Below are 44,107 nucleotides of genomic sequence, written 5' to 3'. Positions count from 1 at the left end.
CCCGCCGGTCCCGGGGCTCCCGCACGGCCGGGCCGCCCTCCGTGGCGGCGGCGGCCGGTCCGGCGCTGGCGCACGCGCACGCCGAGGTGGCGCACGTGCTGGCCTGCCATCCGGGCGGGCGGCAGGTTCCCGGGCGCATCGTGCCGGTGCTGGAGGCGCTGGCCGAGGTGGACGTCGTGCACCTGGCGGCCCACGGGGTGTTCCACGCGCGCAGCCCGCTGGTGTCGGGCATCACGCTGGAGGACGGCTCGCTCATGGCCTACGACCTGCTGGACGTCGCCCGTTCGGCGGGGCTGGTGGTGCTGTCGGCGTGCAACTCGGGGATGTCGCGCACGCCGATGGAGGGGGCGCCGCTGGGGTTGCCGGGGACGTTCCTGGCCAAGGGGTCGTCCTGCGTGATCGCGGGGATGGTGCCGGTGCGGGACGAGGCGGCCAGGGCGGTGATGAGCGCGTTCCACGAGCTGGTGGCCGCCGGGGAGCCGCCGGACGCGGCGCTGGCGTGCGCGGCGGCCAAGACGGGCGAGAACGGCTTCGCCTGCTTCGGAGCAGGCGACCAGCCGCTCTATTAGCGGCGCTGTGCCGGGAGGCGCTTGCCTACGAAGGGCCGGTGGCGACGGGGCGGGACGGGTCGGACACCCAGTCGGACCAGGAGCCCGCGTACAGCGCCGCCGGCAGGCCGGCCACCTCCAGCGCCAGCACCTCGTGGGCGGCCGTCACCCCGGAGCCGCAGTAGGCTCCGGCCTCGACCCCCTCGCCCACGCCCAGCCCGGCGAAGCGGGCCCGCAGCTCCCGCGGGTCGAGGAACCTGCCGTCGGGCCCGACGTTGCCGGTCGTGGGCGCGCTGACCGCCCCGGGAACGTGCCCGGCCGCCGGATCGACCGGCTCCACCTCGCCCCGGTAACGCTCGCCCGCTCGGGCGTCGAGCAGCACGCCCCGGCCGGGCAGCGCCGCCGCCTCGTCGGCCGTCAGCACCGGCATGCCGCCGGGACGCGCGGTGAAGTCGCCCTCCACCGGCTCGGGGACCTCCTTGGCGATCGGCAGCCCGGCCGCGATCCAGGCGGGCAGGCCGCCGTCGAGCACGCGTACATCGTGGTGGCCGAAGTATCGCAGCGTCCACCAGGCCCTGGCGGCGACGGTGCCGGCGGCGTCGTCGTAGACCACCACCGGGCGCCCGCCGCGCACGCCCAGCCGCCGCATCGCGCCCTGGAACGCCGCCGCGCCCGGCAGCGGGTGCCGCCCGCCCCGGCCGGGACGGGCCGCGAGGTCGGTGTCGAGGTCGCAGTAGACGGCCCCGCCGATGTGGCCCTCGCGGTACGACTCCAGCCCGGGCGGCCCGCCGAGCCGCCAGCGCACGTCGAGCACCGTCGCGCCGTCGAGCGCGGCCAGATCGGCGGGAGTGATGAGCGGGCTGGTCACGGGCGTACCTCCAGGAGCGGGACGTGCTGTTCGGCCGACGTCAGCGAGCCGTGGTAGCCGGTGAAGAGGGCCTCGATCGGATGCCTGGTGGGAGCGGTGATGGCCAGGCCGCCGCGGGGCACGGCCACGACGTCGCCGATGCGTTCGAGCCACACGTCGCGTACGCGGGGGCCGAACCAGCCCGACTCGACCGCCTCCTGCCTGGACACCACCCACGCCTTGCCGCCGAGGGTCTCGCGCCACGCCTCCAGCACCTGTTTCCCGGCGCCAGGGCGGGTGTAGACGTGCCTGGCCCTGGCCTCGCCGCCGAGCAGCGCCACGCCCTCGGTCAGCTCGGGGACGGTCTCCGCGTCGATCTTCTCGGTGGCGTTGATCATGCCGTGGTCGGCGGTGACGTAGAGGGCCGCGCCGGGCGGCAGGCCCTCGGCCAGACGCCGCGCCATGTCGTCGACGACGGCGAGCTGACGCAGCCACTCCTCGCTGCCCCAGCCCGTCATGTGCCCGGCGGCGTCGAGGTCGCCGTAGTAGACGGTAACGTGGGCCCGCCGCTCGCGCAGGGCCTCGTGGACGCGGGCGACCCGCTCGTCGACGGTGTCGGCGGGAACGTAGCGTACGCCGCGGTAGACGGCCCTGGTCAGGCCGGTGCCCTCGAACTCGGCGGGGGCGACGTAGACGGACTCGACGCCGGCGCCGGCGGCGCGCTCGTAGACGGTGGGGGCCGGCTGCCATTCGTCGGGGTCGATCGTGCGGCCGCCGGGGAGGGTCCAGCGCAGGCAGTTGAACAGGTGGCCGGTGCCGGGCACGGCGAGCATGAGGCCCACCATGCCGTGCTCGCCCGGCGTCAGGCCGGTGCCCAGGGAGCACAGGCTGGTGACGGTGGTGGCGGGGAAACCGGCGGTGATCGTCCTGCTCTGGAGCGCGGACAGGAAGGGGGCGGTCTCGGGGTGGGCGCTGAGCAGCTCGGCGCCGAGGCCGTCGACCAGGAAGAGGCAGACTCGGTCGGCCGGCTCCAGCGCCAGCGCGTTGGGCTCGCGCAGGCCCAGCGCGGCCAGCAGTGAGCCCGGCAGATCGGCGAGCGACCCGCCGCCGTAACCCGGCACCAGCATGCCCTCAGTGTAACCTCTCGCGATCTCCCCTAACCGGCTCGCGGGCTCGACGCGCCCCGCCGTCCTGACGGCTGAGGCCCTCGGGCACGGGCGAGCCGAGCCCGTGCGAGAACGGGTGATGCGGGTGGCGGGGCCGATGGGATTCCTGGGGCGGCAGCTGGCGAAAGGGGCGCGAAGGGAGCGCGGTGCCGGGCGGGAGAGCGACGGGAGAGGGGCGCGGTGAAGTGGCCGTCGCGCCGGAAGGAGGGCCGCGCCACGGGAGGGAGAGGGAGGGCGGGGCGTCAGGCCACGGCGCGGGCGGTGGCCTCCGAGAGTGCCTTGGCGAAGGACAGGACGTGGGTGACCGCCTCGGGCCCGTCGGCGGCCTCGCTGACCCGCAGTGACAGGTCGTCGGCCGTGATCGCGCCCGTGTAGCCGTGGTCGGCCTCGCAGTTTTCGTCGCCGCAGGTGGCCGGCTCGAGGTCGACGTGGGAGATGGCGCCCCAGCCGATGGTGAGCGTCGCCTCCGTGGGAGGGACGCCGGGGACGTAGGAGGCGGGGTCGGGCACCACCCGGGTGACGGCGACCGACTGGACGCGGCTCAGGCGCACCGCCTCGGTGGTGGTGGAGGCGTGGGACGCCGAGACGCCCTCGACCGCCGGGTGCTCGTCGGTGTGGCAGACCAGCAGCCGCGTCGCCGACAGCACGAGCACGGTGACGTGCCTGCGCACCTCCATCGCGGGGTCGAAGGTCGCCTCGTGATGGACCACGAACGCGGTCACGGCCTCCTTGCCCAGCGCGGATTCGACCGCATCGGTGACGAGGTCGGGGTAGTAGCCGCTGCGCTCGATCGCTTCACGCAGGCCCGCGGCTGAGACTCGGGTTTCCCTCATGGCTCCATCCTGCCAGGGACGGGCTGCGCACTCATCCGCCGGACATAACGCTCTATAACGTCTTACGCAGGGCAACAGCGGGTAATTTTTGCCACTTTCTTCGCTCAGAGCGGATCACGACAGCCGCCGGGGACCGCCGTCGAGGCGCGGGCCCGCCGGGGTGCGCAGGGTGGCGCAGGCGCCCAGGATCATCACGTCGGACTCGCCCACGAGCACCGGGTCGAGATCGAGGCGGGCCACCTCCGGCAGGTCGTTGGCCAGGCGGCCGACGCGTACGAGGAGGTCTTCCAGGGCGTGCACGGCCACCGGCGGGTAGCCGTACTGGCCGAACAGCAGGGGCGCGGCGCGTACGGATCGCACCAGGTCGGCGGCGTCCTCCCCGGTCAGCGGCGCCGGGCGGAAGCCCTGGTCGAGCAGGAGGCGCGCGGTCACCTCGCCCAGCCCGAACGTCACGACCGGCCCGAACGCCGGATCCTCGACCACGCCCACGACCGTCGGCACGGCGGGCTGCGGCGCCATCCGCTGCACGGCCAGCTCCACCCCCGCGCCCGGCCCGAGCAGCTCGGCGTACGCGTGCCGGACCATCTCGGGCCCGGTGAGCCCCAGGCGTACGGTGCCGGCCCGGCGCGCGGCCCCGGGGTCGGCCACCTTGACCACCACGGGCCAGCCGAGCCGTTCGGCGGCGGCCACCGCCTCGTCGGGCGAGCGTACGGTCTCGGCGGGCCAGACGGTCAGCCCGTAGCAGGACAGCAGCTCGGCGGCGTCGATCTCGACCGGCGGCCCCGCCTGCGCGAACCCACCAACGGGCCCACCGACGGGCGCGCCCCCAGGTTGGGACTCGGGAGCGGCGCAGCCCCGCAGGCTCTCATGGACCAGGACCTTGGCGCGGGCGGTGTCGATGCCGTCCAGCTCGGGCGGCGGCACCACCGGTCGCGCCCGCCATTTCGCGTAGCGCACCACGCGGGCGAGAGCGCGTACGGCCTCCTCGGGGGCCGCGTACGACGGAATCGACCCGCGTGCGGGCCCGTCGCCCGGCAGGCGCAGGGCCGGATGCATGCCCAGGTGCCCGCGGAACGTCGTGAGCACCGGCTTACCCGCGTCTTTCGACACCCGCAGCAGCTCGGCCGCCACCTCGTCGGTCTCGCCGGGGATCGGCGGCATGTAGATCACGACGGCCGCGTCCACCTCGGGGGAGGCCAGTTCGCCGCCGAGGGCCGTGCCGTACTCGGCGGGCCCGGCGGACGCGCCCAGGTTGACCGGCGGGCGCGGGTCGAGACCGGCGGCGCGGCAGGCGTGGGCGGCCAGCAGGCCGAGCGCGTCGGAGTTGGTCACGAGCGCGACCCTCGGCCCGGCGGGCAGCGGCTGGTAGGCCAGCAACTGCCCCACGTCGAAGAGCTGGATCAGGTCGTCGACCCTGATCAGCCCCGCCTGCTCGAACAGCGAGCTGATCGCCGAGTCGGGCAGCCCCAGCTCCTCCGCCGAGTGCCCGGAGGGGGTGCCGCCGCTCTTGACCACCACGATGGGCTTGCGGCGGGCGATGCGCCTGGCCAGCCGGGCGAACTTGCGCGGATTGCCGAGCGACTCCAGGTAGAGGAGGATCACCTCGGTGGAGTCGTCCTCCTCCCAATACTGCAGCAGGTCGTTGCCCGACACGTCGGCCCTGTTGCCCGCGGAGACGAGCGACGAGATGCCCATGCCGCGCTGCGCCACCCGTTGCAGCAGCGCGGTGCCGAGCGCGCCCGACTGGCTGAAGAAGCCCACCTTGCCCCGGCCCGGCACGGTGGCGGCGAGGGTGGCGTTGAGCTTGACGGCCGGGTCGGTGTTGGCGATGCCGAGACAGTTGGGGCCCACGACGCGCAGGCCGTAGGAGCGGGCGATGCGGGCCAGCTCGTCCTGCCTGGCCCGGCCTTGGGCGCCGGTCTCGCCGAACCCGGAGGAGACCACGACCAGGCCGTGCACACCCTTCTCCGCACACTCCTCGACGACGTCGAGCACGCCCTCGGCGGGCACGGCGACCACGGCCAGGTCGACCTCGCCGTCGATCGCCCCCACGCTCGGGTACGCGCGCACGCCCGCCACCGCCCGCACCTCCCGGTGCACGGGATAGACGGGCCCGGTGAAGTCAGCGGCCAGCAGGTTGCGCAGGACGGTCTGGCCCACGCCGCCCGGCTCGCGCGAGGCGCCGATGACCGCGACGGAGCCGGGGGTGAGCAGGCGGGCGATCGAGCGGGCCTCGGCGCGGTGCTCGCGGGCGGCCCGCACCTCGGCCGAGGTGTCGGTGGGGGTGAGGTCGAGCGTCATGCGGACGACGCCGTCCTCGAACTGGCTCTGCGCCGTGTAGCCGGCCTGGCGCAGCAGCCCCGTCATGCGCATGTTGGCGGGCAGGACGTCGGCGACGAAACGTTCGATGCCGCGCTCGCGGGCGGTCTCGGCCAGGTGCTCCAGCAGGACGGAGGCCACTCCCCTGCCCTGGTGGGCGTCCTCGACGAGGAAGGCGATCTCGGCCTCGCCCGGACCGGTGCGGTCGTAGCGGATCACGGCCACCATCTCGGTGCCGATGGTGGCGATCAGGGCGACCCGGCTGAGGTAGTCGACGTTGGTGAAGCGCTCGACCTCCCTGTCGGACAACCGGGGCCGGGGCCCGAAGAACCGGAAGTAGATCGACTCGTCGGACAGGCGGGAGTAGAACGAGCGGAGACGGTCGGCGTCGGCGGGCCGGATCGGCCTGACGTGCGCGGTGCCACCGTCGGCCAGGACGACGTCGGCCTCCCAGTGGGCCGGATAGTGTGCCTCCACAGTCCCGAGCGTAAACCCGCATCCCAAATCCCAAGACCGAGGGCCCTGTTGGGCAACGCTTGTGCATCGACTGTTACCGGGTGTCGGAGGTACGCCCCACGGGCAGCCCGGAAGCTGTTACGTTTACGGTGGCGTTTTGCCGTAGCCCGGCTCGATCTGAAGGCAGCAAGGTGGTGACATCATGACGCGGGTCGTCGTGGTGGGCGATCTCATGACCGACGCGGTGGCGCGCGCCCGTTATGCGCTCGCCCGCGCAAGCGACACCCCGGCGATCGTGACGATGCACGGCGGCGGTTCGGGGGCGAACATCTCTTCCTGGCTGGCCGTCGAAGGTGCCGATGTGGCCTTCATCGGTCGCAGGGGAGCCGACATCACGGGGCGAAACCGTGACATGGAGCTGATGGGCTACGGCGTGGACGCCCGGCTCGTCATGGATCCCGAGCGGCCCACCGGCACCTGTGTGGTGCTGGTGACGCACAAGGGTGAGCGCACCATGTTGTCCGACCCCGGCGCCAACGCCGCGCTGTCGCCGGACGACCTGCCGCGCGATCTGTTCGCCTCCGGGTCCCATCTGCACATCTCCGGCTACACGCTGATCAACGAGGGCTCGCGCGACGCCGGTCTCGCGGCGCTCGACATGGCCAGGCGCACCGGCATGTCGATCTCGGTCGACTGCGCCTCCAGCGCGCCGCTGGAGCGCACGGGCGCCGAGCCGTTCCTCGAGTGGACCAACGGCGTCAAGCTGCTGTTCGCCAACTCCGACCAGGCGAAGGTGCTCACCGGCCGCGACGATCCCGAGGCCGCGGCCAAGGTGCTGACCGCGTGGTTCCCGCAGGTCGTGATCAAGATGAACGCCGAGGGCGCGCTGTGGTTCAGCAACGGCCGCCCCGACCCCGTGCACGTCGCCGCCGACCCGGTCGACAAGATCGTCGACGGCACGGGCGGGGGCGACGCGTTCTGCGCCGGGTTCCTGCCCGTGTGGCTGGAGGGCAAGCCTCCGGCCGAGGCGCTGGCCTCGGGCTGCCGGTTGGCGGCCAAGGCGATCATGCACCTGGGCGCCCGCCCGCCGTTCTAGGCCCCGCGCCCGCCGTTTCACGACCGCGCGGCTCGTTCGAGGACCCGGGCCGCGCGTGGCGGCCCGGGGCGTCGTGTCGATGTGACCGCTAGCTCGTGACCGCCAGGGCCAGCGGCAGCACGGCGGGGGCGCCCGCGTGGCGCACCTGGGCCGCCGCCAGCGTCATCGTCCATCCGGTGTCGACGCGGTCGTCCACCAACAGCACGGGCCCGCCGCACTCGGCGATCGCGGCGCCCACGTCTTTCGGCATGGCCAGCGTGGCCCTGATCGCCTGCACCCGCTTGGCGCTGTTGAACTGCCGCCCCGGCGAGCCCGCCCGGTAGCCCAGCTCCCCCAGGTATGTCAGCCGGCCGATCTGCGCCAGCCGCTCGGCGAACCCGCGCACCAGCTTGGGCCGCGTCGCGGAGGGCACGCTGACGACCGCCACCGGCCGCTCGCGCCACTCCCACGCCGACAGCACCTTGACCACGGCCGCGAACACGTCGTCGGGCACCGCCCCGTCGTCGCCGCCGAACAGCTCTCGCAGCCGGTTGCCCCAGCCGATGTCGGTCAACCGCCCGAGCGCCCTGCCGGGCTCGGCGCCCAGGTCGGGCTTGATCCGCCCGGACAGGTCGGCCAGGCCGGTCGGCCACTGCCTGCGGGCCTCGATCTCCACGCCCGGCCTGCTCAGCCGCTCGCGGGCGCTCTCGACGGCCTGCGCGCCGATGTCGGGCGAGCGGTGCCGGCCCGTGCAGTTGTCGCAGCGGCCGCACGGCGTGGCGCTCTCGTCGTCGAGGTGCCCGCGCAGGAACTGCTCGCGGCACTCGGTGGTGGTCAGGTAGGCGAGCATGGCGTCCTGCTCGGCGCGGCGCTCGGCGGCGATGCGGGCGTAGCGCTCGGCGTCGTAGGCCCACGGCTCCCCGGTGGCCTCCCAGCCGCCCTTGACCCGGCGGACCGCACCGTCGACGTCGAGGACCTTGAGCATCATCTCCAGGCGGCTGCGGCTCAGGTCTACGGCGGTCTCCAGGGCGGGGGTGGACATGACACCCCGCTCTTCCAGGGTCTGGAGCGTGGTGCGTACGACGGGCTCGGGCGGGAAGGCCAGCGAGGCGAAGTAGGACCAGATCTCGCGGTCTTCGGCTCCGGGCAGCAGGATCACCTCGGCCCGCTCGACGCCACGCCCGGCCCTGCCGACCTGCTGGTAGTAGGCGACCGGCGACTGCGGCGCCCCCATGTGCACCACGAACCCGAGGTCGGGCTTGTCGAAGCCCATCCCGAGCGCGCTGGTGGCCACCAGTGCCTTGATCGTGTTGCCGAGCAGCGCCTCCTCCGCCGCCAGCCGCTCGGCCGGCTCGGTCTGGCCCGAGTAGGCGGCCACCTCGAAGCCCTGCTCGCGCAGGTAGCCGGCGATCTCGTGGGCGGCGGCCACGGTGAGGGTGTAGACGATGCCGGAGCCGGGCAGCTCGCGCAGCGTCTGCGCCAGCCAGGCCAGGCGCTGCTCGGCGCCGGGCAGGCGGACGACGCTCAGGTGGAGGCTCTCGCGCTCCAGCGGCCCGCGCAGCACGAGCGTGTCGTCGCCGTCGGGCCGCAGCTCGGGCGGCAGGCGGAGCTGCTCGGCCACGTCGCGGGTGACGCGGGCGTTGGCGGTGGCCGTGGTGGCCAGGACGGGGATGCCCGGCGGCAGGTCCGCGAACAGCGTGGACAGCCTGCGGTAGTCGGGCCTGAAGTCGTGGCCCCAGTCGGAGATGCAGTGGGCCTCGTCGACCACCACGAGACCGGCGCTCTCGGCCAGCTCGGGCAGGACGTTGTCGCGGAAGTCGGGGTTGTTGAGCCGCTCGGGGCTGACCAGCAGCAGGTCGACCATCCCGTCGGCGACCTGGCCGTAGATCTCCTCCCACGCCTCGGGGTTGGCGGAGTTGATCGTGACCGCCCTGATGCCGGCGCGCTCGGCGGCGGCGATCTGGTTGCGCATGAGGGCCAGCAGCGGCGAGACGATGACCGTGGGGCCCTCGCCCAGCTCGCGCAGGAGGGCGGTGGCCACGAAGTAGACGGCCGACTTGCCCCAGCCGGTGCGCTGCACCACCAGCACTCTGCGGCGGCCGACCACGAGGGCCTCGATGGCGGCCCACTGGTCGTCACGGAGCACTGCGTGCTCACCCGCCAGCGCCCGCAGGCGCTCCTCGGCCTCTTCCCGCAGCATCCCGGCATCGGGGGCGTCAATCATGCCTCCCTTGTTACCAGCTCCGCCCGACGGAATGCGCCGCTTCCCCGCGAACCACCGCGCCGGGCCGGTGCCGAGGGGCGGCAGCGGCGGGCGGGATCAGGAGGGGTCGGCGTGCTCGGGGAAGGCGTTGACGGTGACGCGGTGCATGCGGCGGCGTTCGGTGTAGTCGGCCACCGCGTAGTGCTGGGTCGGGCGGTTGTCCCAGAAGGCCAGCGTGCCGGGCCGCCACCGCAGCCGGAGCTGGAACTCCGGGGAGCGGATGTGGTCGATCAGGTACGGCAGCAGCGCCTCGTTCTCCCGGTCGCTCAACCCCACCAGCCGCGTCGTCGAGGCCCGGTTGACGAACAGCGCCTTGCGCCCCGTCTCGGCGTGCACGCGTACGACGGGCCGCTCCACCGGCGGCCACCTGGCCTGGATCTCCGCCAGGTCGAACGGATGCCCCTTCGAGATCGCCTTCTTCATCGACATGGTGATGTCGTGCACGGCCGTCAGCTCGTCGCACAGCCGCTGGACGGGCGGCGAGAGCGTCTCGTACGCCAGATATGTGTTGGCCCAGCACGTGTCGCCGCCGACGCTCGGGAGCTGCATGCAGCGCAGCAGCGAGCCCATCGGCGGCGTCGGCTCGAAGGTGTTGTCGCTGTGCCACTCGTCGCCGCCCTCCCCCTTGGGCGAGGTCTGGTCGAGCACGTGGATGGGGCTGGTGGCGTCCTTCTTGAAGGCCGGGTGGTTGAGCGTGCCGAAGTTGAGCGCGAACTGCAGGTGCTGCTCGTCGTCGATGTGCTGGTCGCGGAAGAACAGCACGAGGTGCCGCAGCCACCCCGCCCGCAGGGTCGCGACCTGGTCCGGCGAGAGCGGCTTGCGCAGATCGACCCCGGTGACCTCGGCGCCGATGTGCTTGGTCACGGGATGGAACTCGATCATGACGCCTCCGGAGTCAGATGGGAACCCTCGACCTCGAACGTACGACCCAAGCAATTGCTTGGTCAAGCGCGACTCTCGCACAATGAGTGGCGCAACGAGTCGCGGGCACCCGAATACCTTCGGCACAATGTTCGACATGGCCCGACGCACGACTGCACCCCCGCCCGAGGACTTCGAGGAGCGCATCGTCGACATCGACGTCTCCTCCGAGATGCGCGCGAGCTACCTCGAGTACGCCTACTCAGTGATCTACCAACGGGCTCTGCCCGACGCTCGTGACGGTCTCAAGCCGGTGCAGCGGCGCATCCTCTACTCGATGAGCGAGATGGGTCTGCGTCCGGACCGGGGGCACGTCAAGTGCTCCCGCGTCGTCGGCGACGTCATGGGCAAGCTGCACCCCCACGGCGACAGCGCCATCTACGACGCGCTGGTGCGCCTGGCACAGCCGTTCTCGATGCGGCTGCCGCTGGTCGACGGGCACGGCAACTTCGGCTCGCCCGACGACCTGCCCGCCGCCATGCGTTACACCGAGGCCAGGCTGGCCCCGGCGGCGATGCTCATGGTCGAGTCGCTCGACGAGGACACCGTCGACTTCAAGCCCAACTACGACGGCCAGGAGACCGAGCCGGTCGTCATGCCGTCGGCCTACCCCAACCTGCTGGTCAACGGCACCAGCGGCATCGCGGTCGGCATGGCCACCAACATGGCGCCGCACAACCTCGCCGAGGTCGTGGCCGCCGCCCGCCACCTCATCAAGAAGCCCGACGCGACGCTCGACGAGCTGATGAGGTTCGTGCCGGGGCCCGACCTGCCCACGGGCGGCACGATCATCGGGCTGCAGGGCGTGCGCGACGCGTACGAGACCGGGCGTGGCACGTTCCGCATGCGGGCCAGGTGCACGGTCGAGCAGATCACGCCCCGGCGCAAGGGCATCATCGTCACCGAGCTGCCCTACAACGTCGGCCCCGAGCGCGTGGTCACCAAGATCAAGGAGCTGGTGACCAGCAAGAAGCTCCAGGGCATCGCCGATCTCAAAGACCTCACCGACCGGCACAAGGGCCTGCGGCTGGTCATCGAGATCAAAAACGGCTTCATCCCCGAGGCGGTCCTCGAGGAGCTCTACCGGCTCACGCCGATGGAGGAGACGTTCGGCATCAACAACGTCGCCCTGGTCGACGGCGAGCCGCGCACGCTCGGGCTGCGCGAGCTGCTGCAGGTCTACGTCGACCACCGGATCGAGGTCGTGCGGCGCAGGTCGGAGTTCCGGCGGCGCAAGCGCGAGGAGCGCCTCCACCTGGTCGACGGCCTCATCATCGCGCTGCTCAACATCGACGAGGTCATCCGGGTCATCCGCGCCTCCGACGACTCGGCGCAGGCGCGCGAGCGGCTGATGGAGGTGTTCGGGCTGACGGACATCCAGGCCGCCTACATCCTCGACACGCCGCTGCGCCGCCTGACCCGCTTCGACAAGCTGGAGCTCGACCGCGAGAAGGAGACGCTGAGCGACGAGATCGCCAAGCTGACGGAGATCCTCTCCTCCGAGACGAAGCTGCGCCAGGTGGTGTCGGGCGAGCTGGGCGACGTGGCCAAGAAGTACGGCACGCCGCGCCGTACGGTGCTGCTGGAGGCGCCCGGCGTCACCCGCACGCCGGTGGTCGACCTCCAGGTGGCCGATGACCCGTGCCTGGCCCTGCTGTCCTCCACCGGGCTGCTGGCCCGCACCTCCGACGCCACGCCGTTGCCGGGCGAGGGCGAGCGCGCGGCGCACGACGTGCTGGTCAACGTCGTACGCACGACAGTGCGCGGCGAGGTCGGCGTCGTCACCTCGCTGGGCCGGCTGATCCGGGTCCAGGTCGTCGACCTGCCGACGCTACCGCCCTCGGCCAACCCGCCGTCGCTGTCGGGCGGGCACCCGGTGTCCGAATACGTGTCGCTGCAGCCCGACGAGAAGGTGGTCGGCCTCGGCTCGCTCGACCCCGAGAGCCCGGGGCTGGCCCTGGGCACGGCGCAGGGCGTGGTCAAGCGGGTGGTGCCCGACTACCCGGCCAACCGCGACGACTTCGAAGTGATCACCCTGAAAGACGGCGACAGCGTGGTGGGCGCGGTCGAGCTGGTGTCCGAGTCGCATGACCTGGTGTTCATCTCCTCCGACGCGCAGCTCCTGCGCTTCACCGCCGCGCTCGTCCGGCCCCAGGGGCGGCCGGCGGGCGGCATGGCCGGCATCCGGCTCGACGACGGCGCCCGGGTGGTCTGGTTCGGCGTGGTCGACCCCGGCGCCCCGGCCACGGTCGTCACCGTCGCCGGCTCCTCCACGGCGCTGCCCGGCACGCAGGTGGGCGGCGGCAAGGTGTCCGACTACGCCGAGTTCCCCGCCAAGGGCCGGGCCACCGGCGGCGTGCGGGCCCAGCGCTTCCTCAAGGGCGAGGACGAGCTGCTGCTGGCCTGGGCGGGCCCGGCCCCGGCCAAGGCTGTCTCGGCGGTGGGCAAGCCGGTGCCGCTGCCCGACGAGGTGGGGCGGCGCGACGGCTCCGGGGTGCGACTGACCCACACCATCGGCGCGGTCGGCGGCGCCCTGGCCGCCACTCTCGAGGCCCTGCCCGGCGGCGCGGCACCGTCCGCGGCGCTGGAGGACGACGGCTCCGCCGACGAGTGACGCCCGGCCCCGAGCGGGAGCGCCGTGCGTGGCGCTCCCGCTCACCTGGGCGGGCACGGCGTTGTTATGAAACCGGTCCGGACGACGATCTCCTCTGAGAGAGCGCTCTCTCAGCACTGGAGGTAACGTGTCCCGACCCAGACGCCCCTTATGGGGGGCGCCAGCCCTGATCGTCCCCCTGGTCACGGCACTGCTGGCCGGCCTGCTGGCCGCCCTGCCGCCTGCCCCGCCCGCTCAGGCCGCGACCGCCGCCGATCCGCAGACCGTCACCGACTTCGAGTCCGACGGCGTCCCCACCGGCGTGTACGCCTGGGGCAACGACGCCGCCTCGACCCCCACGCTCACCGTCGAACAGGCCCCCGACCGCCCCGGCGCCCCCGCGGCCAACCGGGCGCTCAAGTCCGTCTACCAGGTCAGCCAATGGGGCGGCTGGTCCCACGACCTGCCCGTGACGCAGGACTGGTCCCCGTACGAGGGCTTCTCGTTCTGGGTGAACGGCACCGGCTCAGGCCGGCGGACCTTCTTCGAGCTCAAGGACGGCGGCGGCGGCCCCGGCAACGCGGAGCTGTTCGAGTCGTCGTTCACCGACGACACGGCCGGCTGGCGCAAGGTGGAGGTGCCGTTCGCGAGCTTCACCCGCCGCGCCGACTACCAGCCGGGCGGCGCGCCGACGGACGGCGAGCTGGACCTGGTCGCCATCTGGGGCTACGCGGTGCGCCTGCCCACCGCGTCCGGCACGCTGCTCTGGGACGAGGTCCAGGTGTACGGCACGGCTCCCCCACGCCCGGTACGCCTGTCCACCGCCGACCCCGTCCACCCGGTGAACGAGAGGGGCGCGGCCGAGGTGACCGTCACGATCGCCACGGCCACCGGCACGCCCCTCACCACCGACCTGGCCGTCGGCTACCGCACCGGCACGGGCACCGCGACCCCCGGCGCGGACTACACCGCAGTCGAGGGCACGCTGACGTTCCCGGCTGGCACGGCGTCCGGGTCGTCCAGGACGTTCACCGTCAAGACCCTGCGTGACGGGCAGGACGAGGTGGCCGAGACCCTCCCGATCGAGCTGTCCGGCACGGGCACCAGACCGCCTGCCGAGGCGCCGGTGGTCGTGATCAACGCCCACGGCCTCCCGTACCTGAACGCCCGCAAGCCCGTCAAAGAGCGCGTGGCCGACCTGCTGTCCAGGATGACGCTGGAGGAGAAGGTCGGCCAGATGACGCAGGCCGAGCGCGGGGCGCTGGCCAAGCAGAGCGACATCGCCGCCTACCGGCTGGGCTCCCTGCTGTCGGGCGGCGGCTCGACCCCGGCGCAGAACACCCCGAAGGCGTGGGCCGACATGATCGACGCCTTCCAGCTCCAGACCCGGCAGACCCGCCTGCAGGTGCCGCTGATCTACGGCGTGGACGCGGTGCACGGCCACAACAACGTGGTCGGCGCCACGATCTTCCCGCACAACGTCGGCCTGGGCGCCACCCGTGACCCGGCGCTGGTCGAGCAGACGGGCAAGATCACGGCCAGGGAGGTCAAGGCCACGGGCATCCCGTGGAACTTCGCGCCGTGCCTGTGCGTCTCGCGCGACGACCGCTGGGGCCGCGCGTACGAGTCGTTCGGCGAGGACCCCGCGCTGGTGACCCGGATGGCCACGATCGTCGACGGGCTGCAGGACAACGGGGTGCTGGCCACCGCCAAGCACTACGCCGGCGACGGCGGCACCGCGTACGGCTCCTCGACCACCGGCGACTACACGATCGACCAGGGCGTCACGAAGGTGAGCCGGGAGGAGCTGGAGGCGATCCACCTGCGGCCGTTCGAGGAGGCGGTCGAGCGGGGCGTGGCCACCGTGATGCCCTCGTTCTCCAGCGTGGACTTCGGCGACGGGCCGCTGAAGATGCACGCCCACGACGAGCTGATCAACGGGACGCTCAAGGGCCGGCTCGGGTTCGAGGGGTTCGTGATCAGCGACTGGGCGGCCATCGACCAGCTCCCCGGCGACTACGCCACCGACGTGCGCACGTCGGTCAACGCGGGGCTGGACATGATCATGGTGCCGTACGCGTACCCGCAGTTCACCGGTGCGCTCACGGCCGAGGTCGAGGCCGGGCGCGTGCCGATGGCCCGGGTGGACGACGCGGTGGCCAGGATCCTGACCCAGAAGTTCCGGCTCGGGCTGTTCGAGCGCCCGTACGCCGACCGCTCCCGCCTCGGCGACGTCGGCTCGGCGGCGCACCGCGCGGTCGCCCGCACGGCCGCGGCCAAGTCTCAGGTGCTGCTGAAGAACGACGGCGGGCTGCTGCCGCTGCGCCGCGACGCCAAGGTGTACGTGGCCGGCTCGAACGCCGACGACATCGGCAACCAGTCGGGCGGCTGGACGATCACCTGGCAGGGTTCGTCGGGGCCGATCACGCCCGGCACCACGATCCTGCAGGCCGTCCGCTCCCGCGCCGCCTCCGTGACCTGGTCGCGCGACGCCTCGGCCGACCCGACCGGGCACGACGTCGGCGTCGTGGTGGTGGGCGAGACCCCGTACGCCGAAGGGCAGGGCGACGTGGGCCGCGCCGGTCGCACGCTGGAGCTGTCGGCGGCCGACCGGGCGGCGGTCGACAAGGTGTGCGGGGCCGTGAAGTGCGTCGTCCTGGTGGTCTCCGGGCGGCCGATGTCGCTGGGCGACCTCTCCGGCGTCGAGGCCGTGGTGGCGGCCTGGCTGCCCGGCACCGAGGGCGACGGGGTGGCCGATCCGCTGTTCGGCGCCGTGCCCTACACCGGGCGGCTGCCGTTCACCTGGTTCAGGTCGGCGGAGCAGGTGCCGATCAACGTGGGTGACGCCTCGTACGACCCGCTCTTCCCGTACGGGTGGGGGCTGCGTACCGACCGGGCCCGCGACCGGCTCAAGGCCGCCAGGGACGAGCTGGCCCGCGGCGACGGCTCGGCCAGGGGCGCCGCGGCGGCGCTGACCCTTGCCCTGTCAGGCCGCCACTGGAACGCCGACGGCTCGGTCCGCGACCCGCGGGCGGTGCTGGACGCGCTCGGCGCGGCGGCGTCGCTGCTCGAACGTTCGAAGAGCGACTCGTACGCGGTGGACGACGCCGTCGTCTCGGTGGCCAGGGACCTCGCGCAGAGCGCGGGCAAGCGGCCCGACCTCCAGGCGTCGGCCGATCACGAGCTGGCCGAGGGCGAGCTGAGGAAGGCGGTGGACCTGCTGGCCCAGGCCGGTCGCTGACCCGTCACGGGACCGGCCCCGCGCGGGCCGGTCCCGGCTTCGTCAGGGGAGGCAGAGGCAGAAGGGGTGGCCCGCCGGGTCGAGGAACACCCGGAAGCTGTCGTCCTCGCTGGGCTGGTGCTCGTGCTTGACCGCCCCGATCTTGATCGCCTCGGCCTCCGCCGCGTCCATGTCGTGCACCGTGAAATCGAGGTGGAACTGCTGCGGCCGGTCGGGGTCGGGCCAGACCGGCGGCTGGTGGTCGGGCGCGAGCTGGAAGGCCAGCCGGGGGAACGAGCCGTCGCTGACCACCACCCAGTCGTCCTCGACCGAGGTCACCGGCCGGCCCAGCAGCCTGGAGTAGAACTCGGCCAGCCCTTGTGGATCGCGGCAGTCCAACACGACTGATCTGAACTCGGCGATGCCGCCCATCACTCTCCACCTTTCTCCGACGACAATGGATGCCATGGCTGCCAATTCGTTCATGGTCCCGCTCGGCACTCCCGCGCCCGCCTTCGATCTGACCGCCATCGACGGCGGCAGCGTGTCACTCGAAGACCTCAAGGGCTCACCCGCCACTGTGGTGGTCTTCCTCTCCAACCACTGCCCGTACGTACGCCACATCGAAGCCGGCCTCGGCATCCTGGCCAGAGACTACGGTGCCAGGTTGTCCGTTGTCGCCATCTGCAGCAACGACGCCGTGAACTACCCCGACGACGATCCGACGCACCTCGCGGAGCAGGCGGCGCGGGCCGGGTTCACGTTTCCGTACCTGCTGGACGACACCCAGGAGGTGGCCAAGGCGTACCGGGCGGCCTGCACGCCCGACTTCTTCCTGTACGACGGCCAGTTCCGGCTCGTCTACCGCGGCGAGTTCGACGGTGCCCGGCCGGGCAACGACGAGCCGGTGACCGGTTCATCCCTGCGGTCCGCCGTCGACGCCGTGCTCGACGGGGAGTCCGTACCGGAGCGGCAGAACCCCTCGCTCGGCTGCAGCATCAAGTGGAAGCCGGGCAACGCGCCCGCTTGATACGGACTTCTCCGATTTCGGGCGACGATCCCCATTCACCTCGTCGACCCGCCCTGGCTTCCCTATGATCATCACCACGAAGTCCGGGCGAGTCGCCGACGACCCGAATGGAGACCATGATGGTCGCACGTTGGACTGCGTTACCCACCCTGGCACTGATCTCGCTGCTGGCCACCGCCTGCGTCAACCCGAACTCGGGCGGCGGCCGGCCGAGCCCCGCCACCTCGGCCGCCGCCTCCGCCGGCGCCAAGCGGATCGGGTTCTTCGGATTCGCCAAGGCCAACTCGTTCTCGGCGGCCACGTTCGCCGGCATCGAGGAGCACGCCAGGGCCAACGGCGCCACGGCCGAGTTCCTCGACCCGAACTTCGACGCCCAGGCCCAGGTGCGCCAACTCCAGGACGCGGTGACGGCCAAGCGCTTCGACGTGTTCGTGGTGCAGGCCAACGACGGGGCGGCCGTGGTGCCGGCGATCCGCTCGGCCGTACAGGCGGGCGTCACCGTCGTCGTGCACTTCACTCCCGTCGGCACCCGCTACGACACCGCCCAGCCGCAGGTCGACGGCACGATCACGCTGGTCGACGTGCCCACGCTGAACGGCGAGGGCCTGGGCAGGCTGGCGGTCCAGGCGTGTGAGAGCAAGAAGCTGAACCCCTGCGAGGTCGGCTACCTGGAAGGGCTCAAGGCGCTGCCGCTGGACAACGCACGCACGCAGGCCGCCGTCGGCGCGCTGGAGGCCGCCCCGAACGTCCGCGTCAAGGCGCGGCTGGAGGGCGGCTACACGCAGGAGAGCGGGCGCAAGGCCATGCAGGACGTGCTGCAGCGGGAGCCCGGCATCGACGTGGTCATCGGCGCGTCGCAGGCCATCCTCGGGGCCGAGGCGGTGGCCGGGGGCAAGGAGGTCATGTTCATCGCCAACGGCGCCTCCCGGCAGACCGTCAAGGCGGTACAGGAGGGACGCTGGTTCGCCGCGTACTATCTGCCGGTCAAGACCCTCGGCGCCAAGGCTGCCGAGCTGGGCCTGGGCAGGGCGCTCGGCAAGCAGGTGCCCGACACCAACATCATGACCGACGTCCAGCCCGGCACGAGCATGGGGACCAAGGACGCGCTGGCCCAGGTGAGCGGCGAATACGACGAATGACCGCGCGCACCCTGCGGGACCACGGCATCCTGCTGGCGGTCGCCGCCCTCGTGGCGGTGCTCGCGCTGTCCACCGACACGTTCCTGACCTCGGCGAACCTGGTCAACCTGCTGGACCAGGCCGTCGTCGTCGGGCTGCTGGCGTGCGGCATGACGCTGTGCGTGATCGGCGGCGTGTTCGACCTGTCGGCCGGCGCGGTGCTCGCCGTGAGCGCGATCGTCGCGGTGCTCGTCACCGAGAGCGCCGGGGTCCCCGCCGGGTACGCCGCGGGAATCGCGACCGGTGCCCTGCTCGGCACGGTGAACGGCGTGGTCGTGGTGCTGACGCGGGTGCACTCGTTCATCGCCACGCTCGCGCTGAGCATCGTGCACCGCGGCCTGGCGCTGGTGATCACCGGTGGCGCGATCGTCTACCCTGGGCCCGACCGGCTGGCGGGCTTCCAGTCGCTGAGCTGGCCCACCGTCGCGGGCGGCGTCACGGCCGCCTCCTTCCTGCTGGTCGCGGTGGCCGTGGTCACGACGGTGCTGCTGGCGCGTACCACGTTCGGCCGCCGGGTGTACGCCGTCGGCGGCAACCCCGAAGCGGCCCGGCTTTCCGGCATCGGCGTGCGCTCGGTCCGCGTGGGGGTCTTCGCGCTCAGCGGCGTCTGCGCCGCCCTGGCCGGGCTGGTGCTGGCCGCGCGGGGCGGCTCGGCCCAGGCCGACATGGGGACGCTGCTGGAGCTGACGGCCATCGCGGCGGCCGTGATCGGCGGAACGAGTATCCTGGGCGGCCAGGGCGCCGTCTGGCGCGGCATGGTGGGTGTGCTGATCCTGACGCTCATCGGCAACGGCTTCAACCTGCTCGGCTGGGATTCCACCTATCGCCCGATCGTCGAAGGTCTGCTCATCCTGGCCGCCGTGAGCATCGACTACGCCCTCAGGCATCGCCCGAGTTAACCAAAAGATCGACATCTTGTGTGACAATCAAGTTACGATCTGCTTTCAGCAGATAACGTGACAAATCCTGTGAAGGACCGAGATGACCAACGCCCCGCGCGTCCCGAGGGGGATCAACCCCAACGTCCCGAACGCGGCGCGGATGTACGACTACTACCTCGGCGGCAAGGACAACTTCGCCGCTGATCGGGAAGCCGCCGAGAAGATCATGGCGCTGGGGCCCAGCAGGGAGATCTGCCTGGCCAACCGGCGTTTTCTGGGGCGCGCCGTACGGTATGTCGCAGAGCGGGGCATCGACCAGTTCATCGACCTGGGCACCGGCCTGCCCAACCAGAACAACGTCCACGAGGTCGCCCGTACGATCCAGCCGGACGCGCGCGTCGTCTACGTCGACTACGACCCGGTGGTGGTCGTCCACGCCCGCGCCCTGCTGGCCAGCACCGACACGGACATCACCATCGTGCACGCCGACGTCCGCGAGCCCGCCTCGATCCTCGACGACCCCGAGACCAAGCGGCTCATCGACTTCAGCCGGCCGGTGGGCGTGGTCTTCGTCGGGGTCCTGCACTGCGTGACCGACCAGGAAGACCCCTGGGGCATCGTGGCGGCCTTCCGCGAACGCATGGCGCCCGGCAGCGCGCTGATCGTCTCCCACCTCACCGACGACGCCCACCCGGAGGTCGGGGTCGCGGCCCGCGAGGTGTACAGGAACGCGGACGCGCCCCTCGTCCACCGCAGCCGGGATCGGGTGAAGCAGATGTTCGACGGCTTCGACCTGGTGGAGCCGGGGGTGACGCACGTGGCGGACTGGCGGCCAGAGGAGGAGTGGGAGAAGGGGCTCGCGGGCGGCGAATGGTGGTACGTGGGCGTCGCCCACAAACCCTCCTGACCCGCCCCACAACCCGGCACCTGACCCCACCCCACAACCCGGCACCTCGACAGCACCACCGCCCCGGCCCAAAGACCCCAAACCGGCACCACCGTCTCACCCCAGAAGCACCAAACCAGCCACCTCCGGCACCATCGCCTCAGCCCAGAAGCGCCAAACCAGCCACCTCCGGCACCATCGCCTCAGCCCAGTGACCACCACGGCCCGGCCATCACCCGCACCGCCGCCGCCCCAGCCCATCGGCACTTCGCGCGCGATCACGGGAGCCTGCCCCCTCGTCCGGCACCTCAAGGCCACCGCCATGGGAACTTGCCCCTCACCCGACCCCACCCAGGCTCGCCCCCGGGGGCCTGCCCCTCGTCGGAGACCACAAGCCACCAGCCCGGGAGCCATCAGCCCGGGAGCCACCTCGGCCCGGCGGCAGCCTCAGGTCCACATGGCGCAGCCCTCAGACCGCAGAGCCACCAGCCCGGGAGCCACCTCGGCCCGGCGGCAGCCTCAGGTCCACATGGCGCAGACCTCAGGCCGCCGGGGACGCGCAGCCCTCAGGTCGCGGCGGAGATCGCAGCCGGGAGGGCGAGCAGCAGTTCGTGCGGCTCGCCACCCTCCCAGTGCCGGATCAGCTTGGTGCCCGCCTCCCCAGGGTCGAACTGCTCACACCCCAGCGGCCCGAAGCATCCCGCCTGGTCGAGCATGAGGATGAGCGGATCGTCCTCGGGAAGGCCGGCCGCATAGGCGGCGGTGTCGAGGAGGGCCAGCGCGCACTTGGCGTTGCGGCCACCGTCCTTGGACTCCACGCGGTCGAGGCGGCGCCGGGCTTGGGCGCGGAGATACGCGGCGAGCGATTCTGACCTACTCACGACAGACCTTCTTCGATCATGTGCATACGGCTACGACATCATCACTCAAAGTGAGCGACTTTCGTGGGACGTTTGCCAAGTCCAGCCAGTCGCCACCCCGGAAGCTCCGCATCTAAGACGTGCGGGATTATTTGTGGCATGAGTGAGTTCGACGACGTGTTTGCCGCCAACGCGAAGTTCGCCGAGACGTTCGGGACTTCCACGCTCACCGGCCGCGCGGCCCGCGGACTGGCCGTGGTGACCTGCATGGACTCCCGCATCGACCCGCTCGGACTGCTGGGACTGAAGCCCGGCGACGCCAAGATCCTGCGCAACGCCGGTGCGCGGGTTACGGACGACGTGCTGCGTACTTTGGTGCTGGCCGTTTACCTGCTCGGAGTGGAGCGGGTGCTCGTCATGCCGCACACGGACTGCGGCATGACCAAGGTGACCGACTCAGACGTGCACGCCCTCACCCAGGAGCGCGGGGTGGACACCCGCAGCCTGGAGTTCCACACGGTGCCCGACCAGAACGAGGCGCTCCGGCACGACCTCACCCGCATCCGTACCACGCCGTTCCTGCCGGAGGGCACGCCGGTGGCCGGTGCCATCTACGACGTCCGTACGGGCCGCCTGACGCCCTCCCCGCACTAGCGCGTACCCGAAGAGGCGGGCCACCGTCCCCGGCACGCCTCGACCCCGCGAGCCAAGGACCCACGGGCCCTCCCCGCCCTCAGGGGAGGCCCACAACGCCCCACACGCCACCACAGCCGCCCCAGAAGACCCAGGGAGCACCAACGGGACCAGGAGAGCCTCAGCGCCCTGCAAGGGCCCTCCAGCGCCTCGACCAGAACACAAGCGACACATAGGTCACAGCCGCACACAAGACACAAGCCACGCAAGGCACCCGTCAGCGCCTCCGGTCAGGCCCGCGAAGCAGCCCGGACAACACACCGCCCCTCCGGCATCGTGAAGAGGCGGAGCACGCCTACCCTCCGGTGCCGTGAAGCGGGGCAGCACGCTACCCCTCCGACAACGTGAAGCGGCAGAGCACGCGGCCCCTCCAGTGGCGCGCCGCCCCTCCGGTGACGTGGAGCGCACGCAGCTCCGCAACTTCACGGGCAGAACCGCGAGAAGATCACCCCTGCCAGGGCCCCGGGCCACCGGGCCCCCGGCGACCGGATCTCAGGCGACCGGGTCTCAGGCGTCGATGTGGTCGCGATCGACCTCGGCCGCGCTGTTGACGATGAACTCCCGCCGCGGCGCGACCTCACTGCCCATGAGCAGGTTGAAGATGCCCTCGGCCCCTTCGGCGTCCTCGATCCTCACCCGGCGCAGGATGCGGTGGCGCGGATCCATCGTCGTCTCGGCGAGCTGGTCGGCGTCCATCTCGCCCAGACCCTTGTAACGCTGCACCGGGTCTTTCCACCGCTTGCCGCGCCGCTCCAGGTCGCGCAGCACCTTCTGCAGCTCGGCGTCGGAGTAGCAGTAGATGTACTTGTCCTTGCCGCGCCCGGGGTTGGACAGCTCGATGCGGTGCAGCGGCGGAACGGCCGCGAACACCCGCCCGGCCTCCACCATCGGCCGCATGTAGCGGTGGAAGAGCGTCAGGAGCAGGCACCGGATGTGAGCGCCGTCGACGTCGGCGTCGGCCATGAGGATGACCTTGCCGTAACGCGCGGAGTCGATGTCGAACGACCGCCCGGACCCGGCCCCGACCACCTGGATGATGGCGGCGCACTCGGCGTTTTTGAGCATGTCGCTCACGGACGCCTTCTGGACGTTGAGGATCTTGCCCCGGATCGGCAGCAGCGCCTGGAACTCGGAGTCTCGGGCCAGCTTGGCCGTGCCCAGCGCCGAGTCACCCTCGACGATGAACAGCTCGCTGCGGTCGACGCCGTCGCTGCGGCAGTCGACCAGCTTGGCGGGCAGCGCGGAACTCTCCAGCGCGCTCTTGCGGCGCTGGTTGTCGCGGTGCTCGCGGGCCGCGATGCGGGCCTTGGCCGCGGCCACGATCTTCTCCAGCACCGCCCGCAGCGGCTGCTTGTAGCCGCGCGGCGGGTTGGTGAACAGCTCTTTCAGCTCGCGCGAGACCACGTGGGAGACGATGCGGGTGGCCGCCGAGGTGCCGAGCACCTCCTTGGTCTGCCCCTCGAACTGCGGCTCGGGCACCCGGACGGTGACCACGCCGGTCAGGCCCTCGGAGATGTCGTCCTTGGTGACGGGGTCATCGCCGTTCTTCAACAGGCGCGTCTCCCGCAGCAGCTCGTTGACCGTGCGGACAAGGCCGCGCTCCAACCCCGTCAAGTGCGTGCCGCCCTTGGCGGTGGCGATCACGTTGACGAACGAGCGCACCGTGGACTCGTAGCCCTTGCCCCAGCGCAGCGCCACGTCGACGGTCAGCTCGCGCTGCACCTCGGTGGGCGTCATGTGGCCCTGGTCGTCGAGGACCGGCACGGTCTCGTGGAAGTGGCCCAGCCCCTGCAGGCGCAGCACGTCGCAGACGGCCTCGTCGCGGGCCAGGAACTCGACGAACTCGGAAATGCCGCCCTCGAAGCGGAACTCCTCCTCGATGCGCTCCTCGTGCCTGCTGTCGTAGACGGCCAGGGTCAGGCCGGGCACCAGGAACGCGGTCTGCCGCAGGCGTACGTGGATCTCGTCGAGCGAGACCTCGGCGTCGGGCAGGAAGATCTGCGTGTCGGCCCAGAAGCGCACGCGGGTGCCGGTGACGTTTTTGGGGAGCTTGGCGCCGAGGCGCAGGCCGGACTTCTTCTTGAACTTGGCCGTGGGCCCGTCGCCGTCGAACACGCCGGTGACGCCGCGGCGGAAACTGATCTCGTGGACGAGACCGTTGAGGTCGACCTCGATATCGACGCGCGCCGACAGGGCGTTGACCACGGACGCGCCAACACCGTGCAGGCCGCCGGAGGCGCCGTAGGCGCCGCCGCCGAACTTGCCTCCGGCGTGCAGCTTCGTGTAGACGAGCTCGACTCCGGCCAGGCCGCTCTTGGGCTCGACGTCGACGGGGATGCCACGGCCGTTGTCACGGACCTCGATGGAGCCGTCGGCGTAGAGCTCGACCTCGATCCGGTCGCAGTGACCGGCCAGCGCCTCGTCGACGCCGTTGTCCACGATCTCCCACAGGCAGTGCATCAGCCCACGGCTGTCGGTGGACCCGATGTACATGCCCGGGCGCTTGCGGACGGCCTCGAGACCCTCAAGCACCGAGAGGTGACGAGCCGTGTAACCCGCCTCCACTAGCGTCACTCCAGCTCCCCTGGTCTAAGCATCGAACACGTGTGCGTAGCCTACCGTTCTTACCGTACGTGCGCGTACAAGCTTGCCATGGCGGCACGTTTGCTGTTACCAACCAGCCGGCCGTCATTACGTTCGGACACATTCCGCTCTCGGCGTAGCGAGGGGGCGGTTGGGAACGTCCACGTCCGGTTAGATGTTGTCCAAGTGACTGACGCCAGATCCTCGCTTCGGCGGGGGTGACCCGAAAGGCGATACGTGACTGGAGCTCTCGCCCCCGTTAAGCCGCTGACGGCCCTCGACCGCTGCGACCGCTGCGGCGCCCAGGCCTACATTCGCGCGACCCTGCCTGTGGGTGGGGAGCTGCTGTTCTGCGCTCACCATGGGCGTCAGCACGTCGCAGCGTTGCGCGAAAAGGGTGCCGACATCCTGGACGAGTCGGCTCGGCTCAGCGAAACCCCTACGATTGCCCCCAACGGCGAGCGCTGACCCGCGCTCGTCGTGATGACATAACCACATAACGCACGAAACGCAGAGCGGCGACCTCGGCCTCCCCGGCCGGGGCCGCCGCTCTGCGCATTGACCACGCTCAAGCCCTCAAGACACCCGAAGAGACTGAAACCGAACAGCTCCGGAGTGTCCGGACCGTTCGGAGTGTTCGGACAAGCGGCGAGGCCGGGCGCCGGCTCCTGGATGTCCGACGCGGGACTCCGGGATGTCGAGGCGGGACTCCGGACTGTCCGAAGTGAAGCTCCGCGATGTCCGGGGCAGGGCTCAGGGATGTTCTGGGCGGGGCCCAGGGATGTTCTGGGCAGGGCTGCGGAATGTCCGCGGGGCTCCGGGATCTCCGAAGCGGGTCGCAGGGTTGCCGGACAGCGCGTTGGCCTGGGCCGATGCCTGGGCCAATAGGGTAGGGCGTTGTGTTGATCCTGTTGCCGCCGTCAGAAGGCAAGGCGTCAGAAGGCAGCGGCCCGCCCGTCAGCGAGCTGTCCTTCCCGGCCCTCGACAAGCACCGCAAACGAGTGCTGACCGCCCTCATCCGGGCGTCCAAACGCCGCGACGCCCTCGACGTGCTCGGCCTGACCCCGGGCCTGGCCGGTGAGCTCGAGAAGAACGCGGCGCTCAGGACTGCCCCCACGCTCCCCGCCGCGGCCCTCTACACCGGGGTCCTCTACGACAACCTCGGCCTGCGCTCGATGGACGAGGAGTCCAGGAGGCGGGCAGAGGAGTCGCTGGTGGTCTTCTCCGGCCTGTGGGGTGTGGTGAGGATCACAGACCACATTCCGCCGTACCGGCTCTCCATGGGGGTCAGCCTGCCGCCGCTCGGCGGGCTGGCGGCGTTCTGGCGGCCGCAGATCACCAAGCAGCTCGACGGGCTGCCGGGCCTGGTGGTGGATCTGCGCTCGGCCACCTACGCGGGCGCCTGGCAACCGGGTGAGCGATCGGTGACCGTACGCGTGTTCAGGGACGGCAAGGTCGTCAGCCACATGGCCAAGGCGACCAGGGGCGAGATCGCCCGCGCGCTGCTGCTCCGCGACACCGCGCCCGCCACACCCGACGAGCTGGTCAAGACCCTCGACGACCTGGGCTACACCGTCACCCTCACCCCACCGCCCCGCGCCAGACGCCCCTGGACCCTGGACGTTCACGTCAACTGAGACCTCCCGCGAGGCCGCCCTCTCACGGAAACGGGAGAGCGGCCACCTTCGCGGACGTCTTCTGGCGGGAAGCACGCCACTCCCGCAGGCACCTTCCCGCAGACAGAAGCCACAGGACTCCCGCAGGCACCTTCCCGCAGACAGAAGCCACAGGACCACCGCAGACGCCTTCTCGCAGGCAGAAGCCGCAGGACTCCCGCAGACGCCTTCCCGAGAAGCCGCACGGCTCCCGCACGCGCCTTCTCGGGAAGGTGCAACGCTCCCCTGCAAGCGTCCACTTGCGCAGAGGAGCAAGGATCTCCTGAGCGTCCTCCTGTGGCAGCGCCGGAAGCCTGTGGGTGGCTGCTCACGAAGAGCCGCGCGTTCTCTCGGAAAAGCCGCACGCCCCGTCCGGGAGCTCCCGGCGGGGCGTGCGCGGACGCGCGTGTGGTCGACCCGCAGGCCGACCGGCCGTCAGTCGAGGTAGTCGCGCAGCACCTGGGACCGAGACGGGTGGCGCAGCTTGGACATGGTCTTCGACTCGATCTGGCGGATGCGCTCACGGGTGACCCCGTAAACCTTGCCGATCTCGTCGAGCGTCTTGGGCTGCCCGTCGGTCAGGCCGAAGCGCATCGACACGACGCCCGCCTCGCGCTCCGACAACGTGTCGAGAACGGAGTGCAACTGCTCCTGCAGCAGCGTGAAGCTGACGGCGTCGGCCGGGACGATGGCCTCGGAGTCTTCGATCAGGTCACCGAACTCGCTGTCACCCTCCTCGCCCAGCGGGGTGTGCAGCGAGATGGGCTCGCGGCCGTACTTCTGGACCTCGACGACCTTCTCGGGCGTCATGTCCAGCTCGCGGGCCAGCTCTTCCGGCGTGGGCTCGCGGCCCAGGTCCTGCAGCATCTGCCGCTGGACGCGGGCCAGCTTGTTGATCACTTCGACCATGTGGACCGGGATGCGGATGGTCCGCGCCTGGTCGGCCATGGCACGCGTGATCGCCTGCCGGATCCACCACGTGGCGTAGGTGGAGAACTTGTAACCCTTGGTGTAGTCGAACTTCTCGACGGCCCTGATCAGGCCCAGGTTGCCTTCCTGGATCAGGTCGAGGAACAGCATGCCGCGCCCGGTGTAGCGCTTGGCCAGCGAGACCACGAGCCGGAGGTTGGCCTCCAGCAGGTGGTTCTTGGCGCGGCGGCCGTCTTCGGCGATCCACTCCAGCTCGGCCTTGACGTCGACCGGCAGCCCGTCGGTCTCGCCGCCGCCGAGCTGCTCCTCGGCGAACAGACCGGCCTCGATGCGCTTGGCCAGCTCGACCTCCTGCTCGGCGTTGAGCAGGGGGACCTTGCCGATCTGCTTGAGGTAGTCCTTGACCGGGTCGGCGGTGGCGCCGGCGGCGGCGACCTGCGCGACCGGGGCGTCATCGTCGTCGTCGGAGAGGATGAGGACCTCGTCCTCGCTCTTCTCCGCCGTGACCTCGGCCGCCTTGGGCTCCTCCTCGGTCTCTTCCTCGGACTCGGACTCGCCCTCGCTGTCGGACTCGCCCTCGGCGACGATGTCGTCGTCTTCGACGTCGATGTCTTCGAGGTCCTCCAGCTCCACGTCGCCGTCGAGCTCGATGTCATCGTCGTCGGCGTCGGCCCGCGAGGACTCGGGCGCCTTCGGCTTGGTCTCGGCAGGCCCAGCGCTCTTCGGCTCGGCCTTCTTGGCGGCGGCGGTGGCCGCGGCCTTCTTCGCCGCCGGAGCGGCCTTCTTGGCAGGGGCCGCCTTCTTGGCGGCCGGCTCGGCTTCAGCGGTGCCGACGACCGCGGTCACGGTCTCGGGCTGCTGCTCTTTGGCGGCCGCCGCCGTCTTGGTCTTGACGGGGGCGGCGGTGCGGCGCTTTGCTGGACGAGCCTTCTTCGGCGCAGCCGAATCCGCGGCGGTCACCACCACGGTCACGCCCTCTTTGCTGAGGTTCCGCAAGAACGCGGCGGCGTGCGACATGGGGATGTCCGCCTCCTCGAAGGCCTGACGGACATCCTCAGACTCGAGGAAACCCTGCGAGCGCCCACGCTCGAGCAGTCGCTGAATGACGGGCTCGTTCAGCTCTTGTGGCTTCGAGCGAGTCGAACTTGCAGGCGACACGAACACCTCTCGAACGAACGCGTGGCGACAATGGACCCAGATGCCCGCTGGGGGGCTGTTGCCTCTCTCGGAGATCGTTGAGGCCGTGCGGACCGCGACGGACCTGCACAGCATTGTGACACGACCCCGCGCTTCACACGGCCACCTCCCGGCGGTTGACCTCCACCCTAGGCCGACCAACACAGTAGTGCGTACGTAAGCGGGGCACTGATACCCGAAAGCAACCGTTATGACTGTTTCATTCAGTCACTCTTCGTAGCTGGTGGGACGTGAATTGCGAGCGCGGTAACGTCATCATCCTGTTCATATCCGAACAACATCCGGTCAACCAGGAAGTCCAGCAGCATGTGCGGACTTCTCACCACCTCAGGCGGGGCTTCGGTCACAACACTGCAAAGCTCTGCCAAACCGGCATCCAGCCCGCGCTTCCTGTTCTCGACGAGGCCGTCGGAGTAGAGCACGGCGGTATGGCCGGGCGGCACCACGAACCGGAACTGCCTGCGGCTGGTCGGCCAGCCTAGCGGAGTGCCGGGCTCTGCGTCGCACAGGATCGCCGTGCCCTGCGGAGAGACCAGAACAGGCGGCGGGTGACCGGCCAGAGCCAGCGTGCCCTCACCGGTGACGGGCTCGACGACCATGTACGCCAGGGTCGTGACCTGCTCTTCTTCCTCGGTGGCCTCGAAGACCCGGTCGAGGCCGGTGAGCACGGCCGCGGGCGGCGGGTTGGTCAGCGCCAAGGCCCGCATGGCGTTGCGGATGCGGCCCATCCCCGCCGCCGCCTTCACGCCCTTGCCCATGACGTCGCCGACCACCGCCGCGACACGCCCGTCCTGCAGCACGAACGCGTCGTACCAGTCGCCGCCGACCTGGACGTGGCGGCTGCCCGAGCGGAACCGCTGGGCCAGCTCCAGGCCCTTGACCACGGGCAGGCGGTCGGGCAGCAGGCTGCGCTGCAACGTCTCGGCCGTGCGGTGCTCACGCTCGAACAGCGTGGCCCGCTCCACCGCCAGCGCGCACTGCCCGGCCAGCGCCTCCAGGAAGACGCCGTCCTCCTGCGAGATCTTCTGCGGGCGGGTGAAGGAGAATCGGAGCGCTCCCAGGGCGCGGCCCGCGGCCAGGAGCGGCAGCCCCACCCACGCCTTCTCGTCGCCGTGGGCCAGGAACCCCGCCAGCACCTCCTCGTCGCCGCCCACCTCGAGGAGCTGGGCCTTCAGCGAATCGGGCGACTCGGCGAAGACCGGCCTGCGGCTGTTGACCGCCATGGTCATCACGTTGGAGTGGGACAGCGGGATCTCGTCGCCGGTGGCCCCGGACGCCTCGAGGATGCCCTCGCCGTTGATCAGTTTGAGCGCGGCGCGGTCGGTGTCGAGCAGCGCGACCGCCGAGCGGTCGGCGGCCAGGGCGGTGCGGCCCACGTCGATGATGACCTGCACCACCTGCTCGACCGTGAGCGCCTCGGCCAACTGCGCGGTGGCGCCCTGCAGCCGGGCGGTGCGCAGGGCGGCGGCGCCGAGCTGGTCGGTCAGCCTGCCGCGCATCTCCTCGGCCTCGCGCTGCGGCGTCACGTCGGTGTTGGCGCCCACCCACTCGACCACCCTGCCGTGGCGGATGATCGGCACGGCCCGCACCTCGAAGTGGCGGTAGCCGCTGGCCCTGGTGCGCACGCGGTAGTTCCACTCGAACATGGTCCGGCCGCGCAGCGCCTCGCGCCACGCCTCCTCGGTCTGCTGGCGCTCTTCCGGATGGACGACCTCCAGCCAGCCGCTGGCGAGGTATTCCTCGAGGCCCTGGCCGGTGATCGCGCGCCACTGCGGCGCGTCCTCGACGACCGCGCCGGTGGGCGAGGTGATCCAGACGAGCTGCGACTGCGCCTCGACCAGCGAGCGGTAGCGCTCCTCGCTGCGGCGCAGGGCCTCCTCGGTCTGGCGGCTCTCGGTCACGTCGAGGCCGACCAGGGCGATGGCGCGCAGCTCGCCGGCGTCGTCGTGGACCGGCGAGAACGACAGCGACCAGTGCCGGGTGTCGCCCTCGGCGGACCGCACCCGCACGCGGCCCTCGGTGACCGGCGCGTCGGTCTCGATCACGGCCTGTACGGCGTGCGTGATGATCTGGCTGAGGTCGGCGGCGAGCACCTCGACGGGCTGTCGGCCGGTCATGCGCTCGACGGCCACGTTGACGACGTCGCTGAACACGTCGTTGACCCGCTGGATGCGGCTGTCGGCGTCGAAGAACGCGAAGGCGAACTCCGCCTCCGACAACATGCCCCGGAAGAGGGCGGAGTCTGAGATGTCCACATCCGACTCCCGGGGACGGGGAACGGAGGTCTCGGCGCTCATGGTCCGCACCTCCGTCGCGTGCCAGGGTCTCCCACGCGGCACATCTCCATAACTGTGTATCGGCGTAGCGCAGCTCCGGGCGACCGGATCCTGCAGTACATCATCGACGATGGGCAGGTACGGACGGAAGCCCCCGCCGCGGCCCTGTCGCCTCTAGGGTCTACGCATCCTGTCAAAGTCGCTCCACGTTGCGCAGCAAGATCAGGTTACAGCGCCAGATTGCCGGGACGGATGCCCGCCACGGCTACTGGGCCTTGGCCGCGCGTTTGGCCTCCTGCTTGGCCGTCCGCACGCGCGCCAGACTGTCGGCGTCGATCACGTCGGCCACCGACCGATGCGAGCCATCCTCACCATAGAGTCCGGCCGCCTCACGCCAGCCTGGCGGCTGGACCCCCAGTTGCTTGCCCAGCAATGCCAAAAAGATCTGGGCCTTCTGCTTGCCGTATCCCGGCAGGGCCATGAGTCGTTTCAGCAACTCTTGGCCGTCGGCGGCGTCGGCCCATATCCGCTCCGGCCGCCCGTCGTAGTGCTCGACCAGGTAGAGCGCGAGCTGCTGGACCCGCGCCGCCATCGACTTCGGGTAGCGGTGCACGGCCGGCTTGTCCGCCAGCAGCGCGACGAACGCCTCCGGGTCGTAGGCGGCGATCTCGCCCGCGGTGAGGTCGTGACCGAGCCGCTGCGAGATCGTGTACGGCCCCGTGAACGCCCACTCCATGGGGATCTGCTGGTCGAGCAGCATTCCGACGAGCAGGGCGAGCGGGCTTCGGCCGAGGAGCTCGTCTGCCTCGCTCCGCTGGGCGAGCTGGATGCGCATGGAGACAGCTTCGCACGAAAGCACGCCGGGTGAAGTGAACACAGCCGTCGCGGGGCCTTGACACCCGCCCGAGAAAAGGTGAAATGAGAGCGCAAGTCGCCCTGCAGACATTCCTGGGGGTTTGCCCCGGGGCTCCAGAGGAATCTCACTTCTATGCTCGCTCTGGCCATACGGTTCCTGCGGGAGCCGGTCAGTCTCAGGCTCGCCGAAGAGTTCCTGACCGTGCCCGTGGACACGATCGATCGCTGCGTCGCCGACGTGTGCGCGTGCGCGCAGCACCTGGGCATCTCGGCGACGCCCGAAATCGTGGAACGCATCGCTCGTGAGCACCTGCTCGCGATCGTGAACTCCGCGCCCCCGCCCCGCGGCATTCGCTGACGCGTCGAAGGGGCGAACGCGGGCGAGGTAAGAGGCGAGGTAAGAATCGTCCGGATCGGCGTGCCCGCAGAAATCGCCGTTCCCGATAACATCGAGGTCACCAGGCCGAGTTCTACGCACCGTTTGCGCCTGGAATACGAGAGAGTGAGGGCGTGCGCCGACACCGACGAGATCCCCGGGAGAGCACCCCTCCGGACGACGTGTTCAAGGAGATGGTGCAGGCGGCTCGTGAGCTGCTGGCCGTGCGCACGCCTCTCGACGCCGAATTGATGGTCTCCGACATGATCGGGGCCTGGTGGGGCAGGCGGGTCAGGAGAGGCGACGTCGAGCAGGTGCTCGGGGAGGGGCTGGTCGACTACGGCGCCAAGGCAGGCACGCCGGCCTCGCTGACGCTGCTGATCTGCCTGGCCTATCTGGGCACCGCCCGCCAGGGCGCCAAGGCCGAGGGCGCGGCGCTGGCGATGATGGAGTCGGGGGTGGCCAGACCGGGCTGGGCCGACCGGGTGGGCGCGGTCAAGCCGGCCGGCTGCTACGTCTCCCGCGACGCCTACGGCGACCAGGACACCGTGATCTGCGTCTTCGCCTACCGCTCGATCGAGAGCGAGCAGTCGGTCGACCGCCACGCGCTGGTGCTGGTGGTCGACTACAACATGAACGGCATGGCGCGCGACGCCTGGGTGTCCTCCCAGGTCGACAAGTTGCTCGAGCAGGCCAGGGCCGAGGCGGCGGGCAATCCGCTGCTGCTGTTCGAGGAGATCGCGCCCGAGCAGGCCAGGGCGCTGCTGGAGTCGGCCATGAAGGCCACCAGAGAGCCCAAGACGCCGCCGCCGGTCAGCGACAGCTACAGCGCCTACCACGCCTTCGCCCGCGCCCGGCTCAAGGCGCTGCCTCCGGGGCGCAAGCGGCCGGCGCCGCTGCACAGCGAGGCCCCGTACAGCAGGGAGCGGCGGGCCATGCTGGCGGCGGAGTTCCTGGCCTCCGACGCGGCCGAGCACCTGTCCGACCCGTCGGCGGCCTCGCGCTGCGCCGACCACATCATCGACTACGGGTGCGAGCAGGACTTCAACCGGCCGCTGCGGGTGAGCCCGACCAAGTGCGAGACGTTCCTGCTCGACTGGCTGCCGCGCAAGGTGATGCTGAGCGTGGCCGAGCAGGAGGCGATGCCGCACGCCCTGTCGGCCTGGGTACGCTTCGCCGCGCACCGCACGGGCCTGCCCGAGCAGGGGCTCAAGGCCACGCTCGACGCGGTGTGGGGGGCGATCGGGAAGTTCCCCGAGGCGTACCGCGACCCGACGTCGTTCGGGCTCGACCGGCCGCTGCTGGAGCGGCTGCTGCCCGACGGCGACCTGTCGGCGCTGGCCAGGCGGGCCTTCGCGTTCCCCTATCTGCAGGGCACGCACAACGGGATCGAGCTCGACCGGCTCGACCCCGCCGACCAGGCCGACCGGCGTACGTTACTCGAGATCGACCACGGCGGCACGATCGACCAGGAGCACCTGGCCTGGCACGAGGAGATCGCCACCCGGCTGTGGGACGGCGACCCGCCCCAGCTCTGGGAGGCGGCGCAGCGCCTGCTCGACCTCGGCCACGACCGCCACGACGTGCTGCACGTGCTCATCGAGATCGTGGAGCGCATCGGCGGCGACCCCGACGAGCTGGCCGCGGCCCTCGACGACATCGCCGACATACCCGACGAGTTCTGAGCCACGGGCCCGCCCCTCCGGCGGCTTCGACGGTGCACCACTCCCCCGGCCGCGCACCGGACGTCTGGAGCACATGCCCTGGCTCGTTCCACTTTGTCCGGCGACGGCGGCGAGATCGGCCCGGTCACTCGGACGGTGTTCGTCGCGCCGAAGGGGCGATGCCGCCATGATGGTGCCATGGTGATCGACCTCAACGCGGACCTGGGCGAGGGTTTCGGCATCTGGCGGCTGGGCGACGACCTCGCGCTGCTCGACATCGTCACGAGCGCCAACGTGGCCTGCGGGTTCCACGCCGGCGACCCGGTGACGATCAGGCGCACGTGCGCGGCGGCCGTCGACCGCGGCGTGGCGATCGGGGCGCAGGTGTCCTATCGCGACCTGGCCCACTTCGGGCGCAGAGAGATGGACGTCGAGCCGGAGGAGCTGTGCGCCGAGGTGCTCTACCAGCTCGCGGCCGTCGACGGCATCGCCAGGGCGATGGGCGGCCGGGTCTCCTACGTCAAGCCGCACGGCGCGCTCTACAACCGGATCTGCCGCGACGACGTGCAGGCGGCGGCCGTGATCGACGCGGTGGCCGACTACGACCCTTCGCTGCCGGTGCTGACGCTGCCCGGCTCGGTCGTGCACAAGGTGGCGGCGGCCGAGGGCGTGCCGACGGTGAGCGAGGCGTTCGCCGACCGCGCGTACACCGCTCAGGGCATGCTGGTGCCGCGCCGCGAGCCGGGCGCGGTCATCCACGACGAAGCCGCGGTGTCCGCGCGTGCCCTGCAGATGGCCGTGAACGGCTCTGTGACGGCCGCTGACGGGACTTCCGTCCCGATTTCCGCGCGTTCCATCTGCGTTCACGGAGACACGCCTGACGCCGTCAGGCTGGCGCAGGGAGTGCGTGACACTCTGCTGGCGGCCGGAGTGGTCCTCCAGGCGTTCACGTGATCCGGACGGCCGGGGAGCACGGGCTGCTGGTGGAGACGGGCTCGCTGGAGCTGTCGCACCGGCTGGACGCGGCGCTGCGGGCGCTGCGGCCCGACGGGGTCGTGGAGATCGTGCCGGGTCCGGAGACGGTGCTGGTGGTGGCCCCGGGCGCGGATCAGGGCCGGTTGCGGGCCCGGCTGAAAGAGCTGGTGCGGGAGGAACGCGGCCGGGCTGCCACGGGCGCGTCCGGTGAGCGGCAGGTGGTGACGATCCCCGTGGTCTACGACGGGGCCGACCTCGACTCCGTGGCGGCGCTGGCGGGGATCTCCGCCGACGAGGTGGTCGCCCGGCACACGGGGCGGGAGCTGGTGGTGGGGTGGCTGGGGTTCGCCCCGGGCTTCGCCTATCTCACCGGCCTCGATCCGGTGCTGGAGACGCCGAGGCTGGACACGCCGCGCACGTCGGTGCCCGCCGGGTCGGTGGCGGTGGCGGGGCCTTACTCGGCGGTGTACCCGGCCGCGTCGCCGGGCGGGTGGCGGCTCATCGGGCGGACGACGACGCGGGTGTGGAACGTGACGGCCGACCCGCCCGCGCTGTTCAGGCCGGGCATGCGCGTACGGTTCGAGGCGGCATGATCGAGGTCGTGGCGGCGGGGCCGTACGCGACCGTCCAGGATCTGGGCCGGCCCGGTCTGGCCCATCTGGGGGTGCCCCGGTCGGGCGCGGCAGACGCGCCGAGCCTGCGGCTGGCCAACCGGCTGGTCGGCAACCCCGAGGGGCTGGCGGGGATCGAGCTGACGTTCGGGCTGGCGCGGCTGCGCTTCCTGGCCGGGGCATGGGTGGCGCTGGCGGGCGCGCCCCTGGCGTCGGGGGCGGACATGGGGGCGCCGTTCTGGGTTCCCTCGGGCGGTGAGCTGCGGCTGGGGCCGCCGGTGTGGGGGCTGCGCACGTACGTGGCCGTGCGGGGCGGGATCGCGGTGGAGCCGGTGCTGGGCAGCCGGTCCACCGACTCCCTGTCGGGGCTGGGGCCCGAGCCGCTGCGGCCGGGCACGCTGCTGCCGGTCGGGCGGCCGGAGGGGGTGATCTCCGTCGATCTGGCGCCCCAGGCGGGGCCGCGGCCGGCCGTGCTGCGGGTGCTGCCGGGGCCTCGGGACGACTGGTTCGTCACGGAGGCGGTGGGCGAGCTGTGCGCGCGGCCGTACACGGTGACGCAGGACAGCAACCGCGTCGGCGTACGGCTGCGCGGCCCCGAGCTGGCCCGCGCCAAGGACGGCGAGCTGCCCAGCGAGGGCATGGTCACCGGGGCCGTGCAGGTGCCGCCGAGCGGGCAGCCCATCGTGTTCCTCGCCGACCATCCCCCGACCGGGGGCTATCCGGTGATCGCCGTGGTGCGCGAGGCCGACCTGCCGATCGCCGCCCAGCTCAGGCCGGGCGACGAGGTGCGCTTCACAACGCGACCCGGCCCGTGACGCAGGTGAGGACGGCGCCGCCGACCCAGACGTCCCCTTCCGCGCCGGCGGAGACGTGGATCCGGCCCGCGCGGCCGATCGCGGTGCCCTGGGAGGCCAGGTAAGGGGCCGTGGCTCGGCCGGTGCGCAGCAGCCACTGGGCCAGAGAGGCGTTGAGGCTGCCGGTCACGGGGTCCTCCACGGTGGCGCCCTGGTACGGGGTGAACGCCCGTACCTCGAACGCGACCGGCTCCCCCGCCGGGTACGGGCCCACCACGCCGACGTCCACCGGCACCGCCCCCGGGCGCAGCGCGAGCACCGCCGCGGCGTCCGCCAGCAGCACCCCGACCCAGCCTGGGCCGTTGTCGGCCCATTCGGCGGCGACGACGTCGGCGCGCCCGATGCCGAGCGACTCGGCGATGCGTACCAGAAGGTCCTCGTCCACGGGCCCCGAGCGGATCAGGGGCGGCGCCTGGAACGCCAGGCCGTCGTCCGAGACGCGCAGGCGGACGAGCCCGACCTCGCACTCCTGCACGACCTCGCCGGCCGCGCGCGGCTCGCCTCCGGCCTCCAGCCAGGCGTGGCAGGAGCCCAGGGTGGGATGCCCGGCGAAGGGCAGCTCGGACTCGGTGGTGAAGATGCGGACGCGGTAGTCGGCGTCCGGCGTGGTGGGCGGCAGCAGAAAGGTGGTCTCGGCCAGGTTCGTCCACCTGGCGAAGCGCTGCATCTCGTCCGCGGTGAGCCCGTCACCGTCGAGCACGACCGCGAGCGCGTTGCCCTGGTAGGGGGCGGAGGCGAAGACATCGACCTGGGTGAATCGGCGCGACATACGACGGAGTCTCGCAGACGGGTCTTTTCCCGATAACGTGCCGCCCGCAAACTGGACCACGTGGCGGACTTTGACGTTGTGGTCCTGGGTTCCGGACCAGGTGGGCAGAAGGCGGCGATCGCGGCCGCGAAACTCGGCAAGCGAGTGGCGGTGGTCGAGAAGAAACACATGATCGGCGGCGTATGCATCAACACGGGCACGATCCCGTCGAAGACGCTGCGCGAGGCCGTCCTCTACCTCACGGGTCTCAACCAACGCGACCTGTACGGCGCCAGCTACCGCGTGAAGGAGGAGATCACGGTCGCCGACCTGGGGATGCGCACCCAGCACGTGATCGGCAGGGAGATCCAGGTGATCCGCAGCCAGCTCGCCCGCAACCACGTGACGGTGCTGCACGGCACCGGCCGCTTCCTGGACGCGCACACGATCGGCGTCACGGGCGACGAGGAGAGGAAGATCACGGCCGAGAAGATCGTGATCGCCACGGGCACCTCGCCCGCCCGTCCGGCCACCGTCGAGTTCGACGACAGGACGGTGATCGACTCCGACGCCATCCTGCACCTCGACCGGGTCCCCGAGACGCTGGTCGTGGTGGGCGCGGGGGTGATCGGCATCGAGTACGCCTCCATGTTCGCCGCCCTCGGCACCAAGGTCACGGTGGTGGAGCGGCGCGATCGCATGCTGGAGTTCTGCGACCTGGAGATCGTGGAGGCGCTGAAGTACCACCTGCGCGACCTGGCGGTGACCTTCAGGTTCGGCGAGAGCGTGGCGGCCGTCGAGCGCCGCCCGCGCGGTGCGCTGACTCTGCTGGAGAGCGGCAAGAAGATCCCCGCCGACTGCGTGATGTACTCGGCCGGCCGCCAGGGCAAGACCGTCGAGCTGTGCCTGGAGGCCGCGGGCCTGGCCGCCGACGACCGCGGACGGATCTCGGTGGACGAGAACTTCGCCACCGAGGTGCCGCACATCTACGCCGTCGGCGACGTGATCGGCTTCCCCGCGCTCGCGGCCACGTCGATGGAGCAGGGCCGCCTGGCCGCCCAGCACGCGTGCGGCGAGCCCGCGGGCGACCTGACCGAACTGCCGCCCATCGGCATCTACACCATTCCGGAGATCAGCTTCGTCGGCCGGTCCGAGGACGAGCTGACCCGCGACAAGGTGCCGTTCGAGGTGGGTGTCTCGCGCTACCGGGAGCTGGCCAGGGGGCAGATCATCGGCGACTCGTACGGGATGCTCAAGCTGCTGGTGTCCTCGGAGGACCGGCGGCTGCTCGGCGTGCACGTGTTCGGCACGGGGGCGACGGAGCTGGTGCACATCGGGCAGACCGTCATGGGGTGCGGCGGGACCGTCGACTACCTGGTCAACGCCGTGTTCAACTATCCGACGCTGGCGGAGTCGTACAAGGTGGCGGCGCTGGACGCGATGAACAAGATGCGGACGGTCGCCCGGCTCACCGCGGAGATGTGAGCCGGGCCGAACGTCTGTCAGCAGATCAGTTGAGCGTCCACTTCTGGTTGGCGGCGCCCGTGCAGGCCCAGATCTGCAGCCGGGTGCCGTCGGCGCTGGAGTTTCCCGTGGCGTCGGCGCACTTGTTCGTGACGGGGTTCACCAGGTCGCGGCCCGCGGTGTGGGTCCACTGCTGGTTCGCGCCGCCGGTGCAGGACCACAGTTGCAGCATGCTGCCGTCGGCGGTGCCGTTGCCGACGACGTCGAGGCACTTGCCGAGGGCCCGCAGCGTGCCGTCGCCCGGCCGGGTCCACTGCTGGGCGGCGGTGCCGTTGCAGGCGTAGAGCTGTACGGCGGCGCCGTCGGCGCTGCTGCCGCCTGCCACGTCGACGCACTTGCCGCCCAGGCCGGTGATCTGGCCGCCCCCGCCGGAGCCCGGCGTGCCCGACCAGGTGAACGTGGCCGTGGTGCGGGCGGGCAGCGTGTGCACGAAGGACTGGCCGCCCCAGTTGACCCTGACCGACTGCGCCGAGGTGCCGCCGTTGTGGGCGATGAGCGCCTTGGAGCCGTCGGGGTTGCGGTAGGCCACGTTCTGGACCGTGGAGTTGGCGGTGGAGTCGATCCGGTACGCCCCCGGCTTGACGAACTTGGTCAGGTGGCCGGTCGTGTAGTACTCGATCGTGTAGTCGACCTGGCCGGCGCGCGGGCCGCCCTCCTGGACCGTGATCAGGCCGGTGCAGGTGCCGCAGCCGCCGTTGTGCGGGCCCATGTTCTGGTTGAGGCCCAGGCTCCACTTGACCAGGCTGCCGCTCCAGTTGCGGGCGTAGTTCACGATGTCGGCCATGTCCTCGTTGTGCTGGTTGGCGATCCAGGTGCCGCCCGAGTGCTCGGTGCTGAACTGCCGTACCGAGGGGTACTGGTTGTGCACCTGCGTGCCCACCGCCGGGTCACCCCAGTAGCCGTGCCAGGCGATGCCGCCGAACAGCGGGTCGTTGCGCAGCGCCGAGTCGGCCAGGATGGCGCTGCCGATCTGGCCGTAGTCGCCGTAGTTCCAGTCGTGGACGAGCAACTTCGTGGTGATGCCCGCCGCGCGGAAGGCCGGGTAGACGAAGTTCTTGGTCAGTTCGATGAGGCCGGAGGCGTTCCAGGACATGCCGGGGTAGTTCATGGCGGTCGGGTTGGACGCCTGGCAGCAGTTGGGCTCGTTCTGGACGGAGACGTAGTCGACGCGGACGCCGGCCGCCTGGTAGCTCTGGATGTACTTGACCAGGTACTGGGCGTAGGTGCCGTAGTGCTCCCACTTCAGCCAGCCCATCTGGTCCATCCGGCCGTTGTCCTTCATCCAGCCGGGAGCGCTCCACGGCACGCCCTTGACCCGCAGCGCCGGGTTGAGCTGCTTGGCCTGGGCGGTCAGCAGGCGCACGTTGGTGTCGTAGCCGTTGGCGCCGAAGTCGTTGAGGTCGCAGCAGGTGTCGTCGAGGGAGACCATGCCGGGCCGCGACAGGTCGGAGGCGCCGATCGGGTTGCGGACGAAGGACAGGCCGATGCCGTCGGTCGGCGAGAACAGCCCGCGCATCACCGCGTCGCGCGTGGCCGCGCTGACGGGACCGCCGCGCAGCAGGTAGGCGGTGGTGTCGGTGATCGACGCCCCGCCACCCTCGAACTGCTGGTACGTGGTGCCCTCGTTGACGGTGATCGTGTGGTTGGCGGTGCCGCCCGCGGGGCCGAACGCGATCTGCGTCTGCTGCTGGAGCCCTCGGGTGACGTTGCGTCCGCCGGAGTCGGAGGTGGTCGTGAGCCAGACGTTCACGGGCTCGTTGGCCGCGAGGGCCGGGGCGGGCGCGGCCACACATAAGGCGGCCGCGCAGGTGAGCGCGAGCAGGATCCTGGACACGGCGTGAGTCCTTTCAGGGCTTGGGGGGTGATGCCCTTGAAACAAATGAAACAAATGCGTAACACTGCTTGCATTGAGCAGAAGAGCATGAGTCAAGCGGGCAGTCAAGCCATGTAACAAATGAAACAATCAGCGCGGAGCCGGGCCCGTCGAGCCCCGGACGACCAGCTCGGTGCCCAGCGAGACGTGCAGCGCCTCAAGGGTGTGCCTGCTGATCAGCCGCATCAGCAGGGTGACCGCCATCCGGCCCATCTCCTGCAGCGGCTGCCGCACGGTGGTCAGCGCGGGCGAGGTCGCCCTGCTGATGTCGATGTCGTCGAAACCGGCCACCGACAGGTCGCCCGGCACGCTCAGCCCGCGCTCGGCCGCCGCCCGCAGCGCGCCCACCGCCATCTTGTCGTTGAACGCCACCAGCGCCGTCGGCCGCTCCGGCAGGTCGAGCAGCTCGCCGGCCGCCCGGTAGCCGTGCTCGATGTTCGGCTCCGGCACGATGCGCAGCAGCTCGGGCGCCGGCAGCACCCCGGCGTCGGCCAGCGAGGCGGTGTAGCCGGCCAGCCGGGCCTCGCTGGGCAGCCACTTGAGCGGGCCGCCGATGATGCCGACCCGGCGGTGGCCCAGCTCCACCACGTGCGCCATGAGCGTACGCCCGCCCGCGAAGTGCGCGGCCGAGACGGCCACGATGTCCTTGGGCGGCGGGGTACGCGGGTCGATGACCACGAAGGGGAAGCCGCGGTCGCGCAACCGTACGAGCTCCTCCCCCGGCTCGGGCGGCAGGATCAGGATCGCGCCCGCGACGCCGGGCCGGTCGGGCAGGCCGGGCAGCACCGCGCTCCCCTGCGCCGCCTCCCCCGCGCCGAGGACCATCTGCCGGCCGTGCAGCTCGATGGTCTCGCCCACCGAGGAGACGATGAGCCCGAAATAGTCGGTCAGCACGTACGGGCAGCGCACGTAGACGGCGCCCGTCGCGGCATCCTGCCCGGGAACGGGCCCTGCCTCAGGCCCAGCGTCGGGCCTGGCGTCCGGCAGGGCGCGCGGTCTCGGCGCCTGGTCGCCCAGCCGGCCCACGGCGCGCAGCACCAGCTCGCGGGTGTGCGGGGCGACGTTGGACTGACCGTTGAGCACGCGCGAGACCGTGGCGATGGACAGGCCGGTCTCCGCCGCGACGTCACGCACCGTCGCGCGCGCCCTGCCCGACCGCTCCTCCATCACGCTCCCCCGCTCGCCAGTGGCGTCAGGATATTCACCGGCCGGACCCGATCTCCACCCCGCGCCGCCGGGCGGGACCGGGGGCGGGGCGCATCGGCCAGGAGTGGGGTGGGTCGGGCGGGTCAGCCGGAGGAGGGGCGGGTCAGCCGCCGGAGGAGGGGCGGCGGCTGCGGGGTGCGGGCTTCTTGCGGCCCGCCACCAGGGTGTCGCCAGGCGCGGGCGCGGGGTCCTCGTTGCGCTTGGGCTCTCCGGCCGACGCGCGGGCCCGCGGGTGCGGGGCGGTGTCCTCCGTGGGAGAGACCGGCTCGTCGGGCGGGGACGCGTCCGCCGCCGAGTCGTCCGGCGCCGAGTCTCCCTGCACCGGGTCGCCCGGCGGGGACGCGGCTGGCGACGGCAGGGACGCGGGAGGCCCGGGAGGTTCCCTGAGGGAGGCGATGACGCGATCGGCCTCCGTGTCGGCCGCGAACTCGTCGGCCGCCGCCGACTCCCTCCGCCGGATCACGACCATGTGGTCCACCGACACCCGTCCCGCGCCGACCACGGCGAGCAGGAGGGAGGCGGCTCCGAGGAGGATCAGCTCGTTCATGCTGATGGGGTTGAGCGGCGGGGCCACCACGAACACGGCCAGCGCCTCGGCGAAGAGGATCAGCCCGGTCATCGCGACGGCGAGACCGGCGATCAGCAGGGCGCCGCCGATCAGCTCGGCGAGCATGGTGACCGTGGCCCAGGCGCCGGGCGCGGGGGCGCCCTGCTCCAGGAACTTCGCGCCGGTGACTTTCAGACCGTCTTCCAGCTTGGCCCAGCCGTTGGCGAAGAAGATGCCGCCCACGCCGAGGCGGGCGACTAAAGCGGCAAGATCACGAAGGGCCTGTTTCACGGTAGTTGTCTGCCCTGAACGGGACATGGCACACCTCAATCACGGCTGAGCAGCGCGGCCACCGCGACGGCGGTCACGCTGAGCAGGACGACGCTCACGACCACGGTCGTGTGCAGAGCATTGACGAAGGCCCACCGGGCGGCGTCGAGCAGTGCCCCGCCCGCGTGGCCGCCGACCTGGTCGGCGACGTGCGCCGCCGCAGCCAGCGACTGCCTGGCCTCGTCCATGCCACGGGACGGCACTCCTGGCACGGTGGGGAGCCCGGGGGCGTACACGATCGTGGTGATCGTGCCGAGCACGGCCACGCCGAGCCCGGCCCCCAGCTCGTACGCGGTCTCCTCGATGGCGGCGGCCCCGCCCGCCTTGGACTCGGGGGCGGCGGCCATGATCGTGTCGGACGCGGCCAGCAGCGCCACCTGCACCCCGAACCCGATGCCCACGAAACAGATCGCCAGCATCACGGGGTGCCCCTCGACGCCCCAGGTCAGGGTGGGGGTCAGGGCGAGCGCGACGAGGGCGAGGCCGCCGCTCATCGTGGCCCGCAGGCCGAGCCTGGGCAGGATGTGGGCCGCCGCGAGCCCGCCGGAGACGGCCGCGACGACCAGGGGCAGCATCCGCAGCGCCGCGCGTACGGGGGTGTCGCCGAGCACGAGTTGCAGGTACTGGGCGAGCATGAGCTGCAGCCCCACCAGCGCGAACACGCCAAGCAGCACACCCGCGACCCCGGTGGCGAACTCGCGCCGCCGAAACAGCCCGACCTCCAGGAACGGCTCGCGCAGCCGCGTCTGCCGCCGTACGAACGCCACCAGCAGCCCCAGCCCGGCCAGGAACACCGCCGCCGACGCCCACAACGGCATCAGGCTGCCCGACCCCGCCTCCTTCAGCCCGAACGCCAGCGCCAGGATGCCGAACACCGACAGCAGGGCGCTGGCGCCGTCCCACGGCCGGTCCCGGCGTTCGCGCGACTCCGGCAGCAGGCGTACGGCGGCGGGCAGCAGCACCAGCAGGATCGGCACGTTGATCAGAAAGACCGCGCCCCACCAGATGCCGACGAGCACGCCGCCGATGAGCGGCCCGACCGCCGCGCCGGCCGCCGCGACCGCGCTCCAGACGCCCAGCGCGATGGCCCGCTCGCGCCGGTCGGTGAACACCTGCCGGATCAGCGACAGGGTGGCCGGCATGATCATGGCGCCGCCGACGCCGAGCAGCGCCCTGGCCAGGATCAGGGTCAGCGGGGTCGGGGCGAACGCGGCCGCCGCCGAGGCCAGCCCGAACAGCACGAAGCCCCACAGGACCAGCCGTTTGCGGCCGTACTTGTCGCCGAGCGTGCCGAACATGATCAGCAGCGGCGCGACCACCAGCGAATAGACGTCGATGATCCACAGCAGTTGCACGGCGGAGGGCTCGAGCGCGGCCGTGAGCGTGGGCACCGCGATGTGCAGGACGGTGGCGTCGACCGTGATCAGCAACAGGCTCAGGCAGAGCAGCACGAGAACGGCCCAGCGGCGCTGCTGGGGGTCGCGGTCGGCCATGCGTACGGGGGGTGCGGCCTGTGTGACGGTCATGGGCCTCCTTGCAGGCCGATCCCGTCAACGATCCGTTCAGACAGGGCCCGCACGTGCTGGTGGTCGGCGACGGCGGACCAGCGACTCACCGCTGCTCACCGCCGCCCGGCTCCGGCGCTCCGGCTTGCGTGGCAGCTTAGGCCATGCCACGCGCTTGTCATAGCGGTATCGCCTGATCCGGGATCCCGGCACGACCTCTCTAGAGAGATACAGCAATATGTCGGGATCTATCCAACCTTGGAGCACCCGCCGATCATGGGACTCGTGGGGACCGACGCACGTGGCACACGAGACAACCCTTCCGACCGGTCCGCACGCGAATGGTGTGACGAGGCCCTGGCCAGACTGAACGCCGGGCGTCCTGAATCCGCGCTGGACGCCGCCCGCAACGCCGCCGACCTGGACCCGTCCGCCGAATGGCCGCAGCGGCTCGTCAGCCTCGCGCACGAACGGCTGGGCCGCGACGCCGACGCCGTGGCCGCCGCCGAGCGGGCCGTGGACCTGGCCCGCGGCTCCTGGCCCGCCCGGTTGCGCCTGGCGGCGGTGCTGCGCCGGGTACCCGGGCGCTGGGGCGAGGCGGTCGAGCACGCCACGCTGGCCGGGCGGTT

Annotated in this window: 34 protein-coding genes and 1 pseudogene; 18 read left to right on the top strand and 17 right to left on the bottom strand. The window is 71.5% G+C overall.

From position 1 onward, the window contains the following. On the top strand, positions 1-569 hold a 569-nt coding region (locus tag ABD844_RS34520), incomplete at its 5' end, for a CHAT domain-containing protein (RefSeq protein ID WP_344887295.1). Between the two features lie 25 nt (positions 570-594). Here the strand turns inward: ABD844_RS34520 and ABD844_RS34515 are convergent. From ABD844_RS34515 to ABD844_RS34500, 4 genes are all read right to left on the bottom strand, one after another. Beyond that, positions 595-1,416, bottom strand: a complete 822-nt coding sequence (locus ABD844_RS34515) for a sulfurtransferase (RefSeq protein ID WP_344887293.1) — start codon at positions 1,414-1,416, stop codon at positions 595-597. Beyond that, positions 1,413-2,522 (bottom strand): alkaline phosphatase family protein, encoded by a 1,110-nt coding sequence (locus ABD844_RS34510; protein ID WP_344887291.1) that lies wholly within the window; start codon positions 2,520-2,522, stop codon positions 1,413-1,415. Before ABD844_RS34510 ends, ABD844_RS34515 begins: the two co-directional genes overlap by 4 nt. Before the next feature lie 281 nt (positions 2,523-2,803). Further along, complete coding sequence (locus ABD844_RS34505) at positions 2,804-3,394, bottom strand: DUF5998 family protein (protein ID WP_344887289.1); 591 nt, start codon at positions 3,392-3,394, stop codon at positions 2,804-2,806. Between the two features lie 114 nt (positions 3,395-3,508). Further along, positions 3,509-6,190 (bottom strand): bifunctional acetate--CoA ligase family protein/GNAT family N-acetyltransferase, encoded by a 2,682-nt coding sequence (locus ABD844_RS34500; protein ID WP_344887287.1) that lies wholly within the window; start codon positions 6,188-6,190, stop codon positions 3,509-3,511. A 181-nt stretch (positions 6,191-6,371) separates the two neighbouring features. Between ABD844_RS34500 and ABD844_RS34495 the strand changes: the two genes are divergently transcribed. Further along, positions 6,372-7,265 (top strand): carbohydrate kinase family protein, encoded by an 894-nt coding sequence (locus ABD844_RS34495; protein ID WP_344887285.1) that lies wholly within the window; start codon positions 6,372-6,374, stop codon positions 7,263-7,265. Between the two features lie 88 nt (positions 7,266-7,353). Here ABD844_RS34495 and ABD844_RS34490 read toward each other — a convergent pair whose 3' ends face one another. After that, positions 7,354-9,468, bottom strand: a complete 2,115-nt coding sequence (locus tag ABD844_RS34490) for a RecQ family ATP-dependent DNA helicase (protein WP_344887283.1) — start codon at positions 9,466-9,468, stop codon at positions 7,354-7,356. Between the two features lie 96 nt (positions 9,469-9,564). Next, positions 9,565-10,389, bottom strand: coding sequence for a TauD/TfdA dioxygenase family protein (locus ABD844_RS34485; protein WP_344887281.1), 825 nt, complete (start codon positions 10,387-10,389; stop codon positions 9,565-9,567). A 127-nt stretch (positions 10,390-10,516) separates the two neighbouring features. Here ABD844_RS34485 and ABD844_RS34480 point away from each other — a divergent pair, with 127 nt between their 5' ends. Both ABD844_RS34480 and ABD844_RS34475 read left to right on the top strand, forming a co-directional pair. Further along, positions 10,517-13,042, top strand: a complete 2,526-nt coding sequence (locus ABD844_RS34480) for a DNA gyrase/topoisomerase IV subunit A (RefSeq protein WP_344887279.1) — start codon at positions 10,517-10,519, stop codon at positions 13,040-13,042. Between the two features lie 127 nt (positions 13,043-13,169). Further along, entirely contained in the window at positions 13,170-16,262 is a 3,093-nt protein-coding gene (locus ABD844_RS34475) for a glycoside hydrolase family 3 N-terminal domain-containing protein (protein WP_344887277.1), read from the top strand. 42 nt (positions 16,263-16,304) lie between these two features. Here the strand turns inward: ABD844_RS34475 and ABD844_RS34470 are convergent, their stop codons facing one another. Further along, entirely contained in the window at positions 16,305-16,673 is a 369-nt protein-coding gene (locus ABD844_RS34470; protein ID WP_344887275.1) for a VOC family protein, read from the bottom strand. 34 nt (positions 16,674-16,707) lie between these two features. On the opposite strand from ABD844_RS34470, the gene ABD844_RS34465 reads away from it, so the two are divergent. The 4 genes from ABD844_RS34465 to ABD844_RS34450 all read left to right on the top strand — a co-directional run bounded on the left by ABD844_RS34465 (position 16,708) and on the right by ABD844_RS34450 (position 20,237). Then, a complete protein-coding gene (locus ABD844_RS34465; RefSeq protein ID WP_344887273.1) occupies positions 16,708-17,271 on the top strand; it encodes a thioredoxin family protein in 564 nt (187 codons plus the stop codon). A gap of 116 nt (positions 17,272-17,387) precedes the next feature. Then, the gene (locus tag ABD844_RS34460; protein WP_344887271.1) at positions 17,388-18,410 is read left to right on the top strand and encodes a sugar ABC transporter substrate-binding protein; all 1,023 of its coding nucleotides are present in this window, start codon (positions 17,388-17,390) and stop codon (positions 18,408-18,410) included. Next, positions 18,407-19,348, top strand: a complete 942-nt coding sequence (locus ABD844_RS34455; protein WP_344887269.1) for an ABC transporter permease — start codon at positions 18,407-18,409, stop codon at positions 19,346-19,348. The genes ABD844_RS34460 and ABD844_RS34455 overlap by 4 nt, the downstream gene beginning before the upstream one ends. 82 nt (positions 19,349-19,430) lie before the next feature. Then, complete coding sequence (locus ABD844_RS34450) at positions 19,431-20,237, top strand: SAM-dependent methyltransferase (RefSeq protein ID WP_344887267.1); 807 nt, start codon at positions 19,431-19,433, stop codon at positions 20,235-20,237. A 545-nt stretch (positions 20,238-20,782) separates the two neighbouring features. Here ABD844_RS34450 and ABD844_RS34445 read toward each other — a convergent pair. Beyond that, complete coding sequence (locus tag ABD844_RS34445; RefSeq protein ID WP_344887265.1) at positions 20,783-21,097, bottom strand: hypothetical protein; 315 nt, start codon at positions 21,095-21,097, stop codon at positions 20,783-20,785. A 138-nt stretch (positions 21,098-21,235) separates the two neighbouring features. Between ABD844_RS34445 and ABD844_RS34440 the strand changes: the two genes are divergently transcribed. Next, positions 21,236-21,730 (top strand): beta-class carbonic anhydrase, encoded by a 495-nt coding sequence (locus tag ABD844_RS34440; protein WP_344887263.1) that lies wholly within the window; start codon positions 21,236-21,238, stop codon positions 21,728-21,730. Positions 21,731-22,276: 546 nt separating this feature from the next. Here the strand turns inward: ABD844_RS34440 and ABD844_RS34435 are convergent. After that, entirely contained in the window at positions 22,277-24,343 is a 2,067-nt protein-coding gene (locus ABD844_RS34435) for a DNA gyrase/topoisomerase IV subunit B (protein ID WP_344887261.1), read from the bottom strand. Between the two features lie 246 nt (positions 24,344-24,589). Between ABD844_RS34435 and ABD844_RS34430 the strand changes: the two genes are divergently transcribed. Together ABD844_RS34430 and ABD844_RS34425 are read left to right on the top strand one after the other, a co-directional pair. Next, positions 24,590-24,820 carry a DUF7455 domain-containing protein gene (locus ABD844_RS34430; RefSeq protein ID WP_344887259.1) on the top strand — a complete coding sequence of 77 codons (231 nt, stop codon included), beginning with the start codon at positions 24,590-24,592 and terminating at the stop codon, positions 24,818-24,820. A 431-nt stretch (positions 24,821-25,251) separates the two neighbouring features. After that, entirely contained in the window at positions 25,252-25,989 is a 738-nt protein-coding gene (locus tag ABD844_RS34425; protein WP_344887257.1) for a YaaA family protein, read from the top strand. A gap of 453 nt (positions 25,990-26,442) precedes the next feature. Here the strand turns inward: ABD844_RS34425 and ABD844_RS34420 are convergent, their stop codons facing one another. The 3 genes from ABD844_RS34420 to ABD844_RS34410 form a co-directional block, all read right to left on the bottom strand. After that, on the bottom strand, positions 26,443-28,095 hold the full coding sequence (locus ABD844_RS34420) for an RNA polymerase sigma factor (protein WP_344887255.1): 1,653 nt from the start codon (positions 28,093-28,095) through the stop codon (positions 26,443-26,445). Between the two features lie 242 nt (positions 28,096-28,337). Further along, entirely contained in the window at positions 28,338-30,431 is a 2,094-nt protein-coding gene (locus tag ABD844_RS34415; protein ID WP_344887253.1) for a SpoIIE family protein phosphatase, read from the bottom strand. 244 nt (positions 30,432-30,675) lie between these two features. Next, positions 30,676-31,245 (bottom strand): HhH-GPD-type base excision DNA repair protein, encoded by a 570-nt coding sequence (locus tag ABD844_RS34410; protein WP_344887251.1) that lies wholly within the window; start codon positions 31,243-31,245, stop codon positions 30,676-30,678. Positions 31,246-31,398: 153 nt separating this feature from the next. Here ABD844_RS34410 and ABD844_RS34405 point away from each other — a divergent pair, with 153 nt between their 5' ends. The 5 genes from ABD844_RS34405 to ABD844_RS34385 all read left to right on the top strand — a co-directional run bounded on the left by ABD844_RS34405 (position 31,399) and on the right by ABD844_RS34385 (position 35,706). Continuing rightward, positions 31,399-31,623: a hypothetical protein gene (locus ABD844_RS34405; protein WP_344887249.1), complete on the top strand. Its 225-nt coding sequence runs from the start codon at positions 31,399-31,401 to the stop codon at positions 31,621-31,623. A gap of 212 nt (positions 31,624-31,835) precedes the next feature. After that, positions 31,836-33,326 (top strand): hypothetical protein, encoded by a 1,491-nt coding sequence (locus ABD844_RS34400; protein ID WP_344887297.1) that lies wholly within the window; start codon positions 31,836-31,838, stop codon positions 33,324-33,326. A 177-nt stretch (positions 33,327-33,503) separates the two neighbouring features. Then, entirely contained in the window at positions 33,504-34,259 is a 756-nt protein-coding gene (locus ABD844_RS34395; protein ID WP_344887247.1) for a LamB/YcsF family protein, read from the top strand. After that, on the top strand, positions 34,256-34,873 hold the full coding sequence (locus ABD844_RS34390) for a 5-oxoprolinase subunit B family protein (protein WP_344887245.1): 618 nt from the start codon (positions 34,256-34,258) through the stop codon (positions 34,871-34,873). The genes ABD844_RS34395 and ABD844_RS34390 overlap by 4 nt, the downstream gene beginning before the upstream one ends. After that, complete coding sequence (locus tag ABD844_RS34385) at positions 34,870-35,706, top strand: 5-oxoprolinase subunit C family protein (RefSeq protein ID WP_344887243.1); 837 nt, start codon at positions 34,870-34,872, stop codon at positions 35,704-35,706. Before ABD844_RS34390 ends, ABD844_RS34385 begins: the two co-directional genes overlap by 4 nt. Here ABD844_RS34385 and ABD844_RS34380 read toward each other — a convergent pair. Continuing rightward, positions 35,684-36,514, bottom strand: coding sequence for a PhzF family phenazine biosynthesis protein (locus ABD844_RS34380; RefSeq protein WP_344887241.1), 831 nt, complete (start codon positions 36,512-36,514; stop codon positions 35,684-35,686). The genes ABD844_RS34385 and ABD844_RS34380 overlap by 23 nt on opposite strands. 60 nt (positions 36,515-36,574) lie before the next feature. Between ABD844_RS34380 and sthA the strand changes: the two genes are divergently transcribed. Next, complete coding sequence (gene sthA, locus ABD844_RS34375; protein ID WP_344887239.1) at positions 36,575-37,978, top strand: Si-specific NAD(P)(+) transhydrogenase; 1,404 nt, start codon at positions 36,575-36,577, stop codon at positions 37,976-37,978. Between the two features lie 25 nt (positions 37,979-38,003). On the opposite strand, the gene ABD844_RS34370 is transcribed toward sthA, so the two are convergent. From ABD844_RS34370 to ABD844_RS34355, 4 genes are all read right to left on the bottom strand, one after another. Further along, positions 38,004-39,851 (bottom strand): ricin-type beta-trefoil lectin domain protein, encoded by a 1,848-nt coding sequence (locus ABD844_RS34370; protein ID WP_344887237.1) that lies wholly within the window; start codon positions 39,849-39,851, stop codon positions 38,004-38,006. Between the two features lie 129 nt (positions 39,852-39,980). After that, positions 39,981-41,057, bottom strand: coding sequence for a LacI family DNA-binding transcriptional regulator (locus tag ABD844_RS34365; protein WP_344887235.1), 1,077 nt, complete (start codon positions 41,055-41,057; stop codon positions 39,981-39,983). 142 nt (positions 41,058-41,199) lie between these two features. After that, positions 41,200-41,934: a DoxX family protein gene (locus ABD844_RS34360; RefSeq protein ID WP_344887232.1), complete on the bottom strand. Its 735-nt coding sequence runs from the start codon at positions 41,932-41,934 to the stop codon at positions 41,200-41,202. Between the two features lie 35 nt (positions 41,935-41,969). Then, the gene (locus ABD844_RS34355) at positions 41,970-43,499 is read right to left on the bottom strand and encodes an MFS transporter (protein ID WP_344887230.1); all 1,530 of its coding nucleotides are present in this window, start codon (positions 43,497-43,499) and stop codon (positions 41,970-41,972) included. Positions 43,500-43,763: 264 nt separating this feature from the next. Here ABD844_RS34355 and ABD844_RS34350 point away from each other — a divergent pair. Further along, positions 43,764-44,107: pseudogene (locus ABD844_RS34350) on the top strand (hypothetical protein); the annotation flags it as partial.

It is taken from the genome of Nonomuraea antimicrobica (genome assembly GCF_039536965.1).
Lineage (GTDB): Bacteria > Actinomycetota > Actinomycetes > Streptosporangiales > Streptosporangiaceae > Nonomuraea > Nonomuraea antimicrobica.
This window is presented reverse-complemented; position numbering and strand designations above follow the sequence as displayed.

Coding starts and splice junctions, on each gene's coding strand:
- ABD844_RS34510 (WP_344887291.1), bottom strand. CDS start 2,522: ATGCTGGTGCCGGGTTACGGCGGCGGGTCGCTCGCCGATCTGCCGGGC.
- ABD844_RS34505 (WP_344887289.1), bottom strand. CDS start 3,394: ATGAGGGAAACCCGAGTCTCAGCCGCGGGCCTGCGTGAAGCGATCGAG.
- ABD844_RS34495 (WP_344887285.1), top strand. CDS start 6,372: ATGACGCGGGTCGTCGTGGTGGGCGATCTCATGACCGACGCGGTGGCG.
- ABD844_RS34490 (WP_344887283.1), bottom strand. CDS start 9,468: ATGATTGACGCCCCCGATGCCGGGATGCTGCGGGAAGAGGCCGAGGAG.
- ABD844_RS34485 (WP_344887281.1), bottom strand. CDS start 10,389: ATGATCGAGTTCCATCCCGTGACCAAGCACATCGGCGCCGAGGTCACC.
- ABD844_RS34480 (WP_344887279.1), top strand. CDS start 10,517: ATGTTCGACATGGCCCGACGCACGACTGCACCCCCGCCCGAGGACTTC.
- ABD844_RS34470 (WP_344887275.1), bottom strand. CDS start 16,673: ATGGGCGGCATCGCCGAGTTCAGATCAGTCGTGTTGGACTGCCGCGAT.
- ABD844_RS34465 (WP_344887273.1), top strand. CDS start 16,708: ATGGCTGCCAATTCGTTCATGGTCCCGCTCGGCACTCCCGCGCCCGCC.
- ABD844_RS34460 (WP_344887271.1), top strand. CDS start 17,388: ATGATGGTCGCACGTTGGACTGCGTTACCCACCCTGGCACTGATCTCG.
- ABD844_RS34455 (WP_344887269.1), top strand. CDS start 18,407: ATGACCGCGCGCACCCTGCGGGACCACGGCATCCTGCTGGCGGTCGCC.
- ABD844_RS34450 (WP_344887267.1), top strand. CDS start 19,431: ATGACCAACGCCCCGCGCGTCCCGAGGGGGATCAACCCCAACGTCCCG.
- ABD844_RS34440 (WP_344887263.1), top strand. CDS start 21,236: ATGAGTGAGTTCGACGACGTGTTTGCCGCCAACGCGAAGTTCGCCGAG.
- ABD844_RS34415 (WP_344887253.1), bottom strand. CDS start 30,431: ATGAGCGCCGAGACCTCCGTTCCCCGTCCCCGGGAGTCGGATGTGGAC.
- ABD844_RS34410 (WP_344887251.1), bottom strand. CDS start 31,245: ATGCGCATCCAGCTCGCCCAGCGGAGCGAGGCAGACGAGCTCCTCGGC.
- ABD844_RS34405 (WP_344887249.1), top strand. CDS start 31,399: ATGCTCGCTCTGGCCATACGGTTCCTGCGGGAGCCGGTCAGTCTCAGG.
- ABD844_RS34400 (WP_344887297.1), top strand. CDS start 31,836: ATGGTGCAGGCGGCTCGTGAGCTGCTGGCCGTGCGCACGCCTCTCGAC.
- ABD844_RS34395 (WP_344887247.1), top strand. CDS start 33,504: ATGGTGATCGACCTCAACGCGGACCTGGGCGAGGGTTTCGGCATCTGG.
- ABD844_RS34385 (WP_344887243.1), top strand. CDS start 34,870: ATGATCGAGGTCGTGGCGGCGGGGCCGTACGCGACCGTCCAGGATCTG.
- ABD844_RS34380 (WP_344887241.1), bottom strand. CDS start 36,514: ATGTCGCGCCGATTCACCCAGGTCGATGTCTTCGCCTCCGCCCCCTAC.
- ABD844_RS34365 (WP_344887235.1), bottom strand. CDS start 41,057: ATGGAGGAGCGGTCGGGCAGGGCGCGCGCGACGGTGCGTGACGTCGCG.
- ABD844_RS34355 (WP_344887230.1), bottom strand. CDS start 43,499: ATGACCGTCACACAGGCCGCACCCCCCGTACGCATGGCCGACCGCGAC.